The organism is Embleya sp. NPDC005971 (assembly GCF_040629175.1).
GTDB lineage: Bacteria > Actinomycetota > Actinomycetes > Streptomycetales > Streptomycetaceae > Embleya.
In genome coordinates this window covers 1-52,825 of the sequence record NZ_JBEXUX010000068.1, presented here as the reverse complement: position 1 = coordinate 52,825, position 52,825 = coordinate 1, and the positions used below count along the sequence as shown (strand labels likewise).

At 70.5% G+C, this 52,825-nt stretch carries 45 protein-coding genes; 29 read left to right on the top strand and 16 right to left on the bottom strand.

Annotation, left to right across the window (positions count from 1 at the left end):
- Position 1 precedes the first annotated feature (1 nt).
- The 10 genes from ABZ374_RS39310 to ABZ374_RS39265 all read left to right on the top strand — a co-directional run bounded on the left by ABZ374_RS39310 (position 2) and on the right by ABZ374_RS39265 (position 12,597).
- A complete protein-coding gene (locus ABZ374_RS39310) occupies positions 2–295 on the top strand; it encodes a glutamate synthase-related protein (protein ID WP_360321174.1) in 294 nt (97 codons plus the stop codon).
- Positions 214–1,527: an aminotransferase class III-fold pyridoxal phosphate-dependent enzyme gene (locus ABZ374_RS39305; protein WP_360321171.1), complete on the top strand. Its 1,314-nt coding sequence runs from the start codon at positions 214–216 to the stop codon at positions 1,525–1,527. The genes ABZ374_RS39310 and ABZ374_RS39305 overlap by 82 nt, the downstream gene beginning before the upstream one ends.
- Positions 1,528–1,578: 51 nt before the next feature.
- A complete protein-coding gene (locus ABZ374_RS39300) occupies positions 1,579–2,574 on the top strand; it encodes a zinc-binding dehydrogenase (RefSeq protein ID WP_360321168.1) in 996 nt (331 codons plus the stop codon).
- 125 nt (positions 2,575–2,699) lie between these two features.
- On the top strand, positions 2,700–4,310 hold the full coding sequence (locus tag ABZ374_RS39295; RefSeq protein WP_360321165.1) for a GH3 auxin-responsive promoter family protein: 1,611 nt from the start codon (positions 2,700–2,702) through the stop codon (positions 4,308–4,310).
- Between the two features lies 1 nt (position 4,311).
- Positions 4,312–5,298: a TIGR03619 family F420-dependent LLM class oxidoreductase gene (locus ABZ374_RS39290; RefSeq protein ID WP_360321162.1), complete on the top strand. Its 987-nt coding sequence runs from the start codon at positions 4,312–4,314 to the stop codon at positions 5,296–5,298.
- Positions 5,292–6,053, top strand: a complete 762-nt coding sequence (locus tag ABZ374_RS39285) for a fumarylacetoacetate hydrolase family protein (RefSeq protein WP_360321159.1) — start codon at positions 5,292–5,294, stop codon at positions 6,051–6,053. The genes ABZ374_RS39290 and ABZ374_RS39285 overlap by 7 nt, the downstream gene beginning before the upstream one ends.
- A 125-nt stretch (positions 6,054–6,178) precedes the next feature.
- On the top strand, positions 6,179–8,194 hold the full coding sequence (gene thrS / locus ABZ374_RS39280) for a threonine--tRNA ligase (protein ID WP_360321156.1): 2,016 nt from the start codon (positions 6,179–6,181) through the stop codon (positions 8,192–8,194).
- A 106-nt stretch (positions 8,195–8,300) separates the two neighbouring features.
- A complete protein-coding gene (locus tag ABZ374_RS39275; protein WP_360321153.1) occupies positions 8,301–8,984 on the top strand; it encodes a DUF4190 domain-containing protein in 684 nt (227 codons plus the stop codon).
- Between the two features lie 464 nt (positions 8,985–9,448).
- On the top strand, positions 9,449–11,134 hold the full coding sequence (locus ABZ374_RS39270) for a VCBS repeat-containing protein (protein WP_360321150.1): 1,686 nt from the start codon (positions 9,449–9,451) through the stop codon (positions 11,132–11,134).
- A gap of 125 nt (positions 11,135–11,259) precedes the next feature.
- Complete coding sequence (locus tag ABZ374_RS39265; RefSeq protein ID WP_360321147.1) at positions 11,260–12,597, top strand: MATE family efflux transporter; 1,338 nt, start codon at positions 11,260–11,262, stop codon at positions 12,595–12,597.
- Positions 12,598–12,703: 106 nt separating this feature from the next.
- Here the strand turns inward: ABZ374_RS39265 and ABZ374_RS39260 are convergent, their stop codons facing one another.
- Positions 12,704–13,681: a carbohydrate-binding protein gene (locus tag ABZ374_RS39260; RefSeq protein ID WP_360321144.1), complete on the bottom strand. Its 978-nt coding sequence runs from the start codon at positions 13,679–13,681 to the stop codon at positions 12,704–12,706.
- Positions 13,682–14,377: 696 nt separating this feature from the next.
- Here ABZ374_RS39260 and ABZ374_RS39255 point away from each other — a divergent pair.
- Positions 14,378–14,986: a TetR/AcrR family transcriptional regulator gene (locus ABZ374_RS39255; protein ID WP_360321141.1), complete on the top strand. Its 609-nt coding sequence runs from the start codon at positions 14,378–14,380 to the stop codon at positions 14,984–14,986.
- 38 nt (positions 14,987–15,024) lie between these two features.
- Here ABZ374_RS39255 and ABZ374_RS39250 read toward each other — a convergent pair whose 3' ends face one another.
- A complete protein-coding gene (locus ABZ374_RS39250; RefSeq protein WP_360321138.1) occupies positions 15,025–15,789 on the bottom strand; it encodes a glucose 1-dehydrogenase in 765 nt (254 codons plus the stop codon).
- A 248-nt stretch (positions 15,790–16,037) separates the two neighbouring features.
- Here ABZ374_RS39250 and ABZ374_RS39245 point away from each other — a divergent pair, with 248 nt between their 5' ends.
- Entirely contained in the window at positions 16,038–17,231 is a 1,194-nt protein-coding gene (locus ABZ374_RS39245; RefSeq protein ID WP_360321135.1) for a saccharopine dehydrogenase NADP-binding domain-containing protein, read from the top strand.
- A 135-nt stretch (positions 17,232–17,366) separates the two neighbouring features.
- Here ABZ374_RS39245 and ABZ374_RS39240 read toward each other — a convergent pair whose 3' ends face one another.
- Positions 17,367–18,059 (bottom strand): helix-turn-helix domain-containing protein, encoded by a 693-nt coding sequence (locus tag ABZ374_RS39240; protein WP_360321132.1) that lies wholly within the window; start codon positions 18,057–18,059, stop codon positions 17,367–17,369.
- 311 nt (positions 18,060–18,370) lie between these two features.
- On the opposite strand from ABZ374_RS39240, the gene ABZ374_RS39235 reads away from it, so the two are divergent.
- Positions 18,371–18,970 carry a dihydrofolate reductase family protein gene (locus ABZ374_RS39235; RefSeq protein WP_360321129.1) on the top strand — a complete coding sequence of 200 codons (600 nt, stop codon included), beginning with the start codon at positions 18,371–18,373 and terminating at the stop codon, positions 18,968–18,970.
- Between the two features lie 193 nt (positions 18,971–19,163).
- Here ABZ374_RS39235 and ABZ374_RS39230 read toward each other — a convergent pair whose 3' ends face one another.
- Entirely contained in the window at positions 19,164–19,706 is a 543-nt protein-coding gene (locus ABZ374_RS39230; protein ID WP_360321126.1) for an SHOCT domain-containing protein, read from the bottom strand.
- A 53-nt stretch (positions 19,707–19,759) separates the two neighbouring features.
- Positions 19,760–20,662 carry a PaaX family transcriptional regulator C-terminal domain-containing protein gene (locus ABZ374_RS39225; protein WP_360321123.1) on the bottom strand — a complete coding sequence of 301 codons (903 nt, stop codon included), beginning with the start codon at positions 20,660–20,662 and terminating at the stop codon, positions 19,760–19,762.
- Between the two features lie 179 nt (positions 20,663–20,841).
- Between ABZ374_RS39225 and ABZ374_RS39220 the strand changes: the two genes are divergently transcribed.
- From ABZ374_RS39220 to ABZ374_RS39210, 3 genes are all read left to right on the top strand, one after another.
- Positions 20,842–21,996 (top strand): alpha/beta hydrolase, encoded by a 1,155-nt coding sequence (locus ABZ374_RS39220; protein WP_360321120.1) that lies wholly within the window; start codon positions 20,842–20,844, stop codon positions 21,994–21,996.
- Positions 21,997–22,472: 476 nt separating this feature from the next.
- Complete coding sequence (locus tag ABZ374_RS39215; protein WP_360321117.1) at positions 22,473–24,704, top strand: helix-turn-helix domain-containing protein; 2,232 nt, start codon at positions 22,473–22,475, stop codon at positions 24,702–24,704.
- A gap of 9 nt (positions 24,705–24,713) precedes the next feature.
- Positions 24,714–25,280, top strand: a complete 567-nt coding sequence (locus tag ABZ374_RS39210; protein WP_360321114.1) for an XRE family transcriptional regulator — start codon at positions 24,714–24,716, stop codon at positions 25,278–25,280.
- Between the two features lie 81 nt (positions 25,281–25,361).
- Here the strand turns inward: ABZ374_RS39210 and ABZ374_RS39205 are convergent, their stop codons facing one another.
- Positions 25,362–25,637 (bottom strand): three-helix bundle dimerization domain-containing protein, encoded by a 276-nt coding sequence (locus tag ABZ374_RS39205; protein WP_360321111.1) that lies wholly within the window; start codon positions 25,635–25,637, stop codon positions 25,362–25,364.
- 298 nt (positions 25,638–25,935) lie between these two features.
- Here ABZ374_RS39205 and ABZ374_RS39200 point away from each other — a divergent pair, with 298 nt between their 5' ends.
- Positions 25,936–26,265: an amphi-Trp domain-containing protein gene (locus tag ABZ374_RS39200; protein ID WP_360321108.1), complete on the top strand. Its 330-nt coding sequence runs from the start codon at positions 25,936–25,938 to the stop codon at positions 26,263–26,265.
- 57 nt (positions 26,266–26,322) lie between these two features.
- On the opposite strand, the gene ABZ374_RS39195 is transcribed toward ABZ374_RS39200, so the two are convergent.
- Positions 26,323–27,696 (bottom strand): diacylglycerol kinase family protein, encoded by a 1,374-nt coding sequence (locus ABZ374_RS39195; RefSeq protein WP_360321105.1) that lies wholly within the window; start codon positions 27,694–27,696, stop codon positions 26,323–26,325.
- 376 nt (positions 27,697–28,072) lie between these two features.
- A complete protein-coding gene (locus tag ABZ374_RS39190) occupies positions 28,073–29,419 on the bottom strand; it encodes a serine/threonine-protein kinase (RefSeq protein ID WP_360321102.1) in 1,347 nt (448 codons plus the stop codon).
- Between the two features lie 196 nt (positions 29,420–29,615).
- Here ABZ374_RS39190 and ABZ374_RS39185 point away from each other — a divergent pair, with 196 nt between their 5' ends.
- Positions 29,616–29,891 carry a hypothetical protein gene (locus ABZ374_RS39185; RefSeq protein ID WP_360321099.1) on the top strand — a complete coding sequence of 92 codons (276 nt, stop codon included), beginning with the start codon at positions 29,616–29,618 and terminating at the stop codon, positions 29,889–29,891.
- On the opposite strand, the gene ABZ374_RS39180 is transcribed toward ABZ374_RS39185, so the two are convergent.
- Complete coding sequence (locus ABZ374_RS39180) at positions 29,888–32,908, bottom strand: Tn3 family transposase (RefSeq protein WP_360321096.1); 3,021 nt, start codon at positions 32,906–32,908, stop codon at positions 29,888–29,890. The two genes, ABZ374_RS39185 and ABZ374_RS39180, sit on opposite strands and share 4 nt — an antisense overlap.
- 288 nt (positions 32,909–33,196) lie before the next feature.
- Here ABZ374_RS39180 and ABZ374_RS39175 point away from each other — a divergent pair, with 288 nt between their 5' ends.
- Positions 33,197–33,937 carry a hypothetical protein gene (locus ABZ374_RS39175; protein ID WP_360321093.1) on the top strand — a complete coding sequence of 247 codons (741 nt, stop codon included), beginning with the start codon at positions 33,197–33,199 and terminating at the stop codon, positions 33,935–33,937.
- A gap of 143 nt (positions 33,938–34,080) precedes the next feature.
- On the top strand, positions 34,081–34,641 hold the full coding sequence (locus ABZ374_RS39170; protein WP_360321090.1) for a YdeI/OmpD-associated family protein: 561 nt from the start codon (positions 34,081–34,083) through the stop codon (positions 34,639–34,641).
- Positions 34,642–34,978: 337 nt separating this feature from the next.
- On the opposite strand, the gene ABZ374_RS39165 is transcribed toward ABZ374_RS39170, so the two are convergent.
- Positions 34,979–35,959 carry a WYL domain-containing protein gene (locus ABZ374_RS39165; protein WP_360321087.1) on the bottom strand — a complete coding sequence of 327 codons (981 nt, stop codon included), beginning with the start codon at positions 35,957–35,959 and terminating at the stop codon, positions 34,979–34,981.
- Between the two features lie 116 nt (positions 35,960–36,075).
- On the opposite strand from ABZ374_RS39165, the gene ABZ374_RS39160 reads away from it, so the two are divergent.
- Positions 36,076–37,017 (top strand): alpha/beta hydrolase, encoded by a 942-nt coding sequence (locus ABZ374_RS39160; RefSeq protein WP_360321084.1) that lies wholly within the window; start codon positions 36,076–36,078, stop codon positions 37,015–37,017.
- Between the two features lie 45 nt (positions 37,018–37,062).
- Here the strand turns inward: ABZ374_RS39160 and ABZ374_RS39155 are convergent, their stop codons facing one another.
- Entirely contained in the window at positions 37,063–37,560 is a 498-nt protein-coding gene (locus ABZ374_RS39155; RefSeq protein WP_360321081.1) for a hypothetical protein, read from the bottom strand.
- A 283-nt stretch (positions 37,561–37,843) separates the two neighbouring features.
- On the opposite strand from ABZ374_RS39155, the gene ABZ374_RS39150 reads away from it, so the two are divergent.
- Positions 37,844–38,932 (top strand): recombinase family protein, encoded by a 1,089-nt coding sequence (locus tag ABZ374_RS39150; RefSeq protein WP_360321078.1) that lies wholly within the window; start codon positions 37,844–37,846, stop codon positions 38,930–38,932.
- Between the two features lie 346 nt (positions 38,933–39,278).
- On the opposite strand, the gene ABZ374_RS39145 is transcribed toward ABZ374_RS39150, so the two are convergent.
- A complete protein-coding gene (locus tag ABZ374_RS39145) occupies positions 39,279–40,514 on the bottom strand; it encodes an FAD-dependent oxidoreductase (protein WP_360321075.1) in 1,236 nt (411 codons plus the stop codon).
- A gap of 73 nt (positions 40,515–40,587) precedes the next feature.
- Here ABZ374_RS39145 and ABZ374_RS39140 point away from each other — a divergent pair, with 73 nt between their 5' ends.
- The 3 genes from ABZ374_RS39140 to ABZ374_RS39130 all read left to right on the top strand — a co-directional run bounded on the left by ABZ374_RS39140 (position 40,588) and on the right by ABZ374_RS39130 (position 43,538).
- A complete protein-coding gene (locus ABZ374_RS39140) occupies positions 40,588–41,160 on the top strand; it encodes a TetR/AcrR family transcriptional regulator C-terminal domain-containing protein (protein ID WP_360321177.1) in 573 nt (190 codons plus the stop codon).
- Positions 41,161–41,778: 618 nt separating this feature from the next.
- Entirely contained in the window at positions 41,779–42,858 is a 1,080-nt protein-coding gene (locus ABZ374_RS39135; protein WP_360321072.1) for a protein phosphatase 2C domain-containing protein, read from the top strand.
- 143 nt (positions 42,859–43,001) lie between these two features.
- Complete coding sequence (locus tag ABZ374_RS39130) at positions 43,002–43,538, top strand: DUF2716 domain-containing protein (protein ID WP_360321069.1); 537 nt, start codon at positions 43,002–43,004, stop codon at positions 43,536–43,538.
- 168 nt (positions 43,539–43,706) lie between these two features.
- On the opposite strand, the gene ABZ374_RS39125 is transcribed toward ABZ374_RS39130, so the two are convergent.
- A complete protein-coding gene (locus tag ABZ374_RS39125) occupies positions 43,707–44,546 on the bottom strand; it encodes a hypothetical protein (RefSeq protein WP_360321066.1) in 840 nt (279 codons plus the stop codon).
- 427 nt (positions 44,547–44,973) lie between these two features.
- On the opposite strand from ABZ374_RS39125, the gene ABZ374_RS39120 reads away from it, so the two are divergent.
- Positions 44,974–45,798 (top strand): hypothetical protein, encoded by an 825-nt coding sequence (locus ABZ374_RS39120; protein ID WP_360321063.1) that lies wholly within the window; start codon positions 44,974–44,976, stop codon positions 45,796–45,798.
- 549 nt (positions 45,799–46,347) lie between these two features.
- Here ABZ374_RS39120 and ABZ374_RS39115 read toward each other — a convergent pair.
- Positions 46,348–46,761 (bottom strand): MarR family transcriptional regulator, encoded by a 414-nt coding sequence (locus ABZ374_RS39115; protein ID WP_360321060.1) that lies wholly within the window; start codon positions 46,759–46,761, stop codon positions 46,348–46,350.
- 241 nt (positions 46,762–47,002) lie between these two features.
- Here ABZ374_RS39115 and ABZ374_RS39110 point away from each other — a divergent pair, with 241 nt between their 5' ends.
- A complete protein-coding gene (locus ABZ374_RS39110) occupies positions 47,003–48,199 on the top strand; it encodes a PP2C family protein-serine/threonine phosphatase (protein WP_360321057.1) in 1,197 nt (398 codons plus the stop codon).
- 455 nt (positions 48,200–48,654) lie between these two features.
- Here ABZ374_RS39110 and ABZ374_RS39105 read toward each other — a convergent pair whose 3' ends face one another.
- Both ABZ374_RS39105 and ABZ374_RS39100 read right to left on the bottom strand, forming a co-directional pair.
- A complete protein-coding gene (locus tag ABZ374_RS39105) occupies positions 48,655–50,694 on the bottom strand; it encodes an RNA polymerase sigma factor (protein ID WP_360321054.1) in 2,040 nt (679 codons plus the stop codon).
- The gene (locus tag ABZ374_RS39100) at positions 50,691–51,020 is read right to left on the bottom strand and encodes a YciI family protein (RefSeq protein WP_360321051.1); all 330 of its coding nucleotides are present in this window, start codon (positions 51,018–51,020) and stop codon (positions 50,691–50,693) included. Before ABZ374_RS39100 ends, ABZ374_RS39105 begins: the two co-directional genes overlap by 4 nt.
- A 166-nt stretch (positions 51,021–51,186) precedes the next feature.
- Here ABZ374_RS39100 and ABZ374_RS39095 point away from each other — a divergent pair, with 166 nt between their 5' ends.
- Together ABZ374_RS39095 and ABZ374_RS39090 are read left to right on the top strand one after the other, a co-directional pair.
- Positions 51,187–51,882, top strand: a complete 696-nt coding sequence (locus tag ABZ374_RS39095) for a DUF998 domain-containing protein (protein ID WP_360321048.1) — start codon at positions 51,187–51,189, stop codon at positions 51,880–51,882.
- A gap of 249 nt (positions 51,883–52,131) precedes the next feature.
- Positions 52,132–52,728, top strand: a complete 597-nt coding sequence (locus tag ABZ374_RS39090; protein ID WP_360321045.1) for a dihydrofolate reductase family protein — start codon at positions 52,132–52,134, stop codon at positions 52,726–52,728.
- The last annotated feature ends 97 nt before the right edge of the window (positions 52,729–52,825 follow it).

Genomic DNA, 52,825 nt, shown 5'->3' with positions numbered 1-52,825 from the left:
CCTGGTCAACGCCGACGACATCCAGATCAAGATGGCCCAGGGCGCCAAGCCCGGCGAAGGCGGCCAACTCCCCGGCCACAAGGTCCACCTGCACGGCGCACGGCGACGCCCCGCCCCCGACCGTCGAAATACCCGACAGGACACCCGAACACGGAAGGGCTCCAAGTGGACAAGACGGATGTCGACCGGCTGCGCAGGCTCGATCGCGACCACATGTGGTACCCGTGGACGCCGATGGACGCCTGGATGGCCGAGGACCAGTTGGTCGTCGAACGCGCCGACGGATGTTGGCTGATCGACCCGGACGGCAAACGCTATCTCGACGGCCGCTCCTCGATGGGGATGAACCTGCACGGGCACGGCCGCCCCGAACTCGTCGAGGCCCTGGTGGCGCAGGCCCGCAAGGCGGGCGAGACCACGCTCTACCGCGTCTCGCATCCGGCCGCGGTGGAACTGGCCGCCCGGCTCGCGGGCATGGCGCCGCCCGGATTGCAGCGGGTGTTCTTCGCCGAATCCGGGTCGACCGCCGTGGAGACGGCGTTGAAGGCGGCCTACGCGTACTGGGTGGCCAAGGGCGAACCGGAACGCTCCACCTTCGTCTCGATGACCAACGGCTACCACGGCGAGACCCTCGGCACGATCAGCCTGCGCGGCGTCAACACCGAACAGGTCGACATGATCCGCAAGACCTACGAGCCGTTGCTGTACCCCTCCCTGTCCTTCCACCAGCCCAACTGCTACCGATGCCCGATCGGCAGGACCAGGGCGGACTGCGCGATCGACTGCACGGATTCGCTGGAGGAGATCCTGGTCCGGGAGAAGGGCCGGATCGCCGCGGTCATCGTCGAACCCCGGGTCCAGGCCCTGGCCGGCGTGATCGCCGCGCCCGAGGGCCACCTGGCCAAGGTCGCGGAGATCGCCCGGCGCCACGGGGTGTTGCTGATCGCGGACGAGGTCCTCACCGGCTGGGGGCGCACCGGAGCGACGTTCTCGTGCGCGGCCGAGGGCGTCAGCCCGGACCTGCTGACCGTCGGCAAGGCGCTCACGGGCGGCTACCTGCCGCTGTCCGCCACCCTGGCCACCGAGGAGATCTTCGAGGCGTTCCGCGGCGGAGTGTTCCTCAGCGGCAGCACCTACTCCGGCTACGCGCTCGGCGCCGCGGTCGCGCTGGCCAGCCTGGACCTGTACGAGAAGGAGGACGTGCTCGGCCGCGCCCGAGCCCTGGCCGAAGTCCTCACCGAGGAACTCGAACCGGTCCGCCGACTCACCCACGTCGGCGATGTCCGCCAACTCGGGCTGCTCGCCGGCATCGAGCTGGTCGCCGATCGCGACACCCGCGAACTCTTCCCGCCCGGGGACCGCATCGTCGAACGCATCTGCACCCTCGCGCGCGACTCCGGCGTCCTGGTCAACGCCGTACCCGGCGACGTGATCACCATGCTGCCGTCACCCTCGATGAGCCCGGAGGACCTGCGCTTCCTCATCCGCACGGTGACCGAGGCCATCCGCGGGGTGACGGGCCCGTAGGCCCTGCCCGGCGGACGCCGGGACGCCCCTCCCTCCTGAGGAGTTGACGCAGTGACAGACCTGATGCGGGCGGCGATCATCCACGCGTGGGGAGGACCGGATCGGCTCCAACCGGGCCACATCCGGCGCCCGGTTCCCCGCCCGGGATGGCTCCGGGTGCGGGTCGAGGCATGCGCGCTGAACCACCTGGACATCCTGGTGCGACGCGGGCTGCCGGGCGTACGGCTGGAGCTGCCGCACGTCTCGGGCGGCGACGTCGTCGGGATCGTCGAACAGGCCACCGACGAGGTGGGCGAGAAACTCGTCGGCCGCCGGGTCCTGCTGGACCCGATCATCGGGCGGGGCATCCTCGGCGAGCACCACTGGGGTGGTCTCGCCGAGTATGTGGTGGCCCCCGCCGAGAACGCCATCCCGCTGCCCGACGACCGGGGCGACCCGACCCGGTTCGCGGCGCTGCCGATCTCCTACGCGACGGCGCACCGCATGTTGTTCACCCGGGCGCGCCTGCGGGCCGGCGAGACGATGCTGCTGTTCGGCGCCACCGGCGGAGTGGGCCTGGCCTGCGTACAGTTCGCCATCCGCGCCGGCGCGCAGGTGATCGCCTGCTCCGGTTCGCCGGACAAGCTCGCCCGACTGCGCGAACTCGGGGTCGGCGAGAGCATCGACGTCGGCCGGGAGGACGTGCGGGCCCGGGTCAAGGAGATCACCGGCGGCGTCGGCGTCGACGTCGTCGTGGACTACCAGGGCAAGGACACCTGGCCGACCTCGTTGCGGTGCGTGCGGCGCGGCGGCCGGATCGTCACCTGCGGCGCCACCACCGGGTTCGAGGCCACCACCGACCTGCGCTACCTCTGGTCCAGGGAAGTGGACATCCTCGGCTCCAACGCCTGGTCCCGGCACGACCTCGAAACGGTCCTCGAACTGGTCACCACCAAGGAGCTGGAACCGGTCGTCCACGCCGACTTCCCACTCTCCCGGGTCCGCGAGGCGGTGGCCGAACTAGAGGAACGGCGGGCGTTCGGGAAGGTCGTCGTCCGGGTCGACTGACGCGGGCTCCGTCGACCGCCGCAACATCACGTGAACTGGCCTCATCCATGGGGGACGTCGTGGCTGCTGTGTGGAAAACCGTGCTCCACCAACGCTTCTTGGAAAGGACACAGGATGCGTTGGCGATGCAGCGGAAAATCTGCGAACAACCCGCGGACGTGGTCGACGCCGTGTTCGCCGACCTGCTCGCCGTGTCGGCCGACACGGCGTTCGGGCGCGAACACGGCATCGGTCGGGTCCGCAAGGAACGGGAATGGAAGGACGCGGTCCCCATCCGCAACTACGACGAGCTGTCGCCATTCGTGAGCCGGCAACTCGCGGGGGAGCCGAACGTCCTCACCACCGACGACCCGTACGCCTTCCTGCGCACCTCCGGCACGACGGGCCACGCCAAGCTCGTGCCCACCACGAGCCATTGGCGCCGGAACTACCGAGGGCCCGCGCTGTACGCGCAGTGGGGGCTGTACTTCGAGTGGCTGGGCACCGAACGGCTCACCGGCGAGGAGTTACTCGACCTGTCCTGGGAGCCCGGACCGGTGCACGACCACCACCACGGCTTCCCGGTCTACAGCATCACCGAGCGCCCGCTGTCCGAGGAAGCCGGCGACTGGATTCCCCCGTGGTGCTCGGCCGACTGGTTCCCCCGCGACCCCGACGCATCCACGCTGGCCGAATCGCTGTACACCAAACTGCTGCGCTTGGCCGGACACGACCTGCAATTGATCGTCTCGGTGAACCCGTCCAAACTCGTGCTGCTCGCCGAGACACTGCGGCACAACGGCGAGCGGCTGGTGCGCGAACTGCACGAGGGCCGCCCCTCGGTTCGGGCCGCGGACCAGGCCCTCGCCCGCCGACTGGCCGAGGTGTTCGACCGCGCCGGCGGGCCGCGCCTGACCGACCTGTGGCCGAACCTGCGGCTGCTGGTGTGCTGGAACTCGGCCTCGGCCGCGCTGTACCGACCCTGGTTGTCCCAACTCGCGCCGGGCGTGGCGACCCTGCCGTTCAGTACCACCGGCACCGAGGGCATCGTCACGCTCCCGGTCGACAACCACCCCTCCGCCGGGCCGCTCGCGATCAACCAGGGCCACTTCGAGTTCGTACCGTGGCCCGACCTGTGCGACGGCAGCGCGCTGCCCGCCGACGCCCCCACGCTGGGCTACGACGAGTTGGAGGAGGGCGTCGACTACCGGCTGGTGATGAGCCAGGCCAACGGTCTGCACCGCTACGACGTGGGCGACGTCTACCGCGTCGCCGGTTTCGTGGGCGTCACACCACGCCTGGAGTTCCTCGGGCGCGCGGGCTTCCAGATCTCGTTCACCGGGGAGAAGCTGACCGAATCCGACGTCCACGTCGCGGTGACCAGGGTGCTGGGCGCCGGCCCCCGCCCCGACTTCTCCGGCATCCCCCAGTGGGGAACACCGCCGGGCTACCTGGTCGCGGTCGAATGGACGGACCCGCGGACCCCCCTGGACATCGCGACCGCCGGCCGCCGCATCGACGAGGTGCTGCAGGAGGTCAACGTGGAATACGCCGACAAGCGCCGCAGCGGCCGACTTCAGCCGCTGCGCGTCCTGCCGCTCGTCCCGGGCGCGTTCCTCAAGGTCAGCGAGCAGCGGTTCCGCAGCGGCACCGCGGGCGCCCAGATCAAACACCACTGGCTGCAACGGGACGCGGAATTCCTCACCACACTGCGGGAACTGGGCCTGGTGCTGCACCACTGCCCGGCGGAGGCGTGAGGTGAGGATCGGATTCGCCGCACCGGTCTCCGGCGGGTGGGCCGGCCCCGCCGAGATCGCGCACATCGCCCGCACCGCCGAACGGCTGGGCTACCACTCGCTGTGGACCTACCAGCGACTGTTCGGCGCGGTCGACGGCTCCTGGGGCGAGGCCGGCCGCAGCGTGCACGACCCGCTGATCACGCTGGCGTACCTCGCCGCGCACACCAGCCGGATCCGGTTGGGCGTCGCGGTGCTCGTGATGCCGCTGTACGCGCCGGCCGTGCTGGCCAAACAGCTCACCAGCCTCGACGTGTTGTCCGCCGGACGGCTGGACGTGGGCGTCGGCAACGGCTGGGCCGACGAGGAATTCGCCGCCGCCGGCGTGTCCGCGCACGGCGTGGGCCGCCGCGCCGACGACTTCCTCGCCTGCCTGCACGCGCTGTGGACCCGGGAGATCGTCGAACACGAGGGCCCGTTCTACCGGGTGCCACCCGTGCGCTTCGAACCCAAGCCGGTCCAGGCACCGCACCCGCCGGTGTTGCTGGGCGGCAACGCCGATGCCGTGCTGCGCCGTGCCGGGCGCCGGTGCGACGGCTGGATCGCGAGTGGCAGGACCGATCCGGCGTCCATCGGGCGTTCGATCGCGGTCGTTCGCGACGCCGCCGAACGGGCGGGGCGCGACCCGGACACGCTGCGGTTCGTCTTTCGCGCCCCGATCCGGCTGCGCCCGGACGGCACCGGCGGGCAGTCGCCGCTGGGCGGGCCCGCCGCCAAGATCAGGGACGATGTCGCCGCGCTCGCGGACACCGGCCTGACCGAGGTCTTCCTCGACCCGAACTTCGACCCCGAGGTCGGTTCCCCGGACGCCGATGCCGAGCAGGCACGCGACCGCGTCGAACTGCTGCTCGACGAACTGGCCCCCGAGCCCGGCCCGGCGCCCGCACACGGCGCGGCCCCCGACCACCGCGCAGCCCCCGAACACCGCCCGAAGGACACCCCATGCTGATCGCACGCATCGACACCGATCGCGGACCCCGGCCCGCCCTGATCGACCCGGACGCGCAACTGGCCCGGCTGCTGGACGGCGATCCGTTCGGCGAGTACCACCTCACCCGCGAGAGTGTGCCGTTGCCGCAGGCCCGACTGCTCGCGCCGGTACTGCCGAGCAAGGTGCTGGTGGCCGGGCGCAACTACGGCGATCCGGCGACCGCGACACCCGACCTGGTGATCAACCTCAAGCCCTCCACCGCCGTGGTCGGCCCCGGCGAACCCGTGCTGCTGCCCGCCGAATCGAGCGAGGTGCGCTTCGAGGGCGAACTGGCCGTGGTGATCGGCCGCCGCTGTCGCGACGTGCCGGAGGCGGACGCGGACCGGGTCGTGTTCGGCTACACCTGCGCCAACGACGTCACCGCATGGGACATCGGCCAACCGGGCGGACACTGGACCAAGGCCAAGAGCTTCGACACGTTCTGCCCGCTGGGACCGTGGATCCGAACCGACCTGGACCCCGCCGACGTCGCCGTGCGCACCGTGGTCGACGGCGAACTGCGGCAGGACGGCTCGACCAAGGAGATGATCCGGGGCGTGGCCGCAGTGGTGGCGCGGTGCAGTGCGCTGATGACGCTGTTGCCCGGCGACGTGATCCTCACCGGCACCCCGGCCGGCTCCGGAGCCCTGCACCCCGGCGATACCGTCGAGGTGCACATCGACGGTATCGGCTCCCTCGCCAACCCGGTGCTCGCGCACCCGGGCACCGCGTGAACTGGCCTGTCGGTAGGCGGTGATCGTCAACAGCGGCGTGAGTGGAGTGACTACACTGACACTGCTGGTGAGATCTTTGCGCCGCTGTTGATCCTGTGATCGTGTGATCCGTGAGGAGAGTTCCTGTGTCTGCATCCCTACCTGTCGGTGAGACCGAACGCATCGTCGTGGTCCCGGTAGGGACGACGTGCACCGACGCGGTGGCCGCGGCCAAGTTGCCGATGGCGGGCCCGAACGCGATCGTCGCCGTGCGCGACCGGGAGGGCGTGCTGCACGACCTGGACTGGACGCCGGACGTCGAGGTCGAGGTCGGGGCGGTCGCGCTGTCCAGCCCGGACGGCCTGAACGTACTGCGTCACTCCACGGCGCACGTGCTGGCGCAGGCGGTACAGGACCTGTGGGCGGAGGCCCGGCTCGGTATCGGCCCGCCGATCGAGAACGGCTTCTACTACGACTTCGACGTCGAGCGCCCGTTCCAGCCGGAGGATCTGGAGCGGGTCGAGAAGCGCATGCAGGAGATCATCAAATCCGGCCAGCGCTTTCAGCGGCGGGCGTTCCCGTCCCTGGAGGCCGCCAAGGCCGAACTCGCGGCCGAGCCCTACAAGCTCGAACTCATCGACCTCAAGGGCGACGTCGACACCGACGAGGTGATGGAGGTCAGCGGCGGTCAGCTCACCATCTACGACAACGTCGACGCCAAGACCGGCGAGGTGTGCTGGTCCGACCTGTGCCGCGGCCCGCACCTGCCCTCGACCCGGCTGATCCCGGCGTTCAAGGTGATGCGCAGCGCGGCGGCCTACTGGCGCGGCAGTGAGAAGAACCCGCAGCTCCAGCGGATCTACGGCACCGCCTGGCCGACCAGGGACGCGCTGAAGGCGCACCTGAAGATGCTGGAGGAGGCCGCCAAGCGCGACCACCGCCGCATCGGCGAGGACATGGACCTGTTCGCGTTCAGCAAGGAGATCGGCCGCGGCCTGCCGCTGTGGCTGCCCAACGGCACGATCATCCGGGACGAGCTGGAGGGCTGGGCGCGCCGCACCGAACACAAGCTGGGCTACCAGCGGGTGGTCACTCCGCACATTACGCAGGAAGACCTGTACTACCTCTCCGGGCACCTGCCGTACTACGCCGACGACCTGTACGCGCCGATCGACATCGACGGCGAGAAGTACTACCTCAAGCCGATGAACTGCCCGCACCACCACATGGTCTACAAGGCCCGGCCGCACAGCTACCGCGACCTGCCCTACAAGATCGCCGAGTACGGCACGGTGTACCGGTTCGAACGCAGCGGCCAACTGCACGGCATCATGCGCACCCGGGGCTTCACCCAGAACGACGCGCACATCTACTGTACGCACGAGCAGGCCAAGGACCAGTTCCTCGAGGTCATGCGGATGCACGCGGACTACTACCGGACGCTGGGCATCACCGACTTCTACATGGTGCTCGCGCTGCGCGATCCGGCGAACAAGGACAAGTACCACGACGACGAGCCGATGTGGGAGACGGCCGAGCGGATCACCCGTGAGGCCATGGAGGAGTCCGACATCCCGTACAAGATCGACCTCGGTGGCGCGGCACACTACGGCCCCAAGGTCGACTTCATGATCCGGGCCGTCACCGGCAAGGAGTTCGCCGCCTCCACCAACCAGGTCGACCTGTACACGCCACAACGGTTCGGGCTGACCTACCACGACTCGGACGGCACCGAGAAGCCCGTGGTCGTCATCCACCGCGCCCCGCTGGGTTCGCACGAACGCTTCACGGCCTACCTGACCGAGCACTTCGCGGGCGCGTTCCCGGTCTGGCTCGCGCCGGAGCAGGTCCGCATCATCCCCCTCGTGGACGAGCTGATGGACTACGCGACGGAGATCCGCAACCTCCTGCTGGACGCGGACGTCCGGGCCGACGTGGATGGCAGCGACGGCCGGATGAACGCCAAGGTGCGCACCGCGATCACCCGCAAGATCCCGCTGATCGTGGTGGTGGGCAGGCGCGAGGCCGAACAGCGCACGGTGACCGTCCGCAACCGCGCGGGCGAGGAAGTCCCCATGCCACTCGACGAGTTCGTCACCCACGTGAGCGACCTGATCAAGACCAGGAGCCTGGACGGCGCCGGCCACCTGCGCCGCGCCTGACCCCGACCACCGGCCGGCCGGCCTCACCCGGCCGGCCGGTGGGTGCCCGGCGCGCCCGCGCTAAAGTGCGGGGCTTCACTGCCGCGAGCACCAGGGGGAAACCGTCATGGCGCAGATACCGAGCCCGAGCGCGCCGCCCGAGACCGGGCCATTACCCGGGGCGAGCGAGACCGCGCCGAAACCGCCGTACAACCTGCTCGCCGTCCTCGCACCCATCATCGGCTTCGTCTGCTCGTTCCTGCCGGTGGGCCTGGCCCTGGGCATCGTCGCGCTCCAACGCATCAAACACACCCGCGAGCGCGGCCGTTGGCTGGCCTGGACGGCCATCGCGATGAACTCCGCGATGATCGTCTTCTTCCTGATCGTGCTGATCTTCGTGGCCGTCACCGACGACGACCCGCCGGACCGGCCCTCCCCGGCCGCGGTTCCCGCCAAGGGCGACTGCTTCGTCGCCGCGACCGCGGCGGAAACGCCCACCACCTTCGACGACATCCGCGTGGTCCCCTGCACCCGCGTGCACACCGGCGAGATCTACGCCCTGTTCACGATCGACTCCCAGGCACCCACCCCGGACCCCACGTCGCTGCGCACCCTCGCGACCGCCCGCTGCGCCGCGTCGGCCCGCGACTTCCTGCCCTCGTCGGGCATCGCACTCGCGCCGCGTGACGCGCACTTCCTCCTGCCCGACTCGCGGCAGTGGGAGATGGGCCAACGTACGGTCGGCTGCTACGCCCGCGACTCCGGGGTGCGCCTCACCGGCCCCGAGGAACGCCGAACCACCGGGCGGTGATTGCCGTGATTCCGGGGATTGTCGGGGACCTTCGGATGAACTTCCCGTGGATTTCTCCCACGCGGACGCCGCCGTGCGCCTTCCCCGCGATCGGGCCGTAGCCGCGGATGAATTCCTCCGGAGAAGTGCGTCCGGAGCGAACAGCGGCAAAATGTCCGTCCCCGACCCGACGTCCGACTTCCGGGAATCGACAGCGCGGCGTGCGAAATCCCTTTCGCCAAGGCGCAATTCATTCCTTTTCGGTCTCTCGGATCCATCTGTGGTGATACCGAGAGGGCAGGAAAACCAGTCGTATGTTTGTCGGTCTCCTGGGCTAATATCTGCGCAGCCTGTAGCGGTGAACACGGCCCATCCCCGGTTGCCGGTTTTCCTCGCTCCAGGGCCACGCTCTCGAGGGGATTCATTTTTTGTTCAAGACATCCAGCCGTCCTTCCCGGCCGTTCTCACCGGGAAACCTCGGCAAGTTGGCTGCCGTCTGCCTCGTCGGCAGCCTCGGGGTCGGCCTCACCGCCTCCGCCGCGCACGCGGACGAGACGAAGCCGGTCCCCGGCCCGATCGACCACTCGAGCATCGCCGGATCGCAGGTCGACCGGCACATGGGACACCCGCTCCAGTACCAGCCGAAGGCGACGAAGAAGGCCGCTCCCGAGGGCAAGCAGTCGCCGCAAGCGCTGACGGCGGGACGAGCCGTCCCGGGTGACGTCGACGGTGACCGCATCAGCGACATCGTCGAAATCGGCCTGAACGGCAGGACGTTCCTCAGTACCAGCAAGAACAACAGCCACGAGCTCGGGCTCGGTGCCATCGACACGGCGCTCCTGCCGGGCGACATCGACAACAACGGTGAGGGCGACCTCATCGTCCGGACCGTCACCGGCGAGCTGCGCTGGTACACCGGCTCGCAGATCAGCGGCACACCCGTTTCGTACGTGGTCATCGGTACGGGCTGGAACATCTACAACCGCATCACCTCGGCGGGCGACCTCAGCGGGGACGGGCACCCCGACCTGGTGGCCCGCGAGCCCGGTGGCGACCTCTACCTGTACAAGGGTCTGGGCAACGGGCGCTTCGGCGACCGGATCAAGATCGGGAACGGTTGGGGCATCTACGACCAGATCACGGTCGCCGGCGACCTCACCGGCGACGGCGAATCGGACCTGCTCGCCCGGCTGCCCGACGGCACCCTCTACCGTTACGACGGCAACGGGTCCGGCGGCTTCAAGGACCGCGTCCAGATCGGCTTCGGCTGGCAGGCGTACAACCAGATCGTCGCAGGCGGCGACTGGAACGGCGACGGTGCGTTCGAGGTCCTGGCCCGGACCTACTCCGGCGGCATGTACAAGTACTCGTCGCTGGGCAACGGCCAGTTCGGCGACCGCGTGTGGATGGTGGACAACACCAACTACACGGCGGTGTTCGCCAACATGGGCGGGGCCGTCCAGCGCGGCAAGGGTGCCGTGTTCGGCGTCGAGTCGAACAACACCCTGTTCTACTACGGCGCCAACAACAAGGGCGGGTTCGAAGACCGTTCGTCGGTGACCACCGACTGGACCTTCCCGCTGTTCCACCTCAACTCGCTGGGCACCGACTACACGTCGGACCTGCTCACGGTGGACGGCAACAACTCGCTGTACACGCTGGAAAACGGCGGCCACGTGCTGGAGCCGAACTGGGGTGGGAACACCGCCACGTTCAGCCCCGGCGACCTCAACCGTGACGGCTACAACGACCTCGTCACCCGCCAGGGCAACGGGGACCTGTACCTGTACCGCGCGTACGGCGACTCGGTGCTCAGCTCGCAGCCGATCTTCCTCGGCCAGGGCTGGAACATCTACAACGCGGTGATCGGCGCCGGCGACATGACCGGCGACGGCATCGGCGACGTGGTCGCCCGCACTCCGGGCGGCGACCTGTACGTCTACCCGGGGCTCGGCAACAACTACCTGGGTGACCGGATCAAGATCGGGAACGGCTGGGGCATCTACGACCGCCTCGTCGCTCCCGGCGACATGGACGGTGACGGCCTCGCCGACATCATCGCCCGCGACTCCTCGGGCAAGCTCTTCTCGTACGGCGCCAAGCAGTACGGGGGCCTGAAGGACCGCGTCCAGATCGGAAACGGCTGGGGCGTCTACAAGGCGATCGCCTGATCACCGAGTAAGCGTCGCGAAACGATCGAGCGACCCCCGCCGGACACCTTCGGGTGCCCGGCGGGGGTCGCCGTCGTTTCCACCCGAACCGACGACGTTTCACGACGAAGATGCCATGGAGAGACATGCCCGACAACGAACCGGAAGCAGGGCGCGGCGATTTCGCGCGCATCGCCGGGGCCGCGTTACCGCTGTATCTGACGATGATCACGGCATCGGCCGCGGCGTTGGTGGACACCGCCGTGCTCGGTCATCAAGGGGCCGCCGAACTGGCCGCGTTCGCCGTGACGATGGCGGTATTCGGTCCGGTGATCGCCGTCGTATCCGGCGTGCTTCGCGGCCTGATGCCGATCGTGGCCGAGTACGCCGAGGATCCCGACGCGTTGTTGCCCGTGGTGCGCAACGGCCTGTGGGTGGCCCTGACGGTCGGGGGCGCGGGCGCCGGCGCGGTCGCGGCCGTGCCGTTGCTCGGTCGCCTGGGCGGAGTACCCGACGGCACGCTCGACCGACTGGGTTCGTTCCCCTGCCTCCTGGCCGGCTCGGTACTCGTGACCGCGATCGGCGCGTCGGCCGGGTCGGTCCTGATCGGGCTGGGCCGCGGCAGAGCGGTGATGCGCGCGGGGCTGTACGGGACGGGCACCGCCGTGGTGTTGTCGCTCCTCCTGGTCCGGGGCCAGGGGCCGGTGCCCTCGCTCGGGCTGCCGGGGGCGGGCCTGGCGATGCTCGCCTCCGGCGTGATCGGCGCCGCGGTGGGCTGGACGGCGCTGCGACGCGCCATCGTTTCGGCGGGTCGGCGGCTGCGGCCGGGGCGACCCGATCCCCGCGAGATGGCGCGCTGCGCCCGGATCGGCCTTCCCCTGGCCGGGACGGTCCTGATCAAGTTCGCGGTGCTGGGCGCCCTTTCGTTCGCGGCGGCCCGGATCGACACCACGAGCGCCGCCGTGCACAGCGTGTGTGTCTCGCTGGTCAATGTGCTGTTCACGGTCGCGGTGGCGGTCGGCCAGGCCAGTGTGCCGTTGGTCGTGGGGCACGCGGCGAACCGGGACACGATGGCGACCCGACGGGTCGTGCGGCACGGCGCGGGCGTCGCACTGTGCGCCGTCGCGATCCTGGCCGCGGTGCTCGTCGCCTTCCACACCCCGATCGTGTCGATCTTCACCGACGACGAGCGGCTGCGGTCCGGGGTGGTCGGGCAACTGCCCGTCCTCCTGGTCGTCGTCGTGGCCGACGCACTCCAGGCCGTGTACGGATTCGGCCTGATCGGGCTCCAGCGCACGATGCCCAGCTTCTGGGCGTTCGCCTGCTGCTACGGCCTGCTCGTCGCCGCCGCCGTGCCCCTGGCCGCCGCCGGCGGCCTCGGCGCACTGTGGTCCGCCCTCGCCTGCGCCAACCTCGTCCTGCTCCTCGCCCAGGCCGCCTCCTTCCACCGCTTCAGCGGGACTCCGGCCGGCGCGCGGACGTGACCCGGCGACGCCGGGCGGGTCGGTCGGCCTCGGAGCCGGCCGCCGAGATGGCGGAGCGCCGGACGGGGGTCGAGCCGACCCGTCCGGCGCCCGGTCGTGGGGACGATCAGGGGTGCACCGTCCAGTGGTGGTTCTGCGCGGCCCGGGTGAAGGTCAGCGACGGGCACAGGAAGTCGGCGCCGCGCGGGTTGGTACTGGTCCAGGGCGAGTCGGTGGAGGTGGCGAGCTGCCACGTGCCGCCCCTGCGGAGCTTGATGTCGGCGCTGTCGAACGTCGTGTTGCGCGCCTCGCTGCAGAAGTAGCCCTTGCCGGTCGCGGGGTTGACCGTGGCGTAGATCTCGAAGATGTCCCAGCCGTACTTGAGCGCGCTCTGGTCGGTGCCGGACGAGCGGAAGAGCAACTCCCAGGCTTGCGTGCGGTGGTTGAACAGGTAGGACGACCATGCGTTGCCCGAGGTCGCGTCCTTGCTCAACTGCACGCTGTAGGAGGCGACTCCGTTGACCGTGGTGGTGTACTTCGCCAGGAAGTCGGCGTCCACCTTCAGGGTCTTGGCGGGGCCGCTGGTGCCGCACCAGTCCCACGCCCATATCTCGGCGCCCAGGCTCCAGTAGGCGGTGACCACCTCCATGCACGAGTTCTGCGCCTTGGTGGTCGGGGCGTAGGTGAAGTTCTGCGAGTTGGCGACCTTGTACGAGGGATCCACGCTGTGCGTCGCGGTGATGCCGTCGTGGGTGCCCGGCTGCGGGAAGACACCCCAGAAGTTGTGTGTCGGCGCCAGGCTCGCGCCCGCGCCGGTGGTCGCGGCGTCGTTCGGGGTGCCGGCTGCGTCGCCGGCGAGCGTCGCGCGCAGTTTGGCACGTTGCTCGACGAAGGCGCGAACGGCCGCGTCGCGCCCGGGAGTCGGCGGGTCGGACTGGTTCTGCGCGACGACCCCGCGATGCGGCGCGGTGGGCGACGGAACGGCTCCGGACCGCTCCGAGCCGGTCGCCCCGGCGGGTGCGGCCAGGCCCAGCGCGACGAACGCGAGGGTGGCGACGAGGGCGGTCAACAGGTTGACGGGTAACGAGCGGGCGCGACGGGACATGCGTCTCCTCGGGAGGGGGCGAGAGTGGAGTGAAACTGGAGGACGGGCGCTGCCGCAGGGTCCGAACCAACCACCGTCGAGCGGGACTTTCTCGTACAGCTCCGGTCGGACGGCCTCAAGGTAGCGGGTGGGCCCATTCCGGGGTAATCACACCTGCCGATAACATCACAACCCCCACCCCACAAAAGGCCGTTCACCCCCTCGCCCACCTCACCCTCCGCCGCGCACGCCGCGCCGCAGACCACCCGCGCCATCCACGCGGCCGCGCCTCCGGTCCCACGCCGCCCACCGCCCGCGCCGCGCCACCACACTCGCGCGGCCCGCTTTGCTCGCCCCCCGCCGCCTGCCGTCCGTGATGCCTGTGTGGCGCGGCGCTCGCTCATCCGCCGCTCGCGCCGGGCCGCCCGCGACGCTTGCGATTCACCATGCCGGCGGCCTCGCCCCGCGCCACACCGCCCGCCTTCCGCGCTGCTCGCCGCTCGCCGCTCGCGCCGGGCCGTCCGGCGACCACCCGCCCGCTCGTCGCCCACCATCCGTGCCGGGCTGCCCCCGCCATCCGGTTTCCGCCCCGCCCGCCGCCGGCCCCGCGCCCGCCCTCACGCCCGTCGCCCGCGCCCCGCCGCCCACGCCCCGCCGTCAACCTCGTGCCGATACACAGTAGAGTGGACTGTTCGGTCCATTACGAGGAGGCGGCGCATGCCCGGGAAGTTGACGGCGAAGGGGCAGGCCACGCGCAGTCGGATCGTCGAGGGTGCGGCGGCGGTACTGCGGGAGAAGGGCGTCGTGGCGGCGACGCTCGACGACATCATGGCGCGGACCGGCACCAGCAAGAGCCAGCTCTTCCACTACTTCCCGAGCGGCAAGGACGAACTGCTCGTGGCGGTGGCCCAGTTCGAGGCGGACCGGGTCCTGGAGGACCAGCAGCCGTATCTCGGCCGCCTCGACTCGTGGGAGTCCTGGGAGCAGTGGCGGGACGTGGTGATCGAACGCTACGAAGCCCAGGGGGACCAGTGCCCGCTCGGTTCGCTGTTCCATCAGGTCGGGCGCTCGACCCCCGGGGCGCGGGCCATCGTGATCGAGTTGTTGCGCCGCTGGCAGGAAAGCCTGGCGGCGGGCATCCGGGCGCTCCAGGCGACCGGCGCGCTTCCCGCCGAACTCGACGTGGACGTACGGGCCGCGGCGCTGCTGGCCGCGATCCAGGGGGGCGTGTCGATCCTGTTGTCGACCGGCCGGTCCACACACTTGCGCGCCGCCCTCGATCAAGGCATCGCGGACCTGCGCCACGCGGGCCGCGCAGCGGCGTGACCGGTCCCCTCGTCGAGCCCCCGGCTCCCGCCCTCGCGTCAGCCGGCGATGACGGCGGCACCGGTGCGCCCGCCGTCGACGTCGAGCACGATCCCGTGCACGAACGAGGATTCGGCGCCGGCCAGATACACGGCGGCGTTCGCGATCGCGTCGGGGGTGCCCATCCGTCCGGCGGGAGTGCCCTTCATCATGACCTCGCCGGGGTGCACCTCTCCGGGCGTGGGCGTGAGCACCACCCCGGGAGAGATCGCGTTCACCCGCACACCCTGCGGCCCGAACTCCGCCGCCCAGGCCCGGGTCAGGGTCTCCATGGCCCCCTTGGTGGAGCTGTAGAGGGCGCCGACCGGAATGCCCAATCGTGCGATCCACGAGCCCAGGTTGACGACCGTTCCACCGCCGGCCTCCACCATGGCGGGCGCGACGGCAGCGGTCAGGAAGAACGGGGCCTTGACGTTGACCGCGTAGACCCGGTCGAAGGTGCTCTCGTCGGTGGCCGCCGTGGTGTCGCCGGGGTAGATGCCGGCGTTGTTGACCAGGACGTCGATGCGCCCACCGAGCACCCGCGTCGCCTCCCGGGCCAGTGCCCGCGAGGCGGCCGCGCTTCCGTCCAGGTCGGCCCGCACGAATTCGGCGCGACCGCCCAGGCGGCGGATGCCGTCGACCACCTCCCGGCCCCGCTCGGCGCTGCGGCCGGAGACGACGACATACGCTCCCTCGGCGGCGAAGGCCTCCGCGATCGCACGCCCGATATTGCTGGTCGATCCGGTCACCAGGGCGGTCCGGCCCTCAAGCCGCATGGACATGGTCCACTCCATCGTTCGGTTCTTCGGATGAACTCGCACGCCCGGTCGTCCGGGGCGCGCTGCCACTGTGCAGCGACAAAATTGGACTCGCAAGTCCAAACTCGGCGGCGTCTCGAACCGCGAACCGACGTTGCAGGACCTCGCGCACCGGGGAGGCATGACCGAGTCGGATGAAACGGCCGGCCGAGCCGTGGCCGGCACGCCCGTCCGGCCGACGAGTCGCCGCAACCACACCTGGAGAAGCCCGAATGCGCCACAACCCGAACCGTCAACGGCCTTACGATGTCGCGCTGTTCGGCGCGACGGGGTTCGTCGGCCGGCTCACCGCCCGGTACCTGTCGGCGCACGCGCCGCACGGTTGCCGCTTGGCGCTCGCGGGGCGTGACCCGAAGAAGCTGGAGGTCTTGCGGGCCGACCTGGCCGAGTCCTTCCCGGACCGGGCGGCCGATCTCGCGATCGTGGTCGCGGACGCCGGCGATCCGGCGACGATGCGCGCGTTGGCACAGTCCACGCGGGTGGTGGCGTCGACGGTGGGCCCGTACGGCTGGTACGGGGAGGAGCTGGTCGCCGCGTGCGCGGAGGCCGGTACGGACTACGCCGATCTCACCGGTGAACCCGAGTTCGTCGACCGGATGTTCGTGCGGCACGCGGGCCGGGCGCAGGAGACGGGTGCGCGGATCGTGCATTCCTGCGGTTTCGATTCGCTGCCGCACGACCTGGGCGTGTTCTTCACCGTCCGACAACTGCCGAAGGACGTGCCGTTGTCCGTCGACGGCTTCGTTCGGACCCGGGCGGGGATCTCGGGAGGGACGTTCGCCTCGGCCCTGTCCGTCATCGGTCGCGGGCTCCAGGCGACGGCCGCCGCGCGGGAGCGGCGACGGCACGAACCCGGGCTCGTCGGGCGCCGGGTCCGCATCGCGCCGGGCGCACCGCGGTTCAGCCGGGAGACGGGCGCGTGGGCGTTGCCGCTGCCCACGATCGACCCGATCGTGGTGGGGCGTTCGGCCGCCGCGCTGGAGCGGTACGGCCCCGACTTCCGTTACCGGCACTACGCGTCGGTGCAGACCCTGCCGATGGCGCTCGCGGCACCGATCGGGGCGGCGGCCCTGGTGGCCGCCGCGCAGATCCCTCCCGTGCGCTCCTGGTTGACGAGCCGGTACGCGCCGGGTCGCGGGCCGAACGAACAGCAACGAGGGCGCAGTTGGTTCCGGGTCCGGTTCGTCGGAGCGGGCGGGGGACAACAGGCGTTCACCGAGGTCTCGGGCGGCGACCCGGGTTACGACGAGACCGCGAAGATGCTCGGCGAGGCGGCCCTGTGCCTGGCGCTGGACCACCTGCCCGAGACCTCGGGACAGGTCACACCGGCGGCGGCGATGGGCGACGCGCTGATCGCCCGACTCCGCACGGCCGGCATCGGCTTCCGGGTCTGCCGAGTCCACTGACCCAACCACCCCGGGGCCGAGCGGCACAGCGATACCACTCGCAGAACACCCGCACCCTTGCCGGGAGTTGTCGTGTTCCGCGATCTTCCCCCGAGGCCGTGCAGGCCCTCATGGCGTCAACGCGCCGACCCGCACTCATCGGGCCGAGCGCCAATGCTCGGCCGACCGGACCAGGTCCCGCACCACCCGGTCGAGGAAGACCCCCATGTCGTCGAGGCGGCGGCCGGCCGGGGTCTGTTCGCCCAGGATCTCCGCCCCGTCGCGCGCGGCCTGTGCGACGGCGGTGTTGGTCCGGACGCTGGCGACGAGCGCGCGATACCAGACGTCGTCGTCGATCACGTACCTGTCCCGGCGCAACTCCTCGTCGCGTTCCCGCCGTACGAACAACTGCCCTTCCAGGTAGGCGACCGCCTTGGAGACGGAGGCCGGGCTGACCCGCAGGTGCAGGACCAGTTCCGCCGCGGTGAGGCTGCCGCTGTCGCTGGTGTACAGGCAGCCGAGCACGCGGGCCGGCATGCGCGGGATTCCCAGGTTGTTCAGGAGCGCGGCGAAGCGCACCGCGAACTCCCGTACGTCCTGCGGGTATGCCGCGGCGGCCGACCTGCCGGGCGAGTCGGGGGCGACCGCACCGCGGCGGGCCCGCCGTTGGGTGGCCCGGTGGGCGTGGTCCGCGCGGTAGTCGAGCGGGCCCGCGTTGCGCATCACTTCGCGGACGACCGTCGAGGTCGGCCGTTCCAGGCGCTTGGCGATGCCGCTGTAGGAGAGCCCTTCGGCCAGTCCTGCGGCGATCTGTTGGCGTTCCTGGCGGGTGAGTCTGCCTCCGGGCATGGCTGTTCGCTCCTGGGGTCCGTGCGTTCTCTCGGTCGAACCAGTCTCCTTGCAACGGTAGGTCATTGCAATATACGAGCCGGGAGACGTCATATTCATTGCAACAATTCCAACTCCCTGACCTGCTGTTTCAATGAAATATGGGCCTTGATCGATTGACGCTGAAGTAAATGCATCCTAGCGTTTGTCGCGTCGGAAAAGCAGAACGTCCCGGGGCGACGAATTCCGGAGACGGCGCGGTGTGTCGCACCCGTGCCACCGCCTCGACAACCCCGCTTTCGCAATCACCAGAAGAACAGCGAGATGTCCGAATGCGTATCGTAATCGCCGAATTCGTCAGCCTCGACGGCGTCGTACAGGCACCGGGCGGCCCGGAAGAGGACACCGACGGCGGCTTCGCCCACGGTGGTTGGACGCACCCCTACTTCGACCCGGCCGTCATGGGCAAGGCCCTGGCCGAGTGGAGCGTCACCACCGGGGCCATGTTGTTCGGCCGCAGCACCTGGCAGACCATGGCCGCCGCCTGGCCGGAGCGCGCGGGCGACCCGTTCGCCGACCACATGAACAACATCACCAAGTACGTCGTGACCAACACGCTCACCGACGACGATCTGACCTGGAACAACACCATCCGCATACCGGGCGACCAGGCATTGGAACAGATCACCAAGCTGCGGGACCTCGACGGCGGCGACCTGGTCGTCACCGGCAGCGCCTCGCTCGCCCGCACCCTCATCGCCGAAGGTCTCGCCGATGAACTCCGCCTGATGATCATGCCGGTACTTCTCGGCGGCGGAAAGACGATCTACCCGAGCGACGGCGCGCTGCGCGCCTTCGAACTCGTCTCCACCGTCACCAGCGGCACGGGGGTCCACGTGGCCACCTACCGCAAGGCCGCCGGCGCCGAGTAACGCAGCACCGCCGAACGACCCGGGCCCGTTCCGCCCGGAAGCACGCAAGCGTGGACCGCCCGGGGGAGTGCCCACGGGCGGTCCACGCGCTTTCGGGCCTCCCCGGGCCCGGCGATATCCGCATTCGGCCGCCACGTACTCCCGCGGCCGGCCCATTCGTTCCGGGCGACCCGGTCGACCGGGCGCCGCGCCCTCAACCCTCGATGAGCCGCCGCTTCGCCGCAGTGAACTCCTCGTCGGTCAGCGCCCCGGCGCGATGCAGGGTGGCGAGGCGTTCGAGGCCGTCCAATATCGCGGAACCGCCGGCACCTCCTGCCACAGGCTCGGCCGATGGCGCCGCCGGCTGCGGCGCCTGCTGTTCCCGGAGCGCGGCGCCGGTCACCGCCTCGCGCAGCCTCGCCACGAACGCCGGTCCGTCGGCCACGTTTTCCCAACTGTGCGCACCGCTGATGGCGGTCACCTTCACGACGTTGCCCGAGAGTCGGGACGTGCCGAAGGCGACATCGGTGACGCCCGCGAGCGGCACCGCCACGGTGGGCTTGCCCTCCTTGACGTACACCAGACGATGCGTGGTGAGCACCAGCGTGCCGTTGCTCCACTCGTCGCGACCGCGTGCGGAGGTCACCACGACGGGCGCCTCCCCGGGGACCGCGGTGTTGTCCACCACCTGTGTCACGGTGTTCTGCGCACCGCCCACCTGGTCGAACGCGAACTCCGCCAGAACTCCCCAGTCCATCCCAACCACCTCGATTTCCGGTGAACCAACGACCATTCAACTTTGCAGGGCGACTACGGTTGCGCATCCTCGCCGGCGCGCCGGATCGCGTCGCTCAGCGCCCCGTCGTAGCGCTGGTAGATTCTCGGCTCCGCCTCGCCCGTGCCGCGCGGCAGCAACGCCCAACAGCGGGCCGTGAGTTCGCGGGCCCGGGTGCCGGGCCACGGCTGCGGCAACAGTTCCGGCGGCAGCAGCGGGTCGGGCTCCATGGCGCGCGTGAACTCGGCGGCGATCTCGACCGCGATGGTGAGTGCCTCCCGGGTGGAGATCCCGGCCGGATCGCGGATCCGATCCAGGCGCGCCTGGGCGACGTCGACGAGCCGGTGGTACCGAGCCGCGATCGCCTCCAGCGGCCAGAGCGCGGCGACGAGTGCGACGGGGTCGCGTTCGTCGCCGCGCCGCAGCGTGTCCGTGCCGAGGAACGTGACGCCGTCCAGGATGTCGAGCCGCCGGACCTCGTCCTCCACGTAGGACTCCCACGCGTTCGCGCTCACGTACAGGCCGCCCTGGATGGGGGCGCCGCCGAGCCGCGCGAGTACTTCCCGCAAGGTGTCCCGAGCCACCCGCCGGGTCTCGGGCACGGCGAACGCGACCAGGTGCCAGGTGCCGTCCCAGGGCGCGCGTCCGGCGTCCTGTTCGTAGGCGTACCGCAGGAAGTCGATGTCCGGCGTGATCGAACGCTCGGTGTCGGCGGTGGTTCGCAACAGCGCCTTGCGGCCCCGGCCCTCGTGGGTGAATCGGCCCTCGGCGACGAGTCGCTTGATGCACAGGCGCACCTGCTGGTCGGTCATGTCGAGCGTGCCGGCGACCGAGTACAACTCGCCTGCGTCCACGGTGCCGTCCGCGCGAATCAGCGCGTGTACGAGCATGCGGGTCGGGACCTCGACTCGGGGTGTGATCTGCGGTTGGCCGGTCACGTGATCTGTGCCTCCCGGTAGTGATGACGGATCGGCGCGTCGTCGCCGCGCGCCGGCCTCCACGAGGGTACGGAAATCGGGCTCCCCCTCCGGCCCCCCCTCGTGCTGATCTCTCGTTTGTAAACCGATCGTATCGCATGCGATAGTTTTTGTATCGATCACCCAAGGGGGAGTATCCGATGACCCATCCCAGCCCCGAGCGCCCGCCCGGAACCCGACCCGCCGTCGACCCCGCCGTCGAGCCCACCGAGCCCACCGAGCCCGCCGGGACGCCCACGCCCAAGCCCCGCCTCCGCAGCCGCCGCTGGTTCCGCGCCGTGGCCTGGTCGGTGGCCGGCGTGATGTTCGTCGTCGTGGCCCTCGGCGGCGTCGTGGTGTGGCAGAACACCTTCGACCTCGACGAGGAAAAGGTCACCATCAGCCAGGGCGGCCACACCCTCGAAGGCGTCCTGGCCAAGCCCAAGGGCAAGGGACCGCACGGCCTCGTCGTGTTCGTCCACGGGGACGGTCCGACCAACGCGACCCACGACGACGGCTACCGGCCGATCTGGGAGTCCTTCGCCAAGGCCGGCTACGCGTCGCTGTCCTGGCACAAGCCCGGCGTCGCCGGAGCGCCCGGCAACTGGTTGACGCAGTCCATGGACGACCGGGCCGACGAGGCCGCGGCCGCCATCGCCTGGGCCCGCGCGCGTAGCGACATCGACGGCCGCCGGGTCGGCCTGTGGGGCGCCAGCCAGGGCGGCTGGGTGATGCCGAAGGTCGCCGCCCGGACCCGGATCAGCTTCGTCATCGGGGTCTCGCCGGCGATCAACTGGCTCCGCCAGGGCCGCTACAACCTGCTGTCCGAACTGCGCGAGAAGGGCGCCTCGCCCGCCGAGGTCGACCGGGAGGTGGCGAAGAGCGACACGATTCGCCGACTGCTCGCCGAACACGCCGACCATCGGCGGTACATCGCGACCGTCGGCGCCGAAGGCGCGATGAGCGAGGCCCGCTGGGGCTTCGTCTCCCGCAACAACAACTCGGACGTCACGGCCGACCTGCCCGCACTGCGCGGCGTTCCGGTGCTCCTCGTCCTCCCCGACCACGACGTCAACGTGGACGTCGCCGACACGGAGGCCGGATACCGCCGCGAGCTCGACGCCGCCGGCGCCCTGACGGTCAAGCACTACAAGAACGCCACCCACGACCTGGTCAAGAAGAACCTCGAGGACTCCGAACTCAAGATCACCCTCGTGGCCCTCTTCGCCCCCCGCTCACTGTTCGCCGACGGCTATCTCGCCGACCAGCGAACCTTCCTGCGCAACATCGAACCGGCACCCGCCACCACTCACTGACCGCCGCCGCCCCGCGGCAGGTCTCACCGTCGGCGCACCGGCCCGAGCTCGGCCCCGGTGCGCCGCCGGCCGGTGCTCGTTCGTGCCGACCCGACGAGCCCCCGGCCCGAATCGCGACCATCCCCGAGTGAACGCCCGCCGCGGGAAGCCGGGTTCCGCGACAGCCGGCCTTCTCGCCCACCACCGGGCTCGGCACCTGTCCGCGCGGAATCCGGCAACGGCGCAGGAGCGCGACGATGCGGAGGACGACCGACAGGGCAGTGGCCTGCGTCGTATCCCGCGTGCTCTGCGCCATCATTTCCACCGACCGCCGACGACCCCCGAGGGGCGCCGAGCGGCCGCTCCCCGGTGAGCCGGCGCATTGCCCGGTGTCCGACCGGCGCGCCCCGGCTCGAACCCGACGAACACCCCGAAATGTCAATTTGATGTCGGATTCAAAGTGTGATCCATGATAAACTCAGGGCTGGAGGTGCAGCATGTCCGAGTCCGACCCCCCGACCCTGTTCGACGCCGTGGACGCCCTGCTGGCCCAGGCCCGGAGCGATCTCCCGTCGCCGGCGGAACGCGCCCGTCTGCGCAAGGCGGCCGGGTTCACCCAGCAGCAGGTCGCCGACGCGCTCGGTGTCCAGCGGGTGACGGTGGTGGCCTGGGAGGCCGGCCGCAGCGACCCGCGCCCCCCACAACGCCAGGCGTACGCCCGACTCCTGGACGGCCTCGCCGACCGCTATCCCACCCCCGACCGGGACCCGGCCCCCGACCCCGCCGAACCGGCGAAGGCGCCCCCGGTCGAACCCACACCCGACCGGCCCGCCGAGCCCGGCCCCACGACAGGCACGGACACGCCTCCCGCACCCGACCCGACCCGCGCCCCGACACCCGCCCCGGCCACCTCCGCCGCCGCCCCATGGGCGCACCCGGCGCCCACGCCCCCCACCGCTGCGCCGACGGCCCCGGCGCCCGCACCAAAGCGCGCCACGTCGCGTCGCTCCCCGGCCGCCGCGAGCAGCCCCTCCGCGGACCCGAACACCACGACCCCGGACCCGACGCACACCACCCGCTTCCCGGCCGGCCCGCTCGCGGTCCTCGACACCGACCGGACGCGGCTCGTGGCCCACCTGGCCGACGGCCGCACCCTGCCCTGCCCGGCGAAGTCGCTGCCCGCCGTGGTCGCCTGGGCCCTGGACGCCGGCCTGGGCGCGGAGCGCCTGCACCGCGCCGGCCGCGACGCCGACCCCCTGATCGTGGTCACCGCCGCCGCCGCCGAACGCCTGGGCGTGCCCGCCGACCTGGAGGACCGCCGCAACCTGCGCCTGCCCGAGGACCACAAACTCGTCAAACAGATCACCAAGGACGACTGGCGCCTGACCCGACGCGGCTTCGCCCCCTGGACCAAGGTCTACCGACCCCCCGCCGACGGCGGCCGTCGCCAATGCGTGCAGTTCGCCTTCCTCGGTTGGGACGCCCTCGACACCCGCTCCTGGGCCGACGCCGCCACCTTCCCCGCACCGCGACTCGCCGAACTCCTGGGCACCTACGCCTCCCGCGTGGTCACCCCCCGCGGCTCCACCGCCGTCGCCGGCCTGGCGCTGATGACCGAACTGCGCCCACCCACCCAGGCCGTCAAGGAGCCCGCCACCGGGACCTGGCGCTCCGGCCCGGTCGCCGGTTCGCTGACCGACGCCGTGGACCCGGCGCCGCCGGAGGCCCCGGACGAGCACCCCGTCGCGCAGTCCCGAGGCGGCGCGGACATCCTGGTCGAGGAGGCCTACGACTGGCACCGCCCCCTCCACCTGGTCGGCGACGACGAGGGCAACCTCGAATACGCGGTCGGCCTCGACGTCAACGCCGCCTTCCTCGCCGCCGCGAGCCGCCTGCCGGTCGGCCTGGGCCCCCCGGTCCACGTCGACGCCCCCACCTTCGACAAGAAGTTGCCCGGCTGCTGGTACATCGACCTCTCCACCATCGAGCTCGACCCCCGCCTGCCCAGCCCCTTCACCCCGACCGGCGAGCGCCCCACCGGCCCCGGCTGGTACGCCACCCCCACCGTCGCCTATGCGGCCGAACTCGGCGCCGTCATCGACCCGTTCGAGGCATGGATCCGCCCCGACCACGGTGCCTACCTCGACCCCTGGTACACCCGCCTGCGCGACGCCTACCTCGCCACCATGGCCGACCTCGGGGTCACCCCCGCCCTCACCGACGCCGCCTTCCTGACCGCCATGGCCGAGCACAAGCAGGTCGACCCGGCCCGCGCGATCGTCCTGGCCGCGATCAAGGCCACCGTCAAGGGCGGCATCGGCAAACTCCGCGAACGCCCCCAAGGCGCCCGCTACCGCCCCGGCGACCGCTGGCCCGCCCTGGAACGCCCCACCTGGCGCCCCGACATCCGCGCCGCCGTCATCGCCAACGCCCGCGTCGGCATGCACCGCAAGATGCGCAAACTCGCCACCACCGCCGACCTGTACCCCATCGCCGTCCTCTCCGACTGCGCCGTCTACCCCTGTGCCGGCCCCTCGCCGCTGGACGTCCTCCCGCGCACCGCCGACGGCAAGCCGATCCCCGGCGCCTTCCGCCTCGGCGTCAGCCCCGGAATGGTCAAACACGAGGGCACCCGCCCCCTCGAATGGGCCCTGCACCTGTTGGCCGAACACCAAAACCCCGCCCGCCACATCAAGGACGGCGTCGACGCCGTCGCCGAAGGCGAATAGGAACCCGACATGGGCAAGATCGGCGACGGCCTGGACCAGGCCGCCCAACACGTCCTCACCCGCAAACCCCCCCAATCCACCAAGGCCCGCATCCGCTTCCTCCTCGGCAAGCACCAGGGCCGCACCCGCACCGTCGCCGCGCTCCTCGGCGTCAGTCAACGCACCGTCGAGCGCTACCTCAAGGGCGACCGCAAAACCCCACCCCGCCCCGTCAACGCCAAAATCGACGCCGAAGTCCGCCGCCTGTGGCAACCCCGAGTCCGCCGCCGCGCCGAACAACGCGCCGCCGCCACCGGCGGCGTGATCGTCGAAACCCGCGCCCGATTCGGCTTCTCCTCCGCCGCCGGCTCCACCGACGACCCCCGCATGCGCCGCATCACCCAGCCCCTGCCCCCCACCCACGCGCAGGAACTGTTCGCCGCCCACCACGCCGGCGCCCCCGAACGCGACCTCGAACGCATCGTCGCCGCCGGCCTCCACCAGTCCTACTTCCAGGAAAGCGGCACCCGAGCCGACGACCTGGACGCGGTCGAACTCACCGATGTGGACTACATGGAATTCGACATCCGAGGCTGAAGCCCGAGACCCCGCGCGCCCGCGTCCGGATCGGTCGGAGCCCCTTGTCGGCCCTGCAACACCCCGACGTGCACCTTCGGCTCACCGAGCCTCGAGGTGCCAGGCCGTGGACCCATGTGCCCGGGGCTCGGGGTCCGCCGGCGGTGGTGCAGGTGGCGTGCCGCCGTCCTTGATCATCGTTCTGGCGCGTCGTTCGACCAGGATCGGGACGTAGGTCCGGATCCTGGCATCGCTCAACGCGTCGTGGGCCGCCTCGACGTGTGCGTCGACGGTGGCCGGATCCACGGAGGGAAAGGCGGATTTCAACCGTGCCGCCGCATGCCGGACCGCTGCCTGCTCATCCTGCCGGGCGTTCATACGAGAATCCTCGAAGACGTCACCGAAGGTGCTTTCCGCAGATCGTGTGGTCGGGTCGGCCGCACCCGGGGCGGAACGATCGAGGTGCAAGACGACCCGGAGCCGCGGCGGGTCCGACGCGGACCCGCCGGGGAATCGATCGGCCCCGTCTCCATGGGAACTTGCCCGACTCGCGGCGTCCAGTCGAGCGACCGGCAGTGCGCCGCACCGGGCCGCACGCGGTCACCGGATGCCCAGGGCCCACGGGGGGCGCAGACTCGACTGCATAGGTTGTTGGCAGCCGATGGGAGGCTTTCCCATGAAAGACCTGAAGTTCGAGCAGAAGGGCTCGTTGTCGCGCTCCGAGGCAGCCGAGTTGCTCTCCGCACTCGCGGCCGCGCTCATGAGCGGCGGTGACGTCGAGTTGGAGCTCGGGTCGGGCGTGCTGAGCATGTACGTTCCCGACGAACTGCGCAGCGAGGTCGAGGTGGAAGTGGGGGAGGGCGAGGTCGAACTCGAGATCGAACTCAAGTGGCCGACCGCGCAGGCCGCGGCAGCAGCGGTGCCCAAGTCGAAGTCCAAGTCCAAGTCGAGGTCCGTCGAGACACGGTCACCGAGTGGTGATCAGGAGTCCACGGAAAAGCGATAGACCGCCACCTCGCGACAAACCGTCCACTTGAGGAACCGTCCGTTTCGCGGTGGACCGTCACTTCCGGTCCCGGTCCCGGTCCCGGTCCCGGTCCCGGTGACGGTGACGGTGACGGTGACGGTGACGGGTCGAGGCGAGACGCGCCGTGGCCAGTGCCTGGTGACGCAGCAGCGCCAAGTCGATCGGAGGCTTCGGCCGTGGCACGCCCGGCCGTTCGCGTGGCACCCGCACCCGCAGTGCGAGCGGTTGGATCGACAGGCGCACCGGGGTGGGCATGAGTACGGCCTCACCGTCGATGCCGACCGGGATCCGGGGGGCGTCCGACTCGACGAGCACCTCGTGTGCGACCAGTGTGCGCAGTCCCCTGCCACGGCTGCCACGAAGCAGTTCGACGGCGTGCTCGGCGTTGTCGACCGTGATCGCGATGACGCCGAGCAGGCCGGTGTCGAGGCGGGCCCGCCGGCCCGGTTCGGTCGGACCACCGAACTCGTACGGGTTGTTGCTGACGAGTAGTGCCTGTGGGCCCTCGATGACCACCTCGTCGTCGATCCGGACGACCAGGTGGGGGCCGCGTTGGCCCGAGAGCATCTCGGGGAGCAGCCGAAGCATCGTGCCCCGCTTGTCGTCCCGGTACGCCGGGCTCTGCACGACCTCGGCGTAGGCACCGAACGAGGCGTTGTTGACGAAGGTTCGCTCGCCGATCAGCCCCAGGTCCAGGGACAGTTCGACGCCGTCACGCAGGGCGTCGAGGCCGGCGTCCGGCCGTTCCCGGTCCAACCCGAGGTCCATCGCGAAGTGGTTGCGTGTGCCCGCCGAGACGACGACGAACGGGAGGCCGTTCTCGGCGGCGACGGCGGCGACGAGTGCCTGGGTGCCGTCGCCGCCGGCGACCCCGAGCAGATCGGCGCCGTTCACCACTGCCCTTCGGGCCAACTCGGCGACATCGACCCGGCCGGGACCATTCAGCAGGGCCACCTCGGCGCCCAACGCGGTCGCCTTGTCATCCAGCGCGAACCGTCGGACCTTTCCTCCACCCGAGTGGGGATTCATGATCAGAAACGGTCGGACCGGGGACGGCTTCTCACGCTCGGGCATGCCGTGGGGCGGCCGGGCCCGGATCAGCGCGGCTCTGGCGGCAGCCACTGCCAGTGCCACCAGGAGCAGTGTCACCACGATCTCCCACAACTGGTGGCGGGCGATGTAGAAGACGATCACGGCGATCGGCACGGCGAAGGCGAGGGTGAGGCAGACCCAGCGCAGCGGGCTTCGGTTGCTCAGAAAACCCCACAGCGCCGCGAGCGTCACCGCGAGTCCGAGCACACCCACGATCAGCACGGACAGACTCCGGAAACCGCCGATGATCAGCATCGCCGCGACACCGAGCGCAGCCGCGAAGGCCAGCCGGGCGAGCCGGCGTTGGGCGGGGGTCACCGGTAGCGATTGCACCTCGGGGCTCTCGGCTTCCCCGGGACGGCTTCTGCGGCCGTGACCGACTCCCGGGGTCCGGCCGGGTTTCTCGGCATCCGTCATGGCTCCTCCGTGACCGGGTGAACACGAGACGCAGGACCAGTCCGAGCTTCCGCGCCGGTCATCGTCCTATCCACGTTAGTGCCGGATGCGGTCCGCCACCCTCCCGACCCGCGACGGGTCCGGTGGACCATCGGCAGTGAACCCGGCAGCCGGGCCGCCGGCTCGGGTGGCACCGATGGCAGCGGGACGCGCCCCTGCCCCGCGGTCGTGACGGACGGACACGGTCCACGCCTGCGTCGGCGAGGTCGGGTCGTCGGGGATCCGCCGGGTGGCGGGTCTACCGCTTCGGCTTGCCGGGAGGTCCGCCGGATTCATTTCTGTTCTTCCTGGGCTTGGTGTCGCCTTTCGGCTCCTTGTTCGGGCCCCGGGTCGGGGACTCGCCGCTCGCGGACGCGGAAACCCGGTCGCCGACGGAGTGGGTCGTCGCCCGGGGCGGAGCGGCGGGAGCGGTCGCGCGCGCGGGTGGCGTCGAGGGCGACGGGGAGGAGGCCGTCGTCGGGGTCCCGGTGGGTGGGGCCGCCGGCTGCGTGGCAGGCGGCAGCGGCGCGATGGCCGGGGCCGGACGGCCGTCGTCCGTGCCCGGGGCGGCGTGGTCGTCGAGGACCGCCATGGTCGCCGCACACGCACCCAGTACGAGGCCGGCGACCAGACCCGCGACGGGCAGGCGATGTCGTATCCGCCGTACCGCCGCCGTACCGGACGCGGCCGGCGTCGAGGTCGACGGAGGCACCTCGCCGACGGACGCGTGGCCGGCCACGAGCACCGGTTCGCGCGGCGTGCCGGCGGTGGGCGCGGACGACGACGCGGCGGCGTCGAGCAGACGCACGCACTCGGCGGCATCGGGCCTGGTCGCGGGATCGGCTCGCGTCATCGCCTCGATCACGGAGGCGAGTTCGCCGCGAACGTAGGACGGGATGTGCGGTGCGCGCAGCGAGCGAGCCAGGCCCGCTTCGAGGGAGGCTCCCGGATACTCGCGTTCGCCTTTCAGCGCCTCCAGCAGGACCAGGCCGAGGGCGTGGACGTCGCACGCGGGCCCCGTACCCCGACCGAGAATCTGCTCGGGTGCGAGATACGCGACGGTGCCGACCACGGTGCCGGGAGTGGAACGGGTGGGTTCGTCGACGAGACGCGAGATCCCGAAGTCCGCCAAGTACGGCGCGTCGCCGGGGCCGATCAGGACATTGGACGGTTTCACGTCCCGATGCACGATGCCCGCCGCGTGTACGTGCTCCAACGCCGAGGCCAGCCGCGCGCCGAGCCGCGCCACCCGGTCGCCGGTCAGGGGGCCGTCCAGGATGTGTTCGCGCAGGGTGACGCCTCGGATCAGGCGCATCACCACGTACGTGCAACTCTCGTGCCAACCGACATCGTGCACCGTGACCAGGGCAGGATGTGTCAACCGGCCCAGCAACACCGCCTCTTGGCAGAACCGTTCCGCCGTCACCGCGCACACGCCCGGTCGGAAGACCTTGACCGCGACTTCCCGCCGCAGGCGCAGATCGACGGCCCGGAAGACATCGGCGGTGCCGCCCGCACCCAACAGCGGGCCCAGGCGGTAGCGACCGTCGAGGATGCCGCCGCTACGCGGAAGGGGACGCCGTATTCGACGCGGCAATGCCGTCATGCAGTCTCCCCGGATCGGCCCCGACAATGCTCGGGTCCCTACCCACCCATGGCCCCCGCATACCGAAGCGCACGACCCGAAAGCCGAAATCCCCACGTACGTCACGGACAGGGGGTCACGGTAGGAACGGAACGGAAAACCGGTGTTGGTGTCAAACTTTTTGACACGGGGCGAATCGGCCCGTCAGGGTGGGTGGATGAGCGATGACCCGACGGTCGGTTTCCTGAAGGCGGACGTGGCGCGGTTCTGTGCCGGTCTGGATGATCTGGCGCCCGCGATCAGGCTGCGGCTGGTCGTCGAGTTGCGGCAGGCCTTGGGCGAGGTGACGGACGCGGCCTTGGACGGCGGCATGGCCGCGGCGAAGGCGGAGGGTTGGGGGCTGCGGCAGATCGGCGAACTGGTGGGCCTGTCGCACGAGAAGGTCCGGTACCGGCTCGCCCGCCGCGCGGACGAGCCGGACGGGTCGTCCTAGACCGTCGCTGTCGTGTCGGTGGGCTTGCGGGTGGAGCGCAGTTTGCCGCCCGCGACCTCGGCGGGCAGGGCGAAGCTGTAGCGGCCGTGGAAGTTCACGTGTGCGAATTTCAAGGGCGAAAGACGGGCGATGTCCTCGTCGCGGACGTGGTGTCCCTCGGCCCGCATCTCCTCGATGATCTGCTGCATGTACACCGTGTTCCAAAGAACCACGATGTTGAGCATCAGGCCCAAAGCCCCCAGAGCGTCCTCCTGACCTTCCCGGTACGACCTTCGGAGTTCGCCCTTTTGCCCGTGGAAGATCTTCCGGGCGAGGTTGTGACGCGACTCCTGCCGGTTGAGCTGGGTGTTCACCCGCCGACGCAGCAACTCGTCGGCGAAGTACGTCGAGAGGTAGGCACTGCGGTCGAGCCGGCCGATCTCCATGATCGCCTTCCCGGTGGGGGTGGGCCTGCCGCCGGGCGCGAGCACCCGCAGGACCTCGGACGCCTTGATGGTCCCGGAGTGCAGGGAGCCGGCCACGCGCAGGACGTCGTCCCAATTCGATGTGATCTGCCTGAGGTTGATCCGTTCCCGGGTCAACGGGTTGAGCGGCCCGTAGTCGGCGGCCGGGTCGACGCGGTACAGCGTCGCGCTGCCGGCGTCCGCCAGGCGCGGGGAGAACTGGTAGCCCAGGAGGCGGAAGAGGCCGAAGACCATTTCGGAGGCGCCGTGGGTGTCCGAGGTGATCTCGGTGGGCCGCAGCGAGGTCTCCTGTTCCATGAGGCCGTCGAGGATGTAAAACGAGTCGCGTTGGGTGCCGGGGATGAGGATGCCGTGCAGGCCGCTGAACTGGTCGGAGAGGAAGTTGTAGAACGTGGCGCCGAGCCGGCGGGCCCCGAAGTACTTGGGGTTGGGGCCGGAGTTGAGGGTGCGGATCGGGGTGATGAACCGCAGCCCGTCGGCGGAGGCGAGTTCGCCGCCGCCCCAGGCTCGGACCAGCGCCAGGTGGGTGTGGAAGTCGACCAGGCGGGCGTTGGCCAGGCTCAGGGTCGCCGCGCGCAGGTAGTTCTGCTCGACCCAGAACACGCGGTCGCGGCCGAGGGCGTGGACGCCGTCGTGGACGATCGGTTCGATCCCGACGTTGGTGGCCTCCGACGTCAGAACGGCCGCCATGGACAGTTCGAGTTCTTCCATGCGGGACTCGCCCTCGGACACGTGGGTGAAGTCGCTCAGGTACGGCACCCAGGAGTCGACCTCCAGGACCATCTCGGGCAGGTCCACCGTCGGGAGTCGGGCGTCGATCCGCTTGTTGAGTTCGTCGAGTGAGGCCGGGACTTCGAGGCGGTCCAGGCCGGTGAGGATGATGCGGTCGCGGCCGCCGTGCCGGGGTTCGATCCGCACGGCGGGGTTGGCCGCCAGGCCCGCGACGAGCTCGCGGTGGGAGCGGTCGAGTCGGCCGATCCAGCCGGCGAGGGCGATGTTCGGGTCGGGGTCGAGGTCGAGTTCCTCGCAGACCCGGGGGCGGGCGGCCTTCCACGCGGCCTCGCCCAGCAGTCGGGCGTTGGGGTCGCCCCACTTGATCAGGCCGGGGACGTAGATCTCGTGGCGGTGCAGCGCGGTGCGCAGGGCCTCGGTGGCGGCGACGACGTAGGCGCGTTTGTCGGCGATGCCCACGGGTGCGGGCTTGGGCGGGAAGACCCGGCGGAGCCAGCCTTGCGAGAGGAATCTCATCGGGGTCTCCCATCCCTCGATCGGGCGGCGTCGCCCTTTGAGGGTCTTGACGAAGGTGACGGCATCCAGGACGGGGGCGCCGTCGGGACCGCTGTGGAATTCGAGGTGTTCGAGGAGCGCGGGCAGGAAGCGGGCGACCGTGTTGTAGCGGGCCTCCAGCATCTGTTCGAAGCCGTCGTCGGGTTCCTGTGCGAGTTCCTTGACGGTCTCGGCGGCGACGTGGAAGGGGGTGACGTCCAGGGTGTCGAGCATCGCGCGGATGTCGCCCTCGGGGTCGGCGGCGACGTCGGCCACCGCGAGCCACGCCTGCCGCAACAACAGCGCGGCGGCGTCCAGGTCCTTGAGCGAGCGCAGGCGTTTGCGCTGCATCCTGGCGGCCGAGCTGCGGATGACGTCGCCCATGACCAGGTCGAAGACCTCGATCGCCTCGTCGGCGGCGATCTGTGGCATCACCGCGGCGAACGCCACCAGCGTGGCCATGCGGCGGTGCCCGCCCAGGTCGGAGACGGCCTGTGCGCGGGCGGCCTTGGCGAACCGCACCAGGGCCTGCACACGGCCCGGCGGGATCGCGGACAGGTCCCAGGTCGGGCCGCCGAACGTCTTGAGCGCGTCGTAGCGTTCCAGGGCCTTGACCACCCCGCGCGGGGAGATGTCGCGCGGCGAGCGCCGCAACCGGTCCAGCTCCGAGACCCTGCGCCCGCTCGGGACGACGACCAACTCGCCGAGCCGGACACCCTGTTCTGCGGTGGGCGCGGCGGCGAGGGTCGCCCACAGGCGTTTCTCGGCGCGTTCGCGGGTGCCGGAGACCATGCGTTCCAGGGTGGTGACCCTGGGCAGCAGGACGCGTTCGTTCAGGAGGCGTTTGGTGGCCAGGTCGAAGATCAGGGTGGGGCGTTCGGAGGCGATCCATGCCCGCTGGTACATCCAGCGGGCCAGGGCGAACCACTGGTCGAACCCGAACCTGGTGTATCCGTACGCCTCGCGTATCTGTTCCTGGTGGTCCCAGCGGTGTTCCATCGCGCCGTAGCCGGCGAACGCGGTGGTCGGGACGCCGAGTTGTTCGGCGACGTAGTCCACCACGGCGTCGGGCACGTCCTCCGGGTTCTCCAGGAACGTGCCCAGGTAGCGCACGGTCCCGAGCTGGATCGCCCAGCCGAGCCGGTTGCGCGGGCCCTTGGCGGCCATCGCCCGACGGCGGGCGGTCGCATCGAGCAGGAAGGAACCGGCGAATTGTCCCTCGTCCGGGGTGCCGGTGTAGCGGCCGTAGCGTCTGCGTTGGTCCTCGTTCAAGAAGTTGGTCGGCACGCGCGCCCTTCCTCGATCGTCGGGTGGGTCGCGCGTGATGGTTCCAACGGGTTCGGGCGTGTGTTCGGAGATCCCCGGTTTCGGCCCGGACCCGGGGATCCCTCTGGTAGGACGATCCGCGCGAGCGGCATCGAACGCGCGGGAGGGTCGCGGCCCGGAATCCGTACGGCGACGTATGGCGTGTCGGACCGCGGTCGCCGCCTTGCCCGGCGATACTGACCGGCCCCGGCTCGGGCACCCACCACGCTCGGCCGCGGGTCGGGTCGGGTGCGGCGGACGGGGACGCGGATGAACGTCGGCGACAAGGTGAGGGCGACCAAGGACCTGGACGGGTGGGCGCAGACGGCCGTGCCCAAGGACGCGGTCGGGTTCCTCACCGGAATCGCCCGGTTCGGCAAGGCCAAGAAGGGCTCGCCACCCAAGCGCCGCACGCGTTCGCGGGTGCCCGGATGGACCACGCGGGCCTTGTCCGCCAAGCCGGTCAAGAAGCTCCCTCCCGCCGGACGGCTGGCCGGCCTGTTTCTCGCCGCGCACAGCACCTCCAAGCTCCTCGGCCGGATTCCGCCCGATCTTCCCGACGCCTGCCGGACCGCCTTGCCCGACCTCCTGCGGAAGGGCTTCCTCACCGAGCTCTCCGAGGACCGCTGCCGCCTCGATCCCGCAGTGCGCCACTTGTCGGGCATGCGTCAACCCTCCGAAGAGGAGAGGGCGGCAAAGCTCTCCAAGGACGAGGGCAAGGCGGTCGCGCCCGCTTCGACTCCGGGATTCCAGTTCGACGCAGATGCATGGACGCAGTGGAAGAGCGCGGTCACCCCTGTCCTGCGCCGGCACGTTGAGCTGCAGGCCGTCGTAGATGTTCGGGACGTGCAGGCCGAGGTGGCCGACACGGCGATTACGGCGCTGGTCGCGCTCGCACGGATGCGCCCGGACGCGGCCGAATACTTCGCCGGTCAGATCGCGGAGAAGTCGAGCCGGTTCCTGCCGCAGCAGCCGGCCTTCGATGACGCGGTCTCGGCGGAGCTGCCGTGAACGGCGTCTGGCTCGCTCGGCTCTGTGGTTGCCTGCCGTCAGGACACCCCGGGGCAGATGCTGGGCGGCGCGGTGAGACTCTCGGATTGTCGTACCCGCCAGGTTCAGTGGAACCTACGAGACGACCGACGGGAGCAGCACGCATGGAGCCAATCTTCTTCTCAAGTCCTGAGGAGTTCCGGGACTGGCTGGAGGAGCACCACGCGACTGCCTCCGAATGCCGGGTGGGCATGTGGAAGAAGGGAACGGGCAAGCCCACCTTGAGCTGGTCGGAGGCGGTCGACCAGGCCCTGTGCTACGGCTGGATCGACGGCCGGCAGAGCCCGATCGACGACTTCTCCTGGACGATCCGGTTCACCCCGCGCAGGCCGCGCAGCAACTGGAGCCAGGTCAACCTCCGCAAGATCGGGGAGCTGACTGCCAAGGGGCTCATGCGGCCGGCCGGCATCGCGTTGTTCGAAGCCCGTGACCGGGACCGCGAGGAGGAGGTCTGGGAATTCGAGGCGGCGCAGCTGGCTCGTTTCCAAGCCGAGCCGCGGGCGTGGGAGTGGTTCAGCGGGCAGGCGCCGTCCTACCGCAAGTCGGCCATCCACCATGTGATCAGTGCCAAGCGGGACGAGACTCGGGAGCGGCGGTTGGACCAGCTGATCGCCGACAGCCTGGAGGGGGTGCGGCTCAAGCCGTTCCGGCGGCCGGGAACCTGAGGGCCCGCTGGAACAGGCCGAGCGCGAGCGCGTAGCCGTCCGGCGCGGGACCTGCCGCTCCGGGAACCCGTCGGGCTTGCCCTTTCGGCGCCCAAGCCCACGGCCGGCGATCGACAGCGCCGCCCACGAGACGCCGGCCGCCACCACAGCCTGCACCGCCCGTCGCGGCGTCGACCTCGGAGGCTCGCCGAGTGCGTGGCGATGCCGGCCCGGCACGAGACGGTCCACCCGCAGCGAGCCGGTCGGGGGACCCGCCGACTCGTGACCGGGCGTCTGCCGGAACGGACACCCCCACGCTATTGAGCGGAACTGTTTTCGAAGCCCTGCCTCGTCCGCTTCAAGACGGGTGAAGGTCTCCGCTGGTGCGCGGCGGGCCGTATCGTTCGACGAGGGCGTTGCCGATCGAGGCCAGCCGGTCCCGGACCCCCGGAGGGCCGGTCACCTCGACCCATTCGACCAGCCCGGAGAGCTCGCCGGCGAGGATGTACTCGTTGGGGCCGCGGATCACGACCTCGATGCGGCCGTCGGTCGTGGAGCCTCCCACGTCGAGCCGGTCGCCGAGCGCCATCCGGAGTATGCCTATGCCGTCGGGTGTGCATACGGCCCGGACCTCCAGCGGCGTTCGTTTGCGATCGACCTCTTCGGCGATCTCGTTCCAGCTCTCGGCAAGGTCGAAGTCCCCGGGTCGGTGGACGGGGTCGCCGGTCGGGTCGGCGGACGACACGCGGTCGATCCGGAAGACCCGTCGGCCGGTCTCGGTGTCGGAGACGAGGTACCACACAGGACCTTTGGCGACGATGCCCAGCGGGTGGACGGTTCTCCGGGTTTCGACGCCTTTGCCGTCGACGTAGCCGAGCGACACCCGGACGCCGCTGATCACCGCGTCCTGGAGTTCGTCGAGGAAGCGAGGCGGCCGGTGCTCGATCCGGCTCGCCCCCCATCGCTGCGGGTCTACGACCAGCGACGACGCTGCTGCCTCGGCCTGCACCCGGAAGGGCTTCGGTAGGGCATGGACGAGCTTGCGCAGAGCTGCTTTCATCGCCGGCGTCGCATCCGAGGCCGGACCGACGGCCAGGAACAGGGCGCGGGCCTCACCGGCGGTCAACCCGGACAGGTCGGTACGGGCACCGCCCACCAGGCGCCAGCCGCCGCCTCGGCCCTGCACGGAGTACACGGGCACCCCGGCCATGGCCAGGGCGTCGAGGTCACGGCGGGCGGTGCGCTCGGAGACGTCCAGCTCTCGGGAGACCTCCGCGGCTGTCACCTGCTCGCGCCGTTGGAGCAAGAGGAGTATGGCCACCAGCCGATCGGATCGCATACTGACAAAACTCTCATAAAAACCGGTCATGAGGTGACCGGTTTGGGGCGCAGGATGGCGACATGACCTCATCGAGGAGGTCGACCGCCGGCGAACGCCCCCAGAGAGGAAATGCAGTGTTCAATCCAGCAGAATTTCCCGAGCCCACCCTCATCCAGGTCAACGGTGTGGAGCTCGAAGTCTTCGAGGCAGGCCGGGAAAACAAGGGAAAGCCCATCGTGCTCTGCCACGGCTGGCCGGAGCACGCCTTCTCCTGGCGTCACCTGATGCCCGTCCTCGCAGCGGCCGGCTACCACGTCATCGCACCGAACCAGCGGGGTTACGGCAACTCGTCCCGCCCAACCGAGGTGACGGACTACGACATCGAACACCTGACGGGTGACCTCGTCGCGCTCCTGGACCACTACGGCTACGAGGACGCCACCTTCGTCGGCCACGACTGGGGTGCGTTCGTCGTCTGGGGACTGACCCTGTTGCACTCCGACCGGGTGAACAAGCTGATCAACCTGAGCCTGCCTTACCAGGAGCGCGGGGAAACGCCGTGGATCGAGGTCATGGAAACCTTCCTCGGCGGCGACTTCTACTTCGTCCACTTCAACCGGCAGCCGGGCGTCGCGGACGCCGTATTCGATGCCGACACCTCCCGGTTCCTCCGCAACCTCTACCGGAAGAACGTGCCCCCCGCACCCCCTGAGCCGGGCATGGCATTCATCAACCTCGCCAAGGCGGAAACACCACTCGGTGAGCCCGTCATGAGCGACAGCGACCTGGCCGTCTACGTCTCCGCGTTCGAGACGTCGGGATTCACGGGCGGCATCAACTGGTACAGGAACCTCGACCGCAACTGGCACAAGCTGGCGGACGCGGACCCGATCATCAAGCAGCCCGCCCTCATGATCTACGGCGACCGGGACTTCGCGATCCCGAGGTTCGAAAAACTGGCAGAGTTCGTGCCCAACGTGGAAGTGGTCGGCCTGGACTGCGGTCACTGGATCCAGGAGGAAATGCCAGAAGAAACCAACCAGGTGATTTCAGAATGGCTGGAACGGCAGGGCTAGTGTCTCGTGATCCGGTTCGTATCACGTGAAGGCCGAATCTTCGCATCACGTCGGTGACAGCCGGACCTGGGGCCAGGTCGCGAGGCCGGCCGTGAGTGACCGGTGGGTTCCTGGCGGGGCCGGCAGCGCGGTCGGGCCGACCCTCCGCCAGGACCTGCCGTCGAAGCGGACCAGGCCCTCCACGGACCCGTCCGAGGCGGAGGCCAGTACGTCGGCCCGCCAGGACCCGTCCGGCGCCCGGACCTCCAGCTCGGCGTGGGCGCCCGCGTCTCGCCCGGCCCAGGCGAGGTCGAGCTTGAGTAGGTGGTGGGCCTCCGATTCCCCCTCGCGCGCGATCTCGCAGCCCGGAGCGTGCGGGGCATGGGCGAAGAACTGCATCCCCGACCGGGAGGTCTTCGCGTACATCGGGTGCCGACACTCGGCGAAGGTGATCGGCGCCGGCGGCTTCACCTTCCACACCGCTTCCCACGCCTGCCCGCAGCCGAGGTCCGGCAGATGTGCGAAGACGGTTCTCCAGTTCGCGTGCACAGCCCGAAACGCCATCGGCCCCCTCGATACGACAATCAGCTAGGAGTGTTGCGCCGACCACTGATAGTCGAGACCGCAAAATTCGGACGCACGACCTGAACTCGACCACTTGCCCTCCGGGCCGAGCGGGGGCCATGGCCGCACGCCACGTGACTGTCAGAAACGATCCATTCCCGGACCCGGATCCGAAACGGGCCACAGAACCGGCCCCGAGCCCGGAATCGTTCTCACAACCCGTTCTCACTCAAAAGTGGGATCCACCCCCTTGTGAGAAATGTTTGTGACAGCATCTCGGGTCATGACGCTGGCCGAAGAGTCCGACCGGAGCGACGCCGACGACGTCGAGCGCCACCCGTGCCCGCGGTGCGCGGTCGCGGCCGGGTCGCCGTGCCGCTCGCGCTCCGGCGCGGTCGCCGGCGCCTATCACAGCGGCCGGTTCACCAAGGTGCCCCGACTCGCGAAACTCCTGCGGGTGCCCACGCCCGCCGATCGTGGCCCCGGGAGGTCCTGGCGACCGGGTACCCCGGCCCCGTCCGCGATCGCGCCCGACACCCCGAGCGCCGACATCCGCATCGGGTACGCCCGTTGCTCGACGCTCACGCAGGAACTCCGGTCGCAGTTGGACGCGCTCGCCGCGCACGGCATCCCCCGGGACAAGGTCTTCTCGGAGAAGATCAGCACCCGGGTGCGGGTGCGCCCGCGGTTCGAGGCCGCCCTCGCGCTGGCCCGCGAGATCAAGGCCCACGCGCCGCACTGCCGGGTGATCCTGACGGTGTACGAGATGAAGCGGCTGGGGCGCGACGCGGCCGAACTCACGGCCCTGGCCGACCACTTGACCGCGCACGGCCTGGTGCTGGAGATGCTCGCCGGACCGCTGCCCGGGATCTACGACCCCACCGGCCCCGGGCGCATCCTGTTCGGGTTCTTCGCCGCGATGGCGGAGACCGAACGCGAGAACGTCCGCGAGGCCACCCTCGAAGGACTCGACGCCGCCGCCCGCAAGGGCAAACACGGCGGACGCCCTGCGGTCATCACCGACGACATGCTGCACACCGTGCTCCGCCGCAAGGCCGCCGGCGAATCGGTCGAAGCGATCCGACCGGACCTGATCATCCCCACCGGCAAACGCAAGGGACGAAGCCCCAGCCTCGCCAGCGTCTACCGCGCCCTTGCCGAACACGCCAAGGCCGCGGCCTACCCCGAAGCCGTCGAACAGGCCCACGCCGACTTCGCCCACCAAGCCGACGGCGACGACATCCCTCGGCCCATCCGGGCTCGTATCGCAAGTCCCGACGCACCTCCGACACCCGAGGAAGTCGACCTGCGGCAACGCCTGATCGCACAACGAGCCGAGCTGTCCCCGGCCGAAGATCGGACCCAACATTGACCGTTGGTGTCAAATGTTTTGACACCAACGCCGGTTTTCCGTTCCGTTCCTACCGGGATCCCGACATCGCCCCCGTCGCGACCGAGGCGGTGCCCATCCGTTTCCGAACACGAGTCGTGTCGTGCCGCCCTTGGGGTGCGTGGCGAGGTGGGGGAGCGGGGCCGAGGCCCACCCGACAACCCCGCCCCCACGCACACCTTTCCGGCGGCAAACGCCCCTTCGGGCGCGACCCGATGCCCACGCTTCGGGTTCGGGCAACCTCGACTCGAAGGAACCTGCGCCCGAGCCCGTCGGATGTGCGCGCGAAGGGGCGTCGATCCCGCTGCCGGCCGAAAGCCTCCCCCCGTCAGGGGTATTCCGGAAGCAGCCAGTCCCCGCCCCGGTCCTCCTTCGCACGGCGCGCGACGAAGTCGGGGATGTGCAGGAAGCAGGCCAGGGCGGCGACCGAGTGGAGCGCGTCGATGCCCACCTTGTGCTCGGGCATGCTCAGTCGCAGGACACGCGGCTTGACCTGGGCCTGGATCGTGTCGACGAAGGGCCGCAGCGTGCGGTCGTAGTTCGCCAGGGCGCCGGCCAGGTCGTGCGGGCTTCGGTTGATCTCGCCGGCCAGGACGTACGCGCCGACCAGGCCGCCGGAGATGCCCATGCCGCTGTAGGGGGAGGGGCAGTACGCGGCGTCCCCGACCAGGACCACGCGCCCCTTCGACCACGTGTCCGTCCGCACCTGCACGACCTCGTGCGAGTACAGGTCGTCGGTCGCCGCCAAGCCCTCGAGGAAACGCCCGGTCTGCCAGCCCGCGTCGCGGAACCTGTCGGCCCAGAACTCCTTCCGACGCTCGATCGACTCCCGGTGGACGGCCGATGCCTCCTGCGACTCCTCCCGCAGCACGAAGTAGACCTGCGTCTCGGTCGGGTTGTGACTCCTGCGCATGATCATCCGGCCGCCGGGCGCGTTGTAGGTGTCCCGGATGTTGGAGTCCGTCGCGATGCGCGGGACGAACCAGTAGGCCGTGTGGATGCCCACGCGCCGGTAGGGATCGGGAGCGCCGGCCGGCAGGATGGCCCGCCGCACGCGCGACCCCTGCCCGTCCGCGCCGACCAGGAGATCGAACTCGCCCGAGGACCCGTCCGAGTAGTGGGCGACCACGCGCTTCCCGTCCTGCTCGAATCGGTCCACGCTGATGCCGAAGACGTGGTTCACGTCCGCCTTCGTCGCATCGTGGAGGATGCGCACCAGGTCACCGCGCATGATCTCGTACTCCGACGTCAGAGTCTGCCGACCACGCCCGGACGTGTTGGCCATGATCGTCGCCCTCGCCTTGCCGCGGGCATCGACCAGGGCGACGCCCGCCTCGTCCACGAGCTTGCTCCTGACGACGTCGAGGAGCCCCATCCGTCGTATGGCGTCGATGCCCTGGCCCCGAAGGTCGACCTGGGCACCCGTGGCCCGCAACGCCGGGAAACGTTCGACGACGGTCACCCGGTGACCGCCTCGGGCGAGCCAGTAGGCCAGTGCCTGGCCCGCGATCCCGCCGCCGCAGACAAGGACTTTCAACGAGGGGTTTTCGGCTTCGTGTGTCATGACACCCTCTCTTTCTATCACTGATAGGTGCATGTACAGCGTCACCTATCACTGATAGATTGTCAACGTGAAGATGACCCGTGAGACCGTCGTCGGCGAGGCACTCGACCTGCTCGACGAGGTCGGCTTGGACGCCGTCAGCACGCGACGACTCGCGAAGCGACTGGGCGTGGAACAGCCGTCGCTCTACTACCACTTCCGCAACAAGAAGGAACTGCTCGGCGCCATGGCCGAGGCCGCCATGGCACCCCATGCGACGGCCTTGCTGCCCGATCCCGCCGACGACTGGCGCGACTGGTTCCTGGCGAACACACGCAGCTTCCGTCGCACCCTGCTGATGCGCCGCGACGGCGCCCGACTCCACGCCGGCAGCAGCCCCGCAGGGGAGGACCTCGACCGCCTCGCCCGCAAAATGGCGTTCCTGCTCGCATCGGGCATCCCCGAGCGGGACGCCCGGATGGCGATGCTGGCCTCCGGCTACTTCACGGTCGGCTGCGTCCTGGAAGAGCAGGCGGACACCGACCCTGACACACACCATCCCGAGGTCCCGCACATCAACCACGAGTCGGCCTTCGAAGCGGGCCTCGCCCTCATCCTGGACGGACTGAGCAACCGCATCGCCGAGCCCCACCCCACCTCCGAATAGGCCCGCGACCCCACCCCACCAACCGCACGCCCCTCACCCGCGCCGGCCCGCCCACCGCAGCTCCGCCGGGCGTCTCGGCGGCGCGCCCACACGACCCTGCCGGCCGGATCGCATACGGGGTCCCGGAGCCACATCGGGCTCACAACGTGTTCCGGCGAGAGAGTGCGGCCCATGTTGCCGCAGACGGACCAGCGCGGCCGTGCGTGGCGTGAGTGATCACCTGTCGGAACGGGCCGTTACGGGTGTGGCGCGGCCGAGTGCAGCCGGCACTTGTCGAGTGCCTGCGCCACGGTCCCACGCTCATCTCCGTCCGCCGGGTCGAGGAGTTCGCCGGCGGTCACGAGGGCTTTCCGAAACTCCGCAGGCCGACTGTGGGCGGTACGCGGGCCAAGGCGCGCAAGCGAGCGGAGGAGGCTTGCCGCTTCGCCCGCGGCGAACCGGCGTGAGAGATCGAGGCCCTCGCCGACGACGAAGCCGAGTTCCGACAGTTCAAGGCCGAATGCAACGGCGGATCTCGGGCTTGTGGCCAGGATGAAGGCCGATGGTTGACCTTCACCCTGGGGGAACCCACAACATCGGTCCGGCCGGGCGACGTGCTCGGCATGAGGAGGAGCGGGCATGGGGTTGCTGACCATCGGGGCGTTCGCGAAGGCGTCCCGGCTGTCGCCGAAGGCGCTGCGTCTGTACGACGAACTCGGTCTGCTGCCCCCCGCGCGGGTCGATCCGGTGACCGGCTACCGCCTCTACGCACCGGAACAACTGGATCGGGCCCGGCTGGTCGCCTGGCTCCGGCGCCTGGGGATGCCCCTGACCCGCATCCGGTACGTCTGCGCGCTGGACGGACCGTCGGCGGCCCAGGAGGTCCGCGCGTTCTGGGCCCGGGTCGAGGCCGACACCGCCGCACGGCGGGACCTGGCCACCTTTCTCATCGACCGTCTCTCCCCGAAGGACCCCGCCATGTCCCCGACCGCCAAGCCCCTGGGAATTCGTTACGCCGACCTTTCCGACATGGGCCTCGTGTGCGAGAGCAACCAGGACACCGCCTACGCCGGATCCCGCCTGTTGGCCGTCGCCGACGGCTACGGCAGCGCGGGAGCCCGCGCAAGCGCCGCTGCCGTCGACGCGCTCAAGCGTCTCGAAACCGACGGCATCCCGGCGGGCAATCTCCTCAACGTCCTCGAAGACGTCATCGAGCAGGCCAAGCGGGCCGTGCACGGCATCGCCGCGACCGGCTCTTCGCCCGAAGGGGCCGGCACGACGCTCACCGCAATGCTCTGGACCGGCTCGCAGTTGGCCCTGGTCCACATCGGCGACTCCCGCGCCTACCTCCTGCGCGACGGAGAACTGTTCCGGATCACGCACGACCACACCATGGTTCAGTCGATGGTCGACGAGGGACGCCTCAGTCCGGAAGAAGCCGCCTCCCACCCCCAACGGTCGCTGCTGATCCGAGCCCTGGGCCAAGGAGCCGACGCCACCCCCGACATGCGTCTTCACGACGCCCGGCAGGGAGACCGGTACCTGCTCTGTTCCGACGGTCTGTCCACCGTCCTGCAGACCGAAGAGATCCGCCATACGCTCGCCGAGATCAGCGATCCCGAGCAGTCCGGCCGCGAACTCATCGCCCTCGTCAACGGCTCCGGCGGCCCCGACAACGTCAGTTGTGTGGTCGCCGACGTCATGGAACTCCAGCAGTAGGCGCGAGCGGCAGGCACTTCGAACTGCACCGGATCCGCTCTCTGTAACTCATCCGTGAAACCGACCAATCGCGGCTCGCCCGGTAGGGCCCGCCCGCAGGTCGCCGGCACCACCGGCGGATGGGCCAACGATAGATTCGCCTGGTGATCGCCGAACGCCTGCACCGCCTGTCCGGCCCCGAATACATGGGTATCTGGGACCGTTTCGATGCCCGATTCGACTTCAGACCCAGCGTGTGCGTGTTCCCGGGGATCACGGAGCCTTCGCCGTCGATCACGTGGAGCCTCGACGCGCTGAACGACGACCCCGGCGACCGACACCTCGACCGTCTGGTCGACGTCGTCCAGGACGGGCTCACCGACCACACCAGGCCGGGGGAGTCGCTGTGGATCCTGGACTGGCAGCACACCTGCTACCGGCTCCGTCCGGATATCCCGGACACCGACATGTTCCTGCCCCGCGTCCTCGAAGGGCGCTCACGGGAGGGTTGGCCGCTCGGCCCGTACCCGAGCGGGGACTACCACGTGTTCCTCGCGGAGGACCTTCGATTCGGCACCTTCGGACATCCCTGGGAACACTCCCTGTGCGTGTTCGGCGCGGAACTGCCGGACGACATCGAGGAGGACGTGCAGCGCATCCTTGGACGCCCCCTCCGCCGAGACGGAGCCCCGGCCGCCTGAGCGGCCTTCGCGCCCGCCACCTCCGTTCGGCGGCGCGGCGGTTCGACGCAGTGACCGACCGGGCGCGCTACGCCGAGCTGTGCCACTACAACGACAACGGGAAGTACACGCGTCCCGCCCGCGACGCGGTGGCCGGTTCGTCGGGCCGACGACTGCCGGCCGGCGACCTCAGGACGGAGTGTCCCGCCGCGCAGCGGTGTGGCGCGCCGTCCGGTTGCGCCTCATGCGCACGTGGATATCCGTGTTGCGCTCCCGGATGAGCGGGCGCAGGGCATCGGGGTCGCGCAACGCCGGGTGCTCCGTCTCGACCTGTTCCCGGGCGAGCCGCGCAGCCGTCACGCGGTCGCGATAGTTGTCGAACACGTGGACTTCCAGGCTGAAATCGGTGTGGATGGAGTCGTACACCATTCCGGCCCCGCGGCCCAGGACGGGAGCCGCCGGGTCCAGCGAGCCGATCTCCACCGCCCATTCGCGCAGCCACTCCGTAGTGCCGGGCAGCACGAGCAGTCCCGCGCGCATGCCGATCACCGGACGGCGATGCCGTTCGTCGTACCCGTGAAAGCGCCGGGGCGGGCGCGCGCCGAACCACGCCTGCCGGTCGGCGACGGCCTCCGTGAATCCGGGCCTACGCAGCCGAAGTGTCCCCTCGGACGGCGTCGACAGCGGGAGCTGCCGTCGGAGTTCGCGTGCCGCACGGTCACCGAACGGTGTCGATTGGGTCGGCACGACCACGATGGGCGGCGACGGCTCCGCATCGAACGGACTCGGGTCCAGGAACGGGCGGTCGACGACCAGGACGGTGTTCTGCGCCCGCCGGTGCGCCATGCCCCACAACAGCGAACCCAGCAACAGCGCGCCCGATCGGTGGGTGACGATCTGCCGGTAGCCGTGGAACTCGTCGACGGCGAAACGCTCGGTGGTTCCGGGACGCAGCCCGAGCAGGGTGTACGGGCGACCGTCCAGAACAAGAGTGCGACTGTGCACCTTGAGTCCGTTGTCCGAGGTCATGCCTGTCGGTTCTTCACTTCTCGTCACATCCATCCTGGTGAGGGTCCGTCGGGCCCGTCGGGTCCGTCGTGCCGCAAGGTTCCAGCCGAGGCGCCCAATTGTCACCCGGTTTTCACCGACGTCGACGCCCGGGAACAGGAGGCGGCCGGGCGGCCACGCGAGGGGCAACCGCCCTACGGCCGAAGCCCGGGCCGCAGTTGCTCGGTGGCGCCGATCGGCGCCACCCACCGGCCGGTTCACCCGTGACGAAGAGCGTGCGATCGTGCCCGTGATGGAAAAGTTCCATCAATTTGGCACATTATCCGACAGTTCCGCATTTTCGACATGCAGCCGCCCGGCGGTCCGGCACCATGGCGGACAGTGGCCCGGCGGTGGCCGGGCCCTGGGGGATGGGGGATTACCGATGGCTGCGCCCGCGCCTGCGCCAGTGACCCTGACTTGGACGGTCACGCCCGGTGCCGAGACCAAGTTCGCGGACCACAAGTGGCTGCACGACTCGAGGCACCACTTCAGGTTCACCGTCCCGCCGGGGACGAACGCGATCGACCCGGCGACGGTCAGCGTCGACGAGTGGACCAACAGCTCCACAACGCCGTTCACGCACGCGGACTGCACGGAACTGCGCAAGGAAGTCCGCAGCCGGAGCCTCAAGCCGAAGGCGTCGCTGCTGGAGGCGGTGCTGCCGCTGGTGCTGAAGATCCCCGACGGGTGGAGCTGGCATCCGGGCAAGGATCACGCTCAACTCGGCATCACCTGGCCCACCCCCGGCGCGCAACTGCTGCGGGCGGTGCAGTTGCTCATCGCCTTGCGGGCCACGGTCGAGGCCCGGTCCGATCTCGGACGGTTGCTGAACGCGACCGGGACGAGCGTGGTCGCCACGTCGGGCGCCAAGCCCGAACGTTTGGACTTCGACTGGAACGCGGCCTTGCTGGAGGGCCGCGCGGCGGTCAACGAGTTCCTCGAAAACGCGATGCCCATCGTCGAGAAGCCGCCGTCTCACTCGGTCAGCAGCACGACCCTCAACGAACTGCTGATCGCTCGGATGTTCGCCGCCGACCCGAAAGGGCTGGGTCGGCTGCTCGAACTCGGTTTCGTGACACCGGACGGCATGGACGGCCACCCCTTCAAGGATGCCGTGAAGGGCTACAAACTCGACGCGCCCTGCGCGAGTGCGGTCCACCAGGCGTACAACCACCTCCGGTTCGTGCTCTACCTCGAATGGCGGGCCCTGCACGAGCTGTGCCAACGGTGAACAGCGGCCTGTAGCACCGCCGTTGCCGCGCCGCGGGGGCGATCCACGCGACAACGGCCGGCAACGGCGGCGACAGGTGCCTCACCGCGCGCACCCATGCCGACGGTTTCCCCTCCGCGGTCGACGCGAGCGGCGACGCCGCATCCGCCCCCACTCCCGAACGCCGGCGCCCGACGCGACACCCGTGGCCGATCGCCGCGCACGGATGTCGTCGGGACCACCCGAGGCCGTTCCGAGGAACTCCCCTCGGGATTACCGGTGTCGGACCCAAACGCATGCCTGGACGCAATATTTGTCACCAGTCAATAATTCGATACGCTGCACATCGGACGGCGGAGCAAGACACGGCCACCGACGTCAGACAGCGACGATCCCGTCGCTCGATCCCGCGCGCCCGCGACGGGGTGAGGCTGCCGGTCCGACGAAGGGGGTCGTCATGGGGCACCGACCGGTGTCGGCTCGCGACGCCTTCGTCGGCATGCCCGGCGCCCCCGGCACACGTGCGGACGGGCGCGCCGCACGCCCCGTCGGGGGTGACGTCCGCTCGGGTCAGGCGGTACGGGCCTGGGGGGCGCGCGCTGCGTCGGCCACCTCGTCCGCGAGAGTGGCGGCGGCCCCGTGCAGGGCTTCGAGGCCCTTGAGCAGCATCGTCCTGGTTTCCGGCGACATGCGTGCGGTCACCACGGCCAGCTCGCGCTGTCGGCGCGCGCGCAGATCCGCCAGGAAGGCACGGCCCCGCCCGCTCAGCCGCAATTCGAGCTCCCGACGACTGCTGGCACTGGGCGAGCGCTCCACGAAACCCACCGCCTGCAAGCGGTCGCACAGGCGACTGGTCGAGGAGGGCGTCGACCGCAGACCGTCGGCCAACGTGCGCAGGTTGATGCCGTCGTGCTGCTCCAGCAGGAACAGCGCGCGCAGTTGTGACGTGGAGACGGGAGCCGTGGACGCGCGCCCAAGCAGCATCTCGAGCAATTCGGCCGCGGCAGTCGCCGTTCGCGCCGTCTCGTCCGCTTGGTCGTGTCGAGGGGAGGAAACCCCGCTCACCGCCTTACTCTGACGCCCGAAACAGCCGCCGGCCCGACGGCCGCGCCGTACCACAATAGACGCTGGAAAAGCGGTTGATCCGACAGCGGTCCGGACCGCCCCCGGACCCGCACGGAGGCGCCACCGCCGCGCCTCCGCAGAGAACGGCTGCAGACTGACTGTGAATGCATACGAGGAAGCCGAGCGCGCGCTGCGCGCCGCCCCACCGCATGGACTGTTGGACGCCATCCGCACCGTGCTGAAGCGGCACTACGGGGCGAGATCCGTCGAACTTCTGCTGGCCGACTACAGCCTGACCGTCCTGCTGCCGGTCTCCGGGCTCGCCCACACCCCGGAATCCCTGTCCATCGACAACAGTCTCCCGGGCCGAGTCTTCGGCGCACAGGAGCCCGGCCGCGAGGAGCGAGAAGACGCCACGGTCGTACACCTCCCGGTGACCGTACGCGGCGATCGCCTCGGTGTACTCAGCGTGGTCCTGCCCACCGACGCCCATTCGTCGGCGATCCGGGCCGAACTGCTCGACATCGCCGAAATGCTCGCCCACGCGGTGATCGTCGCCGAACGCGACACCGACATCTACCTCCGGGCCCGGCGCAAGGACCGCCTGACCCTGGCGGCCGAAATGCAGTGGCAACTCCTGCCCGGACGAGCGTGCAGCCGCGACGAGTACGCCATCGGCGCCCAACTCGAACCCGCCTACGCCGTCCACGGCGACAACTTCGACTGGTCCGCCACCGCCGACCACCTCGTCCTGACGGTGACCAACGGCATGGGCGAGGGAATCGACGCCGCCCTGCTCACCAACCTCACGATCAACGCCCTGCGCAACGCCCGCCGCGCCGGCATCTCCATCGCCGACCAGGCGGCCCTCGCCGACCAGGCCGTGTTCGCCCAGCACCGCGGCGACGCCTACCTGTCCGTCCTGCTGCTGGACTTCGAACTGAGCACCGGACGAGTCCGGGTGGTCGACGCCGGCTCCCCCCGCCTGCTGCTCCTGCGCGAGGGCACCGTGTCGGCGGTCGACTTCGACGCGCAACTACCCCTGGGCATGTTCGAGGAGACCGACTACACGTCACAGGAGTTCCAGCTCCGGCCCGGCGACCGCCTCGTGTTCGTCAGCGACGGTGTCCACGCCGTCGCCTCTCCCGCCGGCGAGGCATACGGCGAACGCGCGCTGGCCCGGGCGATCAACGCGACCCGACTGCTGCCCGCCGCCGAGATGCCCCGCGCCCTCCTGCGCGAACTCACCGGCCACCGAGGCCGCCCCGACCCCGACGACGACGCCTTGGTGGTATGCCTGGACTGGCACGGCCGCCCCACCACCCACCCGCCGGCCGAGGACCCCGCCAACCCCTGAAGACACCACACCCGACCGCGACGACAACCGGCCTCCGGCCGGACCCGTCGGCAGTGAGGACCGCTCCGCCGGCCGAGCACCCGGTCTTCGACCTCACGCATGCGCCGGGCTTGCGATTCGACGGCGGCACCCGCCTTGGCCGGCCAGGTCGCCGGCGACCCGGTCGAGTCGATCACCACGCGGCTCGATACCGGCCTCGGCCCGGTGACCGGGCATGCCGCCACCGCGGAACAGCCCCACAGTCGGCGGGTACGGCGGCCCCGATGCCGGGCGTGATCAGGCGGACGCCTTCCCGGTCGAACGTGTGGCGGACCGCCTCGGTGATCCGGGCCCGCGTCATCCCTGCGGTGATGGGGATGCCGGATCGGCGGGGGAATTCGGCGGCGAGAGCTTTCGCCGTGCCGATCGTGATGGTCGGTCCGGTGGGGTTGTGGGCCGACGGCCTCGGCTCGGTTTCAGGATCGGCTCTCTTCCTCGCTCCAGTCTCGTAGTCGGCGCAGCGGGTGTCCGGTCGTGGACTTGCACAGGAACTCGGCGCGTTCGTACGACAGTCGCCCGCGGCCGGTCAGCGGGCAGACGTCCTCCGGGCCCAGGATGCCCGCCCGGGTCGGGCCCGGGCGTCGGTCGGCGAGGAACACCGGGCCTCGGGTCCGGCCGTCCAGAAGCTCGGGCAGGAGCGCCGCGGTGCGCGATCGCCAGGTGATCCATGCGTCACGCCGATCCGACCGCCGGTCGGTGCGGCGGGCTCGGCGCTCCGGCAGGTCGAGGTCCTGGACGTTGAGGGCCAGCACGGCCGCGACGGTCGTGCCCGACTCGTGCAGCAGCGTCCACAACGTGCGCTCCCGCAACGGGGCTTCCACGTCTCCCGGCCACGCCGTTCCGGGCGGGATCGGGGCGGGCGCCGGCGCGGGGCGGCGTTGGGGCGTTCGTTGGGGGATGCCCGCGTCCAGGCCCGGGGTGTGCGTCCACGCCGCGAACGCCCGTACGGCGGAGCGGTGTCGATTCCACGTGGCCGCCGCCACGCCACCCCACGACACGCGGAAGGCACCGGCGATCTGATCGGCCGTCAGCGACGCGAGCGGCATCCCCACACCCAGAGAGAGCCGCAGCCGCCACATCGTCTGTCCGTAGGAGCGGGCCGTCGCCGGCGCGAGCCGATCCCCGGCCAGGAAGGCGTCGATGGCCTCGCCGAACGTCCACGCGGACGCGTCGCCGAGCGGGATCGCCTCGGCCCGACGCGTCAGGTAGGTCTGTTCGGCGCTGTTGCGCGTCAGCAACGCCGCGCGCTCGAACTCCCGGCGGGCCTCCTCGCCGCGCCCCAGCCGCAGCAGCAGGTCGCCTCGTACCCCCGGGAGCAGGTGGTAGTCGCGTAGCGCGGGGTCCGCGACGAGCTCGTCGACGAGGGCGAGGCCGGCCGCCGGGCCGTCCGCCATCCCCACCGCGACCGCCCGGTTGAGTCGCACCACGGCGGTGGGCAGGAGGCCGGCCAAGGCGGTGTACAGCCCGGCGATCCGGACCCAGTCGGTCTCCTCGGCGGTGCGCGCCTGGGCGTGGCAGACGGCGATCGCGGCCTGCAACAGGTAGGGACCGGGCCGGCCGGGCGTGCCGGCCGCGCGGGCGCGCAACATCGCCGCGAAGCCGCGGCGGATGAGCAACCCGTCCCAGCGTCCCCGGTTCTGCGCGTGCAACGGCACGGGTTCGCCGGCGGGACCGGTGCGCGCCGGCGTACGCGACGCCTGGATCTCCATGAGCGCCACCAGGCCGTGGGCCTCCGGCTCGTCGGGCACCGACTCGGCGAGCAGGCGGCCCAACCTCAGTGCCTCCAGGCACAGGCCGGGCCGGATCAGGTCCTCGCCCGAGGTCGCCGAGTAGCCCTCGTTGAAGATCAAGTAGACGACCTCCAGGACGGAGGCGAGGCGTTCGGCCAACTCGGCGCCATCCGGGAGCTCGAACGGCACCCGCTCCTCGGCGAGGGTGCGTTTCGCCGTCGCGATGCGGCGGGCGATCAGTGGCTCGACGGTGAGGAACGCGCGGGCGATCTCGGCCGCGGTGAGCCCGCCGAGCAGCCGCAGGGTGAGGGCGACGCGCGCCTCGGTCGGCAGCACCGGGTGGCAGGAGACGAACATCAGCCGCAGCACGTCGTCCTGCTCGGACTCGGATTGGGGTTCGGCGGCCCCGGGGTCGTGTTCGGGGCCGCCGACGTCGTCGAGTCGCCGTTGCTCGGCCAGTTCGTACGCGAGCGTCTCGCCGTGTTCCGCCAGGCGCCGTTCGCGGCGGATGTGGTCGACCGCGCGGCGTTTGGCGACGGTGGTGAGCCAGGCCCCCGGGTTGTCCGGGATGCCCGACTCCGGCCACTGTTCCAGCGCCGCGACGAGCGCGTCCTGGGCCAGTTCCTCGGCCGCGCCGACATCGCGGACCATGCGGGTCGGCGCGGCGACGAGACGGGCCGACTCCATCCTCCAGATCGCGTCGATCGTGCGGTGGACGTCCGTCACGGACCGAAGACCTGTTGGATCACGCTCTCGCCGTCACCGACGATCCGGCGGAACCGGCGGGCCAGTTCGATCGCCTCCTCGTGGGAGCGGACCTCGACGAGGGCGAAGCCGACCACCGCCTCCTTGGACTCGGCGAACGGACCGTCCGTGACGGTGACCTCGCCGCCCTCGGAGACCAGCCGGACGCCGCTCGGCTCCAGACCGCCGGAGGCCAGCAGTACACCCGCGGCGCTGAGCTCCTCGATGAAGGCGCCCATCTCGGCGAACAGCCTCTCGTCGGGGGTTTTCGCGTTCTCCGAGGCCTTGGACATCATCAGGTAGCGCATGGCGTTTCTCCGTCTCGTCCGGCCCGGCCGGATCGCCGAGGCACACCCGTGCGTCGTATCCGCCGTGTGACGGGTAATTACCTTATTCCCTGTCACATCAGCGGATCGACGACGGTGCGAGCCCCACCGGAATCCGGGGCCCGCCCGCCCCTCGAAGGAGCCCGCCGTGACCACCACCACCCGACCCCCGCGCCCCCCGGTCACCGCCGACCGGACCCGGACCGCCGCCGAACGCGGCTCGGTCGGCACCCGTGCGCTGCTCGCCTGCGCGGCCGTCGCCGGTCCACTGTGGGTGGCCGTGTCGGTCGCCCAGGCACTCACCCGCGAGGGTTTCGAGCCGACCCGGCACGCGCTCAGCCAGTTGGCCACCGGATCGCTCGGCCGGCTCCAGATCACCAACTTCGTGATCGCCGGCATCCTGGCCACCGCCGGCGCGGCCGGGCTGCGGCGGGTCATGCAGGGGACGGCCGGCGGCGTCGCGGTGCCGCGGCTGGTCCGGGTGGTGGGCGTGGGCATGGTCGCCGCCGGGCTGCTGACGATGGACCCGGCGGACGGCTTCCCCGTGGGCACGCCGGACGGCGTCCCGGAGTCGATGAGTTGGCACGCGTACGGACACATGGCCGCCGGGTCGATCACGTTCTTCTCGCTGATCGCCATCGGCTACCTGCTCGGCCGACACTTCTCCCGGCTCGGGAACCGGCGGCTCGCGGTCGTCTGCCGCGTCGCGGCCACGGTCAAGTTGGCGGGCGACGCCTGGGCGATGAGCGGCGGCGCGGCCGGCGCGTTGACCATAGCCATCGGTACGACCGTCATGTTCGCGCTGCTCGCCTACGTGGCCGCGCACTACCGGCGTACCGCCTGAGGAACACCGCCCCCCGGCCTGCGCACGCGCTCGCCGAGTGGGCGCGACAGCCCCCGGAGTTCGTCGACCGGGGGCGCCCGCCCCGTGCGACCGACGTCGTGGTGACGCACAGGTCGCCGCACGACGAGGCGGTCGAGAGGCACCCGCTGCGGTGCCCTTCGAAAAGGGATCGTCGGGACCGACGAGTCCCGCGCGATCCGGCGGTTTTGGTGAACGGTAATCAACCCAACCAGGAAGTGAGACGGTTCGATGCGCATTGTCATTGGTGAGTTCGTCAGTCTGGACGGCGTCATGCAGGCTCCGGGCGGGCCGGACGAGGACACCGACGGCGGGTTCGCCCACGGTGGTTGGACGCACCCGTTCTTCGACCCGCAGGTGATGGGTGGCGCGCTCGCGGAGTGGGCCGCCGACACCGATGCCCTGCTGTTCGGGCGCCGGACGTGGCAGGTCATGGCCGCGGCGTGGCCCGGGCGGGCCGGTGACCCCTTCGCCGACCACATGAACTCGGTCGCCAAGTACGTCGTCTCCGACACCCTGGCCGACGACGACCTCACGTGGAACAACACCACCCGCATCCCCGGGGACGGGGCCCTGGACGGGATCAGGAAGCTGCGCGAGACCGACGGCCGCGACCTGGTCGTGATGGGCAGCCTCTCGCTGGCCCGCACCCTCGTGGCCGAGGGGCTGGTCGACGAGCTGCGTCTGATGATCATGCCGGTGCTCGTCGGTGGCGGAAAGACGCTCTTCCCGACCGACGGCGCGCTGCGCCCGCTCGAACTGGTCTCGACGGTGGTCAGCAGCACGGGCGTGCACGTGTGCACCTACCGGCCGGTGACCGCGGCGTAGTTCGGGGGAGTGCACGGGCTGGCGCTCACCCACGCGGACGTGCTCGGGCGCCCCGGCGAGTTGGTGGCCGGGTCGTACCTCGGCGAGGAGCCCTCGG

Excerpts from the sequence above, each read along its gene's own strand:
- ABZ374_RS39305 (WP_360321171.1), top strand. The coding sequence starts at position 214 with ATGTGGTACCCGTGGACGCCGATGGACGCCTGGATGGCCGAGGACCAG.
- ABZ374_RS39295 (WP_360321165.1), top strand. The coding sequence starts at position 2,700 with ATGCAGCGGAAAATCTGCGAACAACCCGCGGACGTGGTCGACGCCGTG.
- ABZ374_RS39285 (WP_360321159.1), top strand. The coding sequence starts at position 5,292 with ATGCTGATCGCACGCATCGACACCGATCGCGGACCCCGGCCCGCCCTG.
- ABZ374_RS39275 (WP_360321153.1), top strand. The coding sequence starts at position 8,301 with ATGGCGCAGATACCGAGCCCGAGCGCGCCGCCCGAGACCGGGCCATTA.
- ABZ374_RS39265 (WP_360321147.1), top strand. The coding sequence starts at position 11,260 with ATGCCCGACAACGAACCGGAAGCAGGGCGCGGCGATTTCGCGCGCATC.
- ABZ374_RS39260 (WP_360321144.1), bottom strand. The coding sequence starts at position 13,681 with ATGTCCCGTCGCGCCCGCTCGTTACCCGTCAACCTGTTGACCGCCCTC.
- ABZ374_RS39255 (WP_360321141.1), top strand. The coding sequence starts at position 14,378 with ATGCCCGGGAAGTTGACGGCGAAGGGGCAGGCCACGCGCAGTCGGATC.
- ABZ374_RS39250 (WP_360321138.1), bottom strand. The coding sequence starts at position 15,789 with ATGTCCATGCGGCTTGAGGGCCGGACCGCCCTGGTGACCGGATCGACC.
- ABZ374_RS39245 (WP_360321135.1), top strand. The coding sequence starts at position 16,038 with ATGCGCCACAACCCGAACCGTCAACGGCCTTACGATGTCGCGCTGTTC.
- ABZ374_RS39240 (WP_360321132.1), bottom strand. The coding sequence starts at position 18,059 with ATGCCCGGAGGCAGACTCACCCGCCAGGAACGCCAACAGATCGCCGCA.
- ABZ374_RS39235 (WP_360321129.1), top strand. The coding sequence starts at position 18,371 with ATGCGTATCGTAATCGCCGAATTCGTCAGCCTCGACGGCGTCGTACAG.
- ABZ374_RS39230 (WP_360321126.1), bottom strand. The coding sequence starts at position 19,706 with ATGGACTGGGGAGTTCTGGCGGAGTTCGCGTTCGACCAGGTGGGCGGT.
- ABZ374_RS39220 (WP_360321120.1), top strand. The coding sequence starts at position 20,842 with ATGACCCATCCCAGCCCCGAGCGCCCGCCCGGAACCCGACCCGCCGTC.
- ABZ374_RS39215 (WP_360321117.1), top strand. The coding sequence starts at position 22,473 with ATGTCCGAGTCCGACCCCCCGACCCTGTTCGACGCCGTGGACGCCCTG.
- ABZ374_RS39210 (WP_360321114.1), top strand. The coding sequence starts at position 24,714 with ATGGGCAAGATCGGCGACGGCCTGGACCAGGCCGCCCAACACGTCCTC.
- ABZ374_RS39205 (WP_360321111.1), bottom strand. The coding sequence starts at position 25,637 with ATGAACGCCCGGCAGGATGAGCAGGCAGCGGTCCGGCATGCGGCGGCA.
- ABZ374_RS39200 (WP_360321108.1), top strand. The coding sequence starts at position 25,936 with ATGAAAGACCTGAAGTTCGAGCAGAAGGGCTCGTTGTCGCGCTCCGAG.
- ABZ374_RS39190 (WP_360321102.1), bottom strand. The coding sequence starts at position 29,419 with ATGACGGCATTGCCGCGTCGAATACGGCGTCCCCTTCCGCGTAGCGGC.
- ABZ374_RS39185 (WP_360321099.1), top strand. The coding sequence starts at position 29,616 with ATGAGCGATGACCCGACGGTCGGTTTCCTGAAGGCGGACGTGGCGCGG.
- ABZ374_RS39175 (WP_360321093.1), top strand. The coding sequence starts at position 33,197 with ATGAACGTCGGCGACAAGGTGAGGGCGACCAAGGACCTGGACGGGTGG.
- ABZ374_RS39170 (WP_360321090.1), top strand. The coding sequence starts at position 34,081 with ATGGAGCCAATCTTCTTCTCAAGTCCTGAGGAGTTCCGGGACTGGCTG.
- ABZ374_RS39165 (WP_360321087.1), bottom strand. The coding sequence starts at position 35,959 with ATGCGATCCGATCGGCTGGTGGCCATACTCCTCTTGCTCCAACGGCGC.
- ABZ374_RS39155 (WP_360321081.1), bottom strand. The coding sequence starts at position 37,560 with ATGGCGTTTCGGGCTGTGCACGCGAACTGGAGAACCGTCTTCGCACAT.
- ABZ374_RS39150 (WP_360321078.1), top strand. The coding sequence starts at position 37,844 with ATGACGCTGGCCGAAGAGTCCGACCGGAGCGACGCCGACGACGTCGAG.
- ABZ374_RS39145 (WP_360321075.1), bottom strand. The coding sequence starts at position 40,514 with ATGACACACGAAGCCGAAAACCCCTCGTTGAAAGTCCTTGTCTGCGGC.
- ABZ374_RS39140 (WP_360321177.1), top strand. The coding sequence starts at position 40,588 with ATGACCCGTGAGACCGTCGTCGGCGAGGCACTCGACCTGCTCGACGAG.
- ABZ374_RS39135 (WP_360321072.1), top strand. The coding sequence starts at position 41,779 with ATGGGGTTGCTGACCATCGGGGCGTTCGCGAAGGCGTCCCGGCTGTCG.
- ABZ374_RS39125 (WP_360321066.1), bottom strand. The coding sequence starts at position 44,546 with ATGACCTCGGACAACGGACTCAAGGTGCACAGTCGCACTCTTGTTCTG.
- ABZ374_RS39115 (WP_360321060.1), bottom strand. The coding sequence starts at position 46,761 with ATGCTGCTTGGGCGCGCGTCCACGGCTCCCGTCTCCACGTCACAACTG.
- ABZ374_RS39100 (WP_360321051.1), bottom strand. The coding sequence starts at position 51,020 with ATGCGCTACCTGATGATGTCCAAGGCCTCGGAGAACGCGAAAACCCCC.
- ABZ374_RS39090 (WP_360321045.1), top strand. The coding sequence starts at position 52,132 with ATGCGCATTGTCATTGGTGAGTTCGTCAGTCTGGACGGCGTCATGCAG.